Annotated in this window: 49 protein-coding genes and 2 pseudogenes; 33 read left to right on the top strand and 18 right to left on the bottom strand. The window is 68.3% G+C overall.

The genetic code is table 11. The features are described 5' to 3' along the window. Positions 1-172: 172 nt before the first annotated feature. Positions 173-670, bottom strand: coding sequence for an SDR family oxidoreductase (locus tag BJ999_RS25930; RefSeq protein WP_229810738.1), 498 nt, complete (start codon positions 668-670; stop codon positions 173-175). A gap of 627 nt (positions 671-1,297) precedes the next feature. On the opposite strand from BJ999_RS25930, the gene BJ999_RS25925 reads away from it, so the two are divergent. The 4 genes from BJ999_RS25925 (at position 1,298) to BJ999_RS25910 (ending at position 3,590) form a co-directional block, all read left to right on the top strand. After that, a complete protein-coding gene (locus tag BJ999_RS25925; protein WP_179835698.1) occupies positions 1,298-1,435 on the top strand; it encodes a hypothetical protein in 138 nt (45 codons plus the stop codon). A gap of 373 nt (positions 1,436-1,808) precedes the next feature. Further along, complete coding sequence (locus tag BJ999_RS25920) at positions 1,809-2,015, top strand: hypothetical protein (RefSeq protein ID WP_179835697.1); 207 nt, start codon at positions 1,809-1,811, stop codon at positions 2,013-2,015. A gap of 250 nt (positions 2,016-2,265) precedes the next feature. Continuing rightward, positions 2,266-2,589, top strand: coding sequence for a hypothetical protein (locus BJ999_RS25915; protein ID WP_179835696.1), 324 nt, complete (start codon positions 2,266-2,268; stop codon positions 2,587-2,589). 314 nt (positions 2,590-2,903) lie between these two features. Beyond that, positions 2,904-3,590, top strand: coding sequence for a hypothetical protein (locus tag BJ999_RS25910; protein WP_179835695.1), 687 nt, complete (start codon positions 2,904-2,906; stop codon positions 3,588-3,590). A gap of 130 nt (positions 3,591-3,720) precedes the next feature. Here BJ999_RS25910 and BJ999_RS25905 read toward each other — a convergent pair whose 3' ends face one another. Further along, a complete protein-coding gene (locus tag BJ999_RS25905; RefSeq protein ID WP_179835694.1) occupies positions 3,721-4,332 on the bottom strand; it encodes a TetR family transcriptional regulator in 612 nt (203 codons plus the stop codon). A gap of 92 nt (positions 4,333-4,424) precedes the next feature. Between BJ999_RS25905 and BJ999_RS25900 the strand changes: the two genes are divergently transcribed. Next, complete coding sequence (locus BJ999_RS25900) at positions 4,425-5,357, top strand: zinc-binding dehydrogenase (RefSeq protein WP_179835693.1); 933 nt, start codon at positions 4,425-4,427, stop codon at positions 5,355-5,357. Positions 5,358-5,591: 234 nt separating this feature from the next. Here the strand turns inward: BJ999_RS25900 and BJ999_RS44095 are convergent, their stop codons facing one another. The 7 genes from BJ999_RS44095 to BJ999_RS25870 all read right to left on the bottom strand — a co-directional run bounded on the left by BJ999_RS44095 (position 5,592) and on the right by BJ999_RS25870 (position 11,419). Further along, positions 5,592-5,744, bottom strand: a complete 153-nt coding sequence (locus tag BJ999_RS44095) for a helix-turn-helix domain-containing protein (protein ID WP_373292913.1) — start codon at positions 5,742-5,744, stop codon at positions 5,592-5,594. Beyond that, complete coding sequence (locus tag BJ999_RS25895) at positions 5,687-6,184, bottom strand: recombinase family protein (RefSeq protein WP_268247878.1); 498 nt, start codon at positions 6,182-6,184, stop codon at positions 5,687-5,689. The genes BJ999_RS44095 and BJ999_RS25895 overlap by 58 nt, the downstream gene beginning before the upstream one ends. A gap of 225 nt (positions 6,185-6,409) precedes the next feature. Beyond that, positions 6,410-7,081: a GntR family transcriptional regulator gene (locus BJ999_RS25890; protein ID WP_179835692.1), complete on the bottom strand. Its 672-nt coding sequence runs from the start codon at positions 7,079-7,081 to the stop codon at positions 6,410-6,412. Between the two features lie 238 nt (positions 7,082-7,319). Then, a complete protein-coding gene (locus BJ999_RS25885) occupies positions 7,320-8,303 on the bottom strand; it encodes an ABC transporter substrate-binding protein (protein ID WP_179835691.1) in 984 nt (327 codons plus the stop codon). A gap of 363 nt (positions 8,304-8,666) precedes the next feature. Then, entirely contained in the window at positions 8,667-9,677 is a 1,011-nt protein-coding gene (locus tag BJ999_RS25880; protein ID WP_179835690.1) for an ABC transporter substrate-binding protein, read from the bottom strand. Positions 9,678-9,746: 69 nt separating this feature from the next. Further along, positions 9,747-10,598 carry an ABC transporter permease gene (locus tag BJ999_RS25875; protein WP_179835689.1) on the bottom strand — a complete coding sequence of 284 codons (852 nt, stop codon included), beginning with the start codon at positions 10,596-10,598 and terminating at the stop codon, positions 9,747-9,749. Beyond that, on the bottom strand, positions 10,595-11,419 hold the full coding sequence (locus BJ999_RS25870) for an ABC transporter ATP-binding protein (RefSeq protein ID WP_218935231.1): 825 nt from the start codon (positions 11,417-11,419) through the stop codon (positions 10,595-10,597). Before BJ999_RS25870 ends, BJ999_RS25875 begins: the two co-directional genes overlap by 4 nt. A gap of 1,377 nt (positions 11,420-12,796) precedes the next feature. Here BJ999_RS25870 and BJ999_RS25865 point away from each other — a divergent pair. The 17 genes from BJ999_RS25865 to BJ999_RS25785 all read left to right on the top strand — a co-directional run bounded on the left by BJ999_RS25865 (position 12,797) and on the right by BJ999_RS25785 (position 30,822). Next, positions 12,797-13,591: an ABC transporter ATP-binding protein gene (locus BJ999_RS25865; protein WP_179835688.1), complete on the top strand. Its 795-nt coding sequence runs from the start codon at positions 12,797-12,799 to the stop codon at positions 13,589-13,591. A gap of 16 nt (positions 13,592-13,607) precedes the next feature. Beyond that, a complete protein-coding gene (locus tag BJ999_RS25860; RefSeq protein ID WP_179835687.1) occupies positions 13,608-14,183 on the top strand; it encodes an SRPBCC domain-containing protein in 576 nt (191 codons plus the stop codon). After that, positions 14,180-15,034, top strand: a complete 855-nt coding sequence (locus tag BJ999_RS25855) for an HpcH/HpaI aldolase family protein (protein ID WP_218935230.1) — start codon at positions 14,180-14,182, stop codon at positions 15,032-15,034. Before BJ999_RS25860 ends, BJ999_RS25855 begins: the two co-directional genes overlap by 4 nt. A gap of 10 nt (positions 15,035-15,044) precedes the next feature. Further along, positions 15,045-16,073: an amidohydrolase family protein gene (locus tag BJ999_RS25850; protein WP_179835685.1), complete on the top strand. Its 1,029-nt coding sequence runs from the start codon at positions 15,045-15,047 to the stop codon at positions 16,071-16,073. Continuing rightward, entirely contained in the window at positions 16,070-17,710 is a 1,641-nt protein-coding gene (locus tag BJ999_RS25845) for a thiamine pyrophosphate-binding protein (protein ID WP_179835684.1), read from the top strand. The genes BJ999_RS25850 and BJ999_RS25845 overlap by 4 nt, the downstream gene beginning before the upstream one ends. Continuing rightward, a complete protein-coding gene (locus tag BJ999_RS25840; protein WP_179835683.1) occupies positions 17,710-18,549 on the top strand; it encodes a substrate-binding domain-containing protein in 840 nt (279 codons plus the stop codon). The genes BJ999_RS25845 and BJ999_RS25840 overlap by 1 nt, the downstream gene beginning before the upstream one ends. Beyond that, entirely contained in the window at positions 18,537-19,673 is a 1,137-nt protein-coding gene (locus BJ999_RS25835; RefSeq protein WP_179835682.1) for a DUF3500 domain-containing protein, read from the top strand. Before BJ999_RS25840 ends, BJ999_RS25835 begins: the two co-directional genes overlap by 13 nt. 37 nt (positions 19,674-19,710) lie before the next feature. Continuing rightward, positions 19,711-20,550, top strand: a complete 840-nt coding sequence (locus BJ999_RS25830; RefSeq protein WP_218935229.1) for a hypothetical protein — start codon at positions 19,711-19,713, stop codon at positions 20,548-20,550. Positions 20,551-20,580: 30 nt separating this feature from the next. Then, on the top strand, positions 20,581-21,549 hold the full coding sequence (locus BJ999_RS25825) for a substrate-binding domain-containing protein (protein ID WP_179835680.1): 969 nt from the start codon (positions 20,581-20,583) through the stop codon (positions 21,547-21,549). Between the two features lie 17 nt (positions 21,550-21,566). Further along, on the top strand, positions 21,567-22,427 hold the full coding sequence (locus BJ999_RS25820; RefSeq protein WP_179835679.1) for an amidohydrolase family protein: 861 nt from the start codon (positions 21,567-21,569) through the stop codon (positions 22,425-22,427). Between the two features lie 151 nt (positions 22,428-22,578). Continuing rightward, entirely contained in the window at positions 22,579-23,283 is a 705-nt protein-coding gene (locus tag BJ999_RS25815) for a GntR family transcriptional regulator (protein ID WP_179835678.1), read from the top strand. Continuing rightward, positions 23,283-24,869, top strand: a complete 1,587-nt coding sequence (locus tag BJ999_RS25810) for a carboxylesterase/lipase family protein (protein WP_179835677.1) — start codon at positions 23,283-23,285, stop codon at positions 24,867-24,869. Before BJ999_RS25815 ends, BJ999_RS25810 begins: the two co-directional genes overlap by 1 nt. A gap of 116 nt (positions 24,870-24,985) precedes the next feature. After that, the gene (locus BJ999_RS25805; RefSeq protein ID WP_179835676.1) at positions 24,986-25,843 is read left to right on the top strand and encodes an ABC transporter permease; all 858 of its coding nucleotides are present in this window, start codon (positions 24,986-24,988) and stop codon (positions 25,841-25,843) included. A 95-nt stretch (positions 25,844-25,938) separates the two neighbouring features. Continuing rightward, a complete protein-coding gene (locus BJ999_RS25800) occupies positions 25,939-27,108 on the top strand; it encodes a lactonase family protein (RefSeq protein WP_218935228.1) in 1,170 nt (389 codons plus the stop codon). 369 nt (positions 27,109-27,477) lie between these two features. Beyond that, positions 27,478-28,557, top strand: a complete 1,080-nt coding sequence (locus BJ999_RS25795; protein ID WP_179835675.1) for an ABC transporter substrate-binding protein — start codon at positions 27,478-27,480, stop codon at positions 28,555-28,557. A gap of 169 nt (positions 28,558-28,726) precedes the next feature. Continuing rightward, on the top strand, positions 28,727-30,610 hold the full coding sequence (locus BJ999_RS25790; RefSeq protein ID WP_218935227.1) for a hypothetical protein: 1,884 nt from the start codon (positions 28,727-28,729) through the stop codon (positions 30,608-30,610). Continuing rightward, positions 30,607-30,822: a hypothetical protein gene (locus BJ999_RS25785; protein ID WP_179835673.1), complete on the top strand. Its 216-nt coding sequence runs from the start codon at positions 30,607-30,609 to the stop codon at positions 30,820-30,822. The genes BJ999_RS25790 and BJ999_RS25785 overlap by 4 nt, the downstream gene beginning before the upstream one ends. Before the next feature lie 332 nt (positions 30,823-31,154). On the opposite strand, the gene BJ999_RS25780 is transcribed toward BJ999_RS25785, so the two are convergent. After that, a complete protein-coding gene (locus BJ999_RS25780; RefSeq protein ID WP_218935226.1) occupies positions 31,155-31,832 on the bottom strand; it encodes an alpha/beta fold hydrolase in 678 nt (225 codons plus the stop codon). 330 nt (positions 31,833-32,162) lie between these two features. Between BJ999_RS25780 and BJ999_RS25775 the strand changes: the two genes are divergently transcribed. From BJ999_RS25775 to BJ999_RS25760, 4 genes are all read left to right on the top strand, one after another. Beyond that, positions 32,163-33,464, top strand: a complete 1,302-nt coding sequence (locus tag BJ999_RS25775) for a tetratricopeptide repeat protein (RefSeq protein WP_179835672.1) — start codon at positions 32,163-32,165, stop codon at positions 33,462-33,464. A 249-nt stretch (positions 33,465-33,713) separates the two neighbouring features. Continuing rightward, positions 33,714-33,836, top strand: coding sequence for a hypothetical protein (locus BJ999_RS43175; RefSeq protein WP_268247877.1), 123 nt, complete (start codon positions 33,714-33,716; stop codon positions 33,834-33,836). 711 nt (positions 33,837-34,547) lie between these two features. Continuing rightward, entirely contained in the window at positions 34,548-36,095 is a 1,548-nt protein-coding gene (locus BJ999_RS25770; RefSeq protein ID WP_229810741.1) for a M4 family metallopeptidase, read from the top strand. A 727-nt stretch (positions 36,096-36,822) separates the two neighbouring features. Beyond that, positions 36,823-38,463 carry a pyridoxal phosphate-dependent decarboxylase family protein gene (locus tag BJ999_RS25760; protein WP_229810742.1) on the top strand — a complete coding sequence of 547 codons (1,641 nt, stop codon included), beginning with the start codon at positions 36,823-36,825 and terminating at the stop codon, positions 38,461-38,463. 82 nt (positions 38,464-38,545) lie between these two features. Here BJ999_RS25760 and BJ999_RS25755 read toward each other — a convergent pair whose 3' ends face one another. The 5 genes from BJ999_RS25755 to BJ999_RS25735 all read right to left on the bottom strand — a co-directional run bounded on the left by BJ999_RS25755 (position 38,546) and on the right by BJ999_RS25735 (position 41,538). Next, complete coding sequence (locus tag BJ999_RS25755; RefSeq protein WP_179835671.1) at positions 38,546-38,878, bottom strand: hypothetical protein; 333 nt, start codon at positions 38,876-38,878, stop codon at positions 38,546-38,548. Next, positions 38,872-39,393 (bottom strand): hypothetical protein, encoded by a 522-nt coding sequence (locus tag BJ999_RS25750; RefSeq protein ID WP_179835670.1) that lies wholly within the window; start codon positions 39,391-39,393, stop codon positions 38,872-38,874. Before BJ999_RS25750 ends, BJ999_RS25755 begins: the two co-directional genes overlap by 7 nt. A gap of 303 nt (positions 39,394-39,696) precedes the next feature. After that, positions 39,697-40,155: a hypothetical protein gene (locus BJ999_RS25745; RefSeq protein ID WP_179835669.1), complete on the bottom strand. Its 459-nt coding sequence runs from the start codon at positions 40,153-40,155 to the stop codon at positions 39,697-39,699. 91 nt (positions 40,156-40,246) lie between these two features. After that, on the bottom strand, positions 40,247-40,780 hold the full coding sequence (locus BJ999_RS25740) for a hypothetical protein (protein ID WP_179835668.1): 534 nt from the start codon (positions 40,778-40,780) through the stop codon (positions 40,247-40,249). 8 nt (positions 40,781-40,788) lie between these two features. Further along, positions 40,789-41,538 carry a hypothetical protein gene (locus BJ999_RS25735; RefSeq protein WP_179835667.1) on the bottom strand — a complete coding sequence of 250 codons (750 nt, stop codon included), beginning with the start codon at positions 41,536-41,538 and terminating at the stop codon, positions 40,789-40,791. A gap of 911 nt (positions 41,539-42,449) precedes the next feature. Here BJ999_RS25735 and BJ999_RS25730 point away from each other — a divergent pair. The 3 genes from BJ999_RS25730 to BJ999_RS25720 all read left to right on the top strand — a co-directional run bounded on the left by BJ999_RS25730 (position 42,450) and on the right by BJ999_RS25720 (position 47,185). Continuing rightward, positions 42,450-43,724 carry a hypothetical protein gene (locus BJ999_RS25730; protein WP_179835666.1) on the top strand — a complete coding sequence of 425 codons (1,275 nt, stop codon included), beginning with the start codon at positions 42,450-42,452 and terminating at the stop codon, positions 43,722-43,724. A gap of 717 nt (positions 43,725-44,441) precedes the next feature. Beyond that, a complete protein-coding gene (locus BJ999_RS44090) occupies positions 44,442-45,995 on the top strand; it encodes an ice-binding family protein (protein ID WP_218935225.1) in 1,554 nt (517 codons plus the stop codon). 407 nt (positions 45,996-46,402) lie between these two features. Continuing rightward, positions 46,403-47,185 (top strand): L,D-transpeptidase, encoded by a 783-nt coding sequence (locus tag BJ999_RS25720; RefSeq protein ID WP_179835665.1) that lies wholly within the window; start codon positions 46,403-46,405, stop codon positions 47,183-47,185. Positions 47,186-47,984: 799 nt separating this feature from the next. Here the strand turns inward: BJ999_RS25720 and BJ999_RS25715 are convergent. The 3 genes and pseudogenes from BJ999_RS25715 to BJ999_RS25705 all read right to left on the bottom strand — a co-directional run bounded on the left by BJ999_RS25715 (position 47,985) and on the right by BJ999_RS25705 (position 54,002). Further along, a pseudogene (locus BJ999_RS25715) lies at positions 47,985-48,671 on the bottom strand (transposase family protein). 1,259 nt (positions 48,672-49,930) lie between these two features. Beyond that, on the bottom strand, positions 49,931-52,693 hold the full coding sequence (locus BJ999_RS25710) for a tetratricopeptide repeat protein (protein ID WP_189269941.1): 2,763 nt from the start codon (positions 52,691-52,693) through the stop codon (positions 49,931-49,933). Between the two features lie 910 nt (positions 52,694-53,603). Continuing rightward, a complete protein-coding gene (locus BJ999_RS25705) occupies positions 53,604-54,002 on the bottom strand; it encodes an alpha/beta fold hydrolase (RefSeq protein ID WP_179835663.1) in 399 nt (132 codons plus the stop codon). Here BJ999_RS25705 and BJ999_RS25700 point away from each other — a divergent pair. From BJ999_RS25700 to BJ999_RS25685, 4 genes and pseudogenes are all read left to right on the top strand, one after another. After that, positions 53,924-54,421 (top strand): TetR-like C-terminal domain-containing protein, encoded by a 498-nt coding sequence (locus tag BJ999_RS25700; protein WP_338070784.1) that lies wholly within the window; start codon positions 53,924-53,926, stop codon positions 54,419-54,421. The two genes, BJ999_RS25705 and BJ999_RS25700, sit on opposite strands and share 79 nt — an antisense overlap. A 361-nt stretch (positions 54,422-54,782) precedes the next feature. Beyond that, positions 54,783-54,989: pseudogene (locus BJ999_RS25695) on the top strand (TOBE domain-containing protein); the annotation flags it as partial. A gap of 144 nt (positions 54,990-55,133) precedes the next feature. Continuing rightward, positions 55,134-55,406: an extracellular solute-binding protein gene (locus BJ999_RS25690; RefSeq protein ID WP_179835661.1), complete on the top strand. Its 273-nt coding sequence runs from the start codon at positions 55,134-55,136 to the stop codon at positions 55,404-55,406. 230 nt (positions 55,407-55,636) lie between these two features. After that, on the top strand, positions 55,637-57,046 hold the full coding sequence (locus BJ999_RS25685) for an FAD/NAD(P)-binding protein (RefSeq protein WP_179835660.1): 1,410 nt from the start codon (positions 55,637-55,639) through the stop codon (positions 57,044-57,046). The last annotated feature ends 625 nt before the right edge of the window (positions 57,047-57,671 follow it).

Below are 57,671 nucleotides of genomic sequence, written 5' to 3'. Positions count from 1 at the left end.
GATCTCAAGTGCCCGCCGGCTGACGCCGCGGTCCGGGTCAGAAGCTCAAGCCACCCGGGACGACGGCGCACTCGAAACGTTGGCTCTGTTGCCACCGGCCGTGTTAGTCAGTCCTTAGCGCAGCTACCCGTCAGTAGAGTCCCGGAGCCCCGTACAGCAAGCGCACGGATCCTCACGCGGTCTTGACCGCACCGCCGTCGATGAGGTGGTCGGCTCCGGTGATGCTGCTCGCGAGCGGCGAGGCGAGGTAGGCGATGAGCGCCCCGACCTCCGCTGGTTCGACGAGCCTGCCCGTGGTCATGCCCATGGCCGCGGGCAGCCCGGCCACCAGCTGCTCCCTCTCCAGGCCCATCGACGCGGCGAGCTCGGCGCCGTAGCCGTTGGGGTCCTCCCACATGGCGGTGCGGACCGGGCCGGGTGACACCGTGTTGACCCGCACACCCCGCGGCCCGAACTCCTCGACCAGGGCCTTGCCGAACGCCGTCAGCGCCGCCTTCGCCGTCGTGTACGCAATGGGCCCGGCGTGCGGGATCCGGGCCCCGTTGGACGAGACGTTGACGATGGCGCCACGCCGCCGCAGCAGGCTGGGCAGCGCCGCGCGCAGACCTTCGGCCTCATCCGCGCCGACGTCGATGTCATATGGGTGCGGCGCTGCTACTACGCCCCTCATCCACGAGGTGACCCAGGACGGCCGCACCGCCGAGCCCGACATCGACGCCCTCACCACACGGCTCATCGACACCCTGCTCAACGGCGTCGGCTCCTGAACACGCCCCGCGGCGCAATCTCGCGACGATGTCACCGCGCAGCACGACGAGAGGAACGACGACGGCGGCACTCAGGCCAGGAGGAGGTAAAACCGAGATCACGCAGTCGGCAGATCGCCGACGAATTCGGCGTCACCCGCCCCACCATCTACCGCCACCGCAGCCAGCCCTGACCAAAAACCCCAGCTCAGGGGCATATCTGGTGGTTCCTCCTACAGGACTACCGGTACCCCGCCTTGCGGGGCCGGTGGGCTTTGATGCTGCGGACGGGCTGGGTGGTGGTCCGCCGGACGAGACGACGGTGACGCGGGCCCGTTCTCCGAAGCGCTGGTGTTGCCGATGCCGATGGACAGCGAGGCGAATCCGGCTTAAGCCTCTCCCCCCGCCCGCGCCGCCGTCCCTTTCGACCGCCGCGCTCTGCGCGAGACCATCGAGGCTGTCAGCGATGGTGCGGAGATCGGGCAAGCACGGACAGTCTTCTTCGACCTGTGGCACGAAAGCTCAGGTCTGGGCAAACAAGGAGGGCAATGATGTCCGCAAGTCAAGAGTCCGAGAAGCGAGAAGAGCTCCTCTCGGAGAGCGACCGGATCTACACGGCGGCCCTGGACGCCGGCAAGAGCCCCGAGGATGCCGCTGCCGAGGCTGAGGCTGTGCTTCCGGAGAAGTGACCGCGGCCCTCGCGGCCGTGCACTCAGGCGGCTCTCCTTTCGAGGAGGGCCGCTCTTTCGGTTCTCCTCATTGACCGCAGAAACGCAGTACTCGGCGAACGTCTTGGCCTGACCAGGCCCCCGAACTACGAAAGGGGGCGGGGCGAGAGAGTTGCAGGTCAGCGCTCTATGACGGCCCTGACGGGTTTGTCATGACGCCGCGTGACACGGGTGCGTGACACCCATGTGACAAGATCATCCGAGCGGGGGCTTTGATCACTTGGATCGTTTGGCCTTGTCGTCGGGGGGTGGTGATCCACAGCGGACCCTGTGATCGTTGGAGCCCTTTCGGTGCCCCCGACACGGATGAGGCTGGACGAGGGCGGCTCCAAGCATGCGGATCGACTCGGTGACCCGGGGGCGGCTCGGCCCGCGGGTGCTCGCCGATCTGGAGGCGAACCTGTGGCCGGTCGACTGCCAGATGTGTGGACGGTCGCTCGGGCGATGGGGGAGGCCCGCGCTGGAGGTCCGGGAAGAGGACGGGTTCGCTACGGCGTCACTGCACCACCAGCGGTGCCGCCCGCCCGCGTGGGCCGGGTGACACACGAGTGGGGAGTCATCATGGTCGCGGTCACCACGCTCATGGACGTCGGCAAGCCGTTCACGACCGGGCAGGTGATGGACCTGATGGCGGCGGGCGGGATGGCGCTCGCGCAGGCGCCGCTCGTTTGCGTCTCGTACGCGCCGCAGGCTCAGAGGCTCAAGCCGCGCGCCATCTCCGACCAGCAGGTCAGGGCGTTCAGCTTGGCCGCCGAGGCGATTCGGAGAACAAGCCGGACCGGGGGTGCGGTGTGCACCTCATCGCCCCCGACGCCGCGAGTACCGACCAACTCGCGGAGTTCTTCTCGGCAATCGGAGAGACGGGCGTCCTCGAATCGGTCGGCAGATTGGGCGCCTCACCTCTTTCCGACAAGGGCTCGACCGCATACCTGTCCGATGCCGTCATCGGGACGGCGGAGGAGTTCGCCGCCGCCTTCAGCGCTTACCGCGACGCGGGCCGTGACTGGTCTCTTCACGCGAGCCGCGGATACATCGCCATCGCGATCGACGCATCCGAGCCGGACATCACGCGGACAAACTTCATCCGGCACTACCCCAAGGTGGCTGCCTTCTGAGGAGTGGTCGCCCCGGCGGTACGCCCGGTTCGTGACGATCACGAACCGCAACCGTGACTGATCACAGAGCTACTTCGGCCCTGGGGTCACGTTCGGGAGAACACCGCCAAGGTGGAGCCTTGCCCGTTGAGCAGGGCGAACCCTTCAAGATCCATCGCCGTCCAGCGGCTGTCCGCAGGTTCCTCAACCCCGGGTTCAGCGGGCGGAGACCGGCCGGGGCGTCGAGAACGTGGTGACCGGCGTAGTCCCGTTGTCACCGTGGTTTCGCGGCGGTCCCCTGGGCGTCTCGGCGCAGGCGAGTCATTTCGATGGCCATGGCGGTGATCGTCGCCGAGTCCAAGACCGTCCATCTCCATCGCGGGCAGGCGGGCCTCTCGGCCGCATCGCCGTACCGTGCGATCACCGCCGCTGCGCCGCTCGACCCCAGCGGCGACGACCAGAGGGTCGGTTTGGTGCTCCTGCTAGGAGCCATGCCGATCGGGTTCGGTTGCGTGGCGCAGTCCGAAACCGATGGCGCCGGGTGTCTGAAGCGGGGCAAGTGGGTCGACGCTGTCGGGGCCGGGGCGGTGTGGCCGGGATGGGCGGTATCGGTCCAGACGCCCGGTGGGTGCGGCAGGATGCGGTGCCACGGCGATACGGGGGCGCGGGACGGGGTCCGGCGCCGCTGGGCGGCGGCCGTTTTAGTCGGCGCGGCGATCGTGGCGGGACTGGTGTGGGCGGTGACCGGTTCGCATCCGGAGACGGGGTGGTTGGGGGACAAGGCGCTGGAGCGGGCCGGCTGGGTCGGCGCGATCATCGCGACGCTGGCGTTCGCGGTGGCTACGGTGCGTTGGGCGTGGCTGTGGAACGCCGACCGGCCATCACGGGAACTGGCCGGCCCGGACGGGTTCCTAGGGGACGCGCCGAGGCCGGGGTTGAGGAATCCAGGAACAGCGGTTGGCGCTGAGAATGATCACGGCGCTGGTGGGTGCGGGCGAGTAGGCGTTGGCCGTGCGGTCTAGGCCCTTGAGCAGCAGCAACCGACCCGTCAACGGCGACAGGCGGGATCGCACCGGACAGAACACAAGCTCTGTGCTGTTTCTCGCCGAGCATCACTGCAGACCCCGGCGACGGCCATGTCGAGTCCGCCGGTCAAATCTCTGCGTTCAGGCCGTCGTTCATGGAGTCGAAGGCGCCGCGGACGCATCGGGGCAGCTGTGCCGGATCGCAGTCGGGAAGCCACTGGTCGTAGGCGCAGCGCCATGCGGCGACGCAGAACTCCAGCGCGAGCCGCCGTTGGAGGGTGTCCGGGGTGGCGAGCCGCTGCTTGATCTCGCTCTGGATCTCGTCGCAGTGCCGCAGCGAGTATCCGTTCAGCGACGGTGACTCCTCGATCAGTTTCAAGGTGGCCGCGAAGCGCGGGTGCCAGGTGCCTCCCATGCGGTCGAGGGCGATCAGCATCGTGTCGCGGAACACGTCGACCAGGCGCCCTGACTGCTCGCGCTCGCCCAGGGCCGCCAGGAACGTGCTCCACAGCTCCTTGACGGCGGTGAGTGCCACGTCCTCCTTCGAGCGGTAGTTGCGGAAGAAGGTCCGACGCGACACCTCCACCCGTTCCAGCAGTGCGTCCAGCGGCGTGCTGTCGAATCCCCGCTCCGCGAAGAGCGCCACAGCGGTTTCGGCCAGCGCCTGACGGGTGCGCAGCTTCTTGCGCTCCCGCAGGGAGGCGGGATGGTCAGAGGGTGGCTGGTGGGCGGTCGTCACCGGGCCAGCATAACCGGACCGCTCCAACAGGGCATGTGCTACGTTGACGCAAATGCCATACTGTGGCACTTTCTTGTGGAGGAGACAGACCTGTGCGTGCCCTTGTTGTCGACCACAGCGCCCCGGCGCACCTCACCCTGACCGACGTCCCCGACCCGATACCCGCGCCCGGCGAGGCGCTGGTGCGGGTCGAAGCGGTCTCGCTCAACTACGGAGAGGTGAGCGACGCCGCCGACCCCAAGGCGCCGGAGGGCACTGTGATCGGCTGGGACGCGGCCGGTACCGTGGTCCGGGCCGCGGCCGACGGAACGAGCCCCGCAGCCGGAACCCGTGTCGTCACCGTGGGGGTGACCGGCTGGGCGCAACTGCGCGCCGTGCCGGCCGCCCGTCTCGGCGTCGTTCCGGACGATGCGGATCTCGGCGCCGTCAGCACCGTCCCGGTCGCCGGGCTGACCGCGCTTCATGTCCTGCGCCGCATGGGCCAGCTGATGGGCCGCCGGGTCATGGTCACCGGTGCGTCCGGCGGGGTCGGCCGCTACGCGGTCCAGCTCGCCGCCCGCGCCGGGGCCGAGGTGGTGGCGATCAGCCGAAACCCGTCCCGGGCGGACGAACTGCGCACCCTGGGGGCGCACCAGGTCCACACCGATCCCGCCGCGGTCGAGCAACCGGTGTTCGGCGTGCTGGACAACGTCGGCGGCCGGCATCTGGTGGACGCCTTCAACGCCATGGAGGCCCACGGCACGCTGGTGAACGTGGGGCGGTCGTCGGGTGCCGACTCCGTCCTCCCTCCGGAGGCCCTGCTGGCCGCCGGTGGACGGCACGATCGCTCCATCCGAACCTTCCACCTGTACGGCGAGCCGGCCGCGGACTTCTCCGCGGACCTGAGATGGCTGGCCGCCGAGGTCGCCGCCGGCCGCCTTGACCCCGGGATCACCTGGCGCGGCCCGTGGACCCGTTACGCCGAGGCGGCACAAACCCTGCTCGACGGCCGCCTGCACGGCAAAGCGGTCCTCGACATCGCCTGAGGCGAAGGAGCCGCGGGACGCGGCGTCCGAATCCAAACCCTCGCACCCGGCGCGTGACCCTGGATCAAGCTCGCCGACAATCACGGAACCAGGGGACCTGAGGAGGCTTCATCTCCTTGCGGCGTGGAGGCGATCCGCACCGCGAGGGGATTGGCACCTCGCCGCCCCGGCTCCCGGCCATCTCCCACCTGCGTCCGAACGCTCCACGGCGGTAACCCCACTCGTCTCGGCTCGCTATCGCCGTTGGCCGATCCGTTGTTGCCGTCTACCTGGGGGTTGGGTCTGGTCGTGATCGGCCAGGGCGCGGTAGAGGGTGGAGCGTCCGATCTTCAGGTGCCGGGCGATCGAGGTGACCGATTCGCCGCGTGCGCGGCGGTCGCGAGCGATGGCGAGGGTGTCGTCGTCGACGGCGGGGGCCGTCCGCCGTAGCGCCCCTGGGCGTTGGCGGCGGCGAGGCCGTCCATGGTGCGTTCGTGGATGAGTTCGCGTTCCATCTCGGCGGCCATCGCGGCGACCATGAACAGCATCTTGTCGGCGATGGTCTGGCCGTTGGGTTTGTGGAGCCCGGCGCAGGTCCCGGTGAGGATCTCCAGGTTCACCTCGCTGGCGTGCAGTTCGTCCTCCAAGAGCACCAGGAGCTCCTTCATCGACCGGGCGATGCGGTCCGGCTTGTAGATCACCAGGGTGTCGCCTGGTTTGAGCGTGTCCAGGGTGGCGCGGAGTTTCGGCCGGGCGCCGCGGGTGCTGGCGGTTTCCACGATCACCTCGCGGCAATCGGCGGCCGCGAGGGCGTGCCGGACCGTGCGCTCACCGGCGCTGACGCCGATCGGCCTGATCGCTGACGTCCGGAGGGTTCGGCTGTGGTGCTCCTGGTGACAGGCCGTCGATCACCGAGCGTGCTTTGGCCAGCTCAAGCAGTTCGCCGACGACCACATGCTGCGAGGCGCCTACGGGCTCATGCGGACGTGCTCCAGCGCACCGCGGACCCGTGCGGGCCGGGGGCCCCACGGGCGGCCGGAAAGCGATGCCGGCTCCCTCGATGGAGGCCGCGGCTATCCCAGCAGCAGTTGCCGGCGCGCGGAACTCACGTGGTGGCGCATTGCCGCGATCGCCGCGTCCGGATTGCGCGTGAGAATCGCGAGGTAGACGGCCTGGTGCTCCTCCAACGAACCGCGCCGCGGATGGGGAGCGGAGATGTTGCGGTACTGGCGCATCACCAGCGGGTACAGCAAGCCGTCGTACACACGGGCCAGCGTCGTCTGGTGCGCCGCCCGCTTCACCTGCTCGTGGAATCTGCGGTTGCCCCGCGAGTAGGCAGTCTGGTCGCCGCGCGCCTGGGCCTCTTTCATCGCCTCCAGCGTCCCGTCCAGTTCGGCGATGTCCGCTTCGGTCGCGCGCTCCGCCGCCTTCCCCGCGAGGGCGGCCTCCAATGTCTCACGCGCTTCGAGAATGTCCGCCGCCTCCTCGACCGAGAAGCTCTTCGTCCGCACCCCGCGGTTGACTTCGCTGGAGACGTAGCCCTCCTGCGCCAGGCGGACCAGCGCCGACCGCATGGTGCTGCGCGAGACGTTGAACCTGCTGGTCAGGTCCGCCTCGGTCAGCCGTGTGTTCGGTTCGATGCTTCCCGACAGCAGCAGCGAGCGAAGCCCCTCATAGGCCTGCTCATAGCGGGTGACGACCGTTCCGGCCTCCGCCTTGGTGTCGGTGTTGCTGCCTTGTTCCACCTGATCGCCTAAGTGCCTCGGTAAAATGGATGAACACGCCGGGGCGGTTCAGTTGCGTGCTTTTTCCAGCCCAGGATAGAGCCGCCGCGCTGTTCCTGTGGAGATTCCCGCCAGCCCTTTCCGGCGACGTTCGCAGAACTTGCCGCGCGAGCTCGGCGAACTGCGCGAGGAACTGTGCGGCGGCCATGCCCAGGCCGTCGGTCTCGGTTCTCGGTGCGCGTCGTCCAGGCGGGCCGCGTCAGGCGCTCGGATAGTCGCCGGCGGCGAACAGGTCCGCCGGGTCCGCGGAGAAGCCCGCGTCGAGCAGTCCCTGCTCCTGCGCGAACCGCACGAGCGCCCGCACCGTCGGCTCGTTGGCCTCCACGCCGTACGGGACGGGGTCGCCGGTGATCTGTCGCTCCTGGCGGGCGAACCGCGGCAGCGCAGTCCAGCCGGGGTCCGCGGCGACCTGCAGTCGCTTGCTCTCGGCGAAGGCCGCGTACAGCGCGGTGGGCAGGCCGGGATCGCTCTCGACCAGATCGGAACGGAGCGCGATCAGCGAGTGGCACGGGTAGATCCCGGTCCGCAGATACCAGTCGACGGCCAGCACGTCGGCGTCGGGGAAGAGCGGGTACGGGCCGCCGCCGTCCCGCGGCGGGTCGGCGACCGCGGCCGCCCAGCCCTCCCGCGGCGCGCCGGCCCGGCCGGTGCCGGCGTTGCCGGTGAACGCGGCGTCGATCTCGCCGACCTTGAGCAGTTCGCCGAGGGAGCGCCCGTCGGTGACCCGTTCGACGTTCCGCGGCGCCCGCCCCTCGATGTGGTCGTCGTCGTCCACCACCCAGGTGATCTTCTCGTTGTTCACCCCGTACTCGCCCTGCAGGACGCCGCGCACCCATACCCCGGTGGTCACCGAGTAGGCGCGCACCCCGACGCGGCGTCCCTCCAGGTCGGAGGGGAGGCGGATGCCCGAGTCCGTGGCGCACTGCACGTCGCCGTGGTGGAAGCGGCGGTTGAGGAACACTGGCACCGCGGTGAGCGGGATCCCCTCCTGACGGGCCATCAGGTACGACACCGGCGCCAGCTCGCACACGTCGAACTCCAGGTCGCGGATCATGCGGCGGTAGGCGCCGATGATCGGCCGGACCTCCACCGGCTCGACCCGGTACCCCTCCACCGCAGCCTCGCCGGTGAGCAGCGCCCGCGCGTGGGGGTGCTCCCCGAGAGCAACCGAAAGCTTCTTCATATCCTGTCCCTCGATCGAAATCCTGAGCGCGTGACCGATCGGCACGCGCGCCGCAGCCGCCGAGCCGTGACGGCGGACATCCTCGCCGTCTCGCCACGCTCGGACGCCCTCGCCGCACCAGAGGCAACGGTCGGAGATCACCGGCCCTTCACGAGGGCCCGGGGCGTCGGCCCGTAGTTCCGGTTCGATGTAGTTCTCGCAGTCGAGGACCCTTCGATCCGCGTCTCGCCGGCCGCGATATGGACGGTGACGTATTTGCTCATCGACTTTGAGGCGGCGAGATATTGGGAACCGTTTCCCGTAAGAGCCGAAAGGGCGGGGGGCGGTCCAGTCAGAGGACGACCTTCTACTCGGCCGGGCCGGTCACTTGACCAGGGCTAGCACGTCCTTCCGCAGGCTCAGGTCGGTGCAGTCGGCGAACGGGACGACCTTCTTCTGGCTCCCGGCCTGGACGTTCAGCTTCTGGAGGTAGGTGACCTTCTCCTCCGGCAGGTCCAGCGTCGGGGAGTAGGACTTCGACTTGTTGATGAACTCCCACTGGACCTCTCCCTCCTCCTGGGTTCCGCCGGCGGCGATATAGGCGGCGACGTACTTGGTCTTCGACTCCGGAGTCGTGAGGTACTGGAAGAGCTTCACGTACGCGGCGAGGACCTTCACCAGCGCGTCCCGCTTGCTCTTGATCGCCTTGGTGGTGGCGACCGCGCCCTGGTTGATGTAGAGCGGGAGTTCGTCGTTGACGGTGGCGAGCATCCGCACGCCCTTGGGCTTGGCGAGCACCTGATCGGCGACCTGCCCGTAGCCGACGTCGATCTGCCTTGCCAGGACGGCCTTGAAGGTGTCCGCGCTGGTGCCCACGTTGCGGAACGTCACGTCCTTCGGCGAGATCCGGTACTTGTCGAGCACGGCGAGGAACCCGTCGTAGAGCTGGGCGCCGACCGCTCCCGTGCCGAGAGTCTTGCCGGCCAGGTCCCGCATCGATTTCACCTGCGGGTTCCCGGTGTAGAAGGCCTCGGTCGCGATCAGCTGCGTGCCGCCCACGGCCTTCAGCGGCAGGCCCTTCTCCATTGCGGGGAACATCCCGATGAAGCCGCTCAGCACGGTGATGTCCGCCGAGCCGGACGCGAGCGCCGCCACGACCTGGGTGCCCGAGCTGACGTTGGTCATCTTGACGTCCACGCCGGAGCTCTTGAGGTAGCCGAGCGCGTCCATCAAGTGGTTCAAGGTGATCGAGGCTGTGGCCGCCGTGTTGGCGATGCTGACCGAGTTGCCGCCACCGCCGCCGCCCGAGCAGCCGGCGGTCAGCAGGCCCGTCGCGCCGAGGCCGGCGCCGGCGGCCATGCCCAGGAAGGAACGCCGTGAGAATGTCTGGTCCATGACTGCCCTACTCCGCGAATCTAGGGTGGATCCGGGCGGCGGTCCGCCCGGAGATGTCGTCCGTGGCCATCAGCGCCTCCGGTCGCGCCAGGGGGCGACGACGTTCTCCAGCCAGCGGGCAAGGCCCGTCAGGAGCACGCCGAGCAGCATCAGGGTGAGGACCGGGACGAGCATGTAGTCGGTCTGGTAGCTGGCCCCGTACTTCTGGATCAGGCCGCCGAGCCCGGAGACCCCGGTGAAGAACTCCGCGGCGACGGTCCCGATGAGCGCCCGGCCGATGGAGATGCGCAGGCCGGTCATGATGAACGGCACGGCGCTGGGCAGGATGATCTTCCGGAACACCTGGCTCTCCGAGGCGACGAACGCCCGGCTGACGTCGAGCACGTTCGTGTCCACCTCGTGGACGCCCGCGGCCGTGTTGAGCAGCATCGAGAACACCGTCATCACGAACACCGTGACGACCTTCGACTGGAATCCGAGCCCGAACCAGACGATGAGCAGCGGGATGATGGCCAGCAGCGGCGTCGCGTTGAGCGCGCTGACGATCCACTCCACCGACGAGGCGACCAGAGAGTAGCGGCCGATGATCAGGCCCGCCACGATCCCGATGACGACGCCGGCCAGTAGGCCGAGCACGAGGATCTCGAAGCTCTTGGCCATGGCGCCGCCGAGGGTCCCGGAGGTCACCTCGTCCCAGGCGGCCTGCACCACAGCCGTCGGGTAGGAGGTGAACAGCGGGTCGCGTTTGCCGATGACCTGCCAGGCGACCAGGATCACGGCCGCGACCGCCAGGCGGAGCGCCCAGACCAGCGCCGTGCGCCGCCGCTCGGCCCGCCGCAGCGCCCGCACCCACGGCTCGTCCGCCGCCACCGCTCCGCCGGCGCCGGAGTCCGCTGGCTTCACCACATGGTCAGTCGTCATGACCGGTCGCCTCCCGCACGGATCTCACGTGCGACGATGTCGCGGGCCTTGATGAACGCCGGGTCGGACTTGATGTCCAGGAGGTCGGCGCGCGGACGCGGCAGGTCGACCTCGACCATCGCCTGGACCCGTCCCGGGCGCGGTAGAAGCACGAGTACCCGGTCACTGAGGTAGATGGCCTCGTCCAGGTCGTGCGTGACGAACATGATGGTCTTCCGGGTCTTGGCGTTCAGCTCGAGCAGCTCGGCCTGCAGCTCCTCGCGCGTCTGCGCGTCGAGCGCGGAGAACGGCTCGTCCATGAGCAGGATCTCCGGCTCGACCGCGAGGGCGCGGGCCAGGCCGACGCGCTGCTGCATGCCGCCCGACAGTTGCTTGGGGTAGTACTTCTCGTAGTCGCCCAGCCCGACCAGGCGCAGCGCCTCGCGTGCCTTCCGCGCGCGCACGCCCTTGGCGACCTTCTTCAACTCCAGGCCGAACTCGACGTTGCGCAAAGCGTTGTGCCAGGGCAGCAGGGACGGCTGCTGGAAGACGATGGCGCGGTCGAGCCCTGGGCCCTTCACCTCGCGGTCGTCCACCCGCAGTGTGCCGGAGTCCGGCGAGAGCAGGCCGCCGACGATGCGCAGCAGCGTGGTCTTCCCGCATCCGCTCAGCCCGACGACCGAGACGATCTCGCCCGCACGGATGGTGAACGAGATGTCGTTGAGGACTTGGGTGAACTGCGGGCGCCGGTTGTTCGCCAGAGAACGGAAGCTGCGCGATACCGACTCGACGACCAGCTTCGTCGGGTTTTCGGAGCTCTTCTGCTCGGTGACGGGCATCATGCGTCCAGGTGCTCGGGGATGTCGGCGGCCGTGCACGCCAGTTGGGTGGGATCGGTCCGCGGAAATTCCAGTCGGAAGTCCCCGGCGCCGAGGTCACCCACTTCGAGGGGTCCCGAATTCGTGTGGTCGCGCGATTCCACGGTGTACGTGTTCAAGGTTTATCAGACCTTCCAGTGACACTTTCTGTCCCTCGCCGGAGCCTCTTGAAAGCGCACGGAGCTACACTTTCGGCTTCGCCGAGGACTCGGGCTCACAGCCCCCGACGGTGTGGGTGAGCCTTTGGGCAGCCCTTTCAGCGACAATGCGCAACGAGCTCCGCGCGGCACGTGTCTTAACAAGGCACGCCGGATCGCCGGACCGGCATTCGCCGGTGCGTCGAGCGGACGACCTCACCCGCCGAAGTCACGGTGATCGATCAGTTTTTCCGTCTCCTCGGCCGGCCGATGGTTGAGACGATCCCGTGCTCGCACCCGCGGGGTGTCCGGGTGCGAGCGAAGGGACGGGGACCTTCGCGGGGATGGCCCGGCTGACGCGTGTGCGCGGCCACTCGCCAGATTGTCGAACAATCAGTGCGGGGAGCGTAACACCGCGGAATCATCCTCGCAAGAGAAGTCATAGTAGATGTTTTGTGCGATTGTGAAGTGTCCGACAATCAATACGGCGCTCAGGATGCCGCGGCGCCGAGGACGGGGCGGCAAGAGGCGGTCGCCGTCGGCGGGGTCCGGCGGCACCCGCCCGTGCCGTGCGACGAGACTCGGCCCAGGCCGGTCGTTTAGGGGAGCGCTAGCGGGGGCGCCTCGCGAACCGGAACGGTGGGGGTCGCGCTCCATAGGCGGTTCATCGGACGACAGGCGCCGCCGTCTCCCGGCGCCTGCGCCGCCCCGCGCCGCGCCGTTCCGATCGACACCGGTCAGCGCGGCCGCGCCGCATCGTCGACCGGGATGCCTGGTGGCCCGCGTCGGTGATGTTTGCTGCCGTTGTTCGGCACCGTCGGCATCAAAACCTTCATGGCCGCCTACGCCTTCAGGTGGGGCATCGGCAACTCTGGTCCGTTCTTCATGGCGATGGATCTGCCCCGGGTTGTCGGCGCCGCGGGACGGCCGGAACCGGTTCGGACTTCCTCGTCGCCGCCGCCTTGCTCGCGGTGCACCTCCGGTTCAGAGCCCGAGGCCGCCTGGGCGGAGCGCCGGAGAGGTGCGGGACGGCGTGGCGGCCTGGCGAAGTATCAGTGACATTGTCCAACAATCGTTGATGTGACCCGGGGGGTCTGGTGGGAGTGCAGAGCTTTTCTGCTGCAACCTTGCTACGACATATCCGGCGTGTTACGTTCCTCGGCATCACTTGTCGGACAATCCGGCCGAACCAGTGAGGGGAACGATGTCGAGCAAAGCATCCGCGGAGGCCCTCCGCTTCGAGAACGTCACGCTGCGGTTCCCCGGGGCGCGCCAGGCGGCGATCGAGGACGTCTCGCTCCGCGTGGAGCGCGGCAGGTTCGTCGCGGTGATCGGGCCGTCCGGCTGCGGGAAGAGCACGATCCTCAACCTGGCCGCCGGACTGCTGTCGCCGACCGAGGGCGAGGTCCACTTCGCCGGGGAGCGCGTCACCGGGGTGAACTCCGCGGCGTCGTACGTCACCCAGCAGGCGAACCTGCTGCCCTGGCTGAGCGTGGGGGCCAACATCGGGCTCGCGCTGAAGTTCCGCAAGGTGCCGAAAGCGGAGCGGAAGGACCGCATCGGCCACTGGGTGAAGCTGGTCGGGCTCACGGGGTTCGAGGACCACTATCCGCGCGAGCTGTCCGGCGGCATGCAGAAGCGCGTCTCCATCGCTCGGGCGCTCATCTACGACCCGTCCATCGTGCTGATGGACGAGCCGTTCGGTCCGCTGGACGCCATCACCCGGCTGAAGCTCCAGCAGGACCTGCTCAACCTCTGGGAGGAGCAGAACGGGACGCTCGTCTTCGTCACCCACGACCTCAACGAGGCGCTCTATCTCGCCGACCAGGTCGTCGTCATGTCCAGCGGCCCCGGCACGGTCCGGCAGGTCCTGGAGGTGCCGTTCGAGCGGCCCCGCAGCATCGGCTCCCTCGTGGAGTCGCCCGAGTTCGCGGAGCTTTACAACGAGCTGTGGAGCCTCGTCAAGTCCGAGCTGCAGATGTCTGACGCCACCGCGTAGAGACCGAGGTTCAACGTTGATATCGATCACTGAGACGATCGCCGTCCCCCGCCCGCGGGAACGGGTGTGGGAGGTCATCTCCAGTCCCGCGGACGTCGTGTCCTGCATCGCGGGCGCCGAGCTCGGCGAGGCGCACGAGGACGGTTCCTTCGACGGGACCCTCATGGTCAAGTTCGGGGCGGTCCGGGTCAGGTTCGGTGCCCGCGTGCACCTGGACCTTGACGAGGCCGAGTTCGAAGGACGGCTGACGGCCCGCGGCAAGGACGGCCAGGCGGCCACCCGCTTCACCGCCGACGCGAGTTTCCGCGTCATCGAGGACGGGAGCGCCTCGAAGGTCGTCATGGACGGCGAGATCCAGCTCACCGGAAAGCTCACCTCGCTGATCGAGGCGGGCGCGGGAGTCGTGGTCTCCCGCATGACCAGGGACTTCTCGGCGCGGCTGATCGAGCTGTGCGCCGCGCCCGCCGCGCCCGCCGCGCCGGTCGCGCCGGCGCCGACGAGGCCGACGACGCTGACCGCCCGGATCCGCGCCTTGTGGGCGGCGCTGTGGAGATGGCGTTCGGAACGATCCAGCCAAGGAGGTACGGCGTGACCAGGCTCAACGGGGTCATCCGGGCACTGGAGACGGGAGGGCACGCGTTCGCGTCCTTCGTACCGCCGGACCCGGCGGCCGCTGTGGAGTTCAGCGCCGCGAAGTACGACGGCCTGATCTTCGAGATGGAGCACAAGCCCTGGGACGTCGTCGGCCTCAAGCACGGCCTCCAGTACCTGCTCGACCGCAGGCAGATCGCGGCGGCCGGCGACCTGGCCCCGGCGGTCACCCCGCTGGTGCGAATCCCGACCAACGGTGCGGAGAAGGGCCAGTGGCACGCCAAGCAGGCCCTCGACCTGGGCGCCTACGGCATCGTCTGGCCGCACATCAGCACTGTGGACGAGGCCCGCAACGCGGTCGCCGCCTGCCGCTATCCGCAGCTGCCGGACGCGGAGCGCTACGATCCGGCGGGCGTGCGCGGCGACAGCCCGGCTGCGGCGGCCCGTTACTGGGGTCTGGCGAACGACGAGTACTACGCCAGGAGCGGGGTCTGGCCGCTGGACCCGGACGGCGAGATCCTCGTCGCGCTGATGATCGAGGACCAGCTCGGCATCCGGAACCTGCCCGACATCCTCGACCAGGTGCCCGGCATCGGACTGGTGATCGTCGGTGAGGGGGACATGAGCCAGGAGCTCGGCGTCCCCCGCCGCTACGAGCACCCGAAGGTCCTCGAATCCAAGCGCCGCATCCTCGACGCCTGCGGCGAGCGCGGCGTCGCCGTCGGGCACCCGCACGTGACCGCGGGAAACGTCGAGCAGGTCCTCAAGGACGGCTACCGCTTCCTGATGACCCTTCCCGTGCGCTCCTACCCGGGGCTCGAACGCGGCCGCGAGCTGACCGGTCGCTCCTGAGGAGAACATGATGATCATCGACTGTCACGGCCACTTCACCACCGCCCCGAAGGCCCTCGGTGAATGGCGGGAACGGCAGATCAGGGCGTTCGGCGAGGGCGTCAGGGTGAGGCCGGACGAACTGGAGATCACCGACGGCGAGATCCGCGAGGCCGTCGGCGACGGGCAGCTCCGGCTGCAGAACGAGCGCGGCACCGACCTCACGGTCTTCTCGCCGGGAGCCGGCAAGATGGCCCACCACCACGGCGACGAGCGCACCAGCCTCGACTGGTCCCGGGTCGCCAACGACCTGATCGGCCGGGTCTGCGGGCTCTTCCCCGACCGTTTCGCCGGCGTCTGCCAGCTCCCGCAGTCTCCCGGCGGCGCGCTCGAGACGTCGATCCGCAACTCGGTCGAAGAGCTGGAGCGCTGCGTCGAGGACCTCGGCTTCGTTGGCTGCCTGCTCAACCCGGATCCGTCGGACGGCTTCTACCAGGCGCCGCCGCTGACCGACAAGGTCTACTACCCGCTCTACGAGAAGATGGTCGAGCTCGACGTCCCCGCGATGATCCACGTGGCGATGTCGCGCAACGACGCCCTGCAGGGCACCTGCGCGCACTACCTCGCGGGCGACACCGCCGCCTTCATGCAGCTGTGCACGTCCAACCTGTTCGAGGACTTCCCCGAGTTGCGCCTGGTGATCCCGCACGGCGGCGGCGCGGTGCCCTATCACTGGGGGCGCTACCGGGGCTTCATGCAGGACAAGGGCCTGCCGCCGCTGGAGGAGGCGGTGCTCGGCAACGTCTTCTTCGACACCTGCGTCTACCACCGCCGTGGCCTGGAGCTGCTGCTCGACGTGGTCCCGGCGGAGAACGTGCTGTTCGCCTCGGAGATGATCGGCGCCGTCCGCGGCGTGGACCCCGAGACCGGCCGCAACTTCGACGACGTCAAGTTCCTGCTCGACGGCATCGACATGACAGATGTGGACCGCGAAGCGGTGTACGGCGGCAACGCGCAGCGGGTGTTCAGCCGGCTGAAGTCCAGGGGGGTTGCCAAGTGAAGGCTTACGAGGCGATGGCCGAGGCGTTCGTCAAGGAGGGAACGACCGACGTCTTCGGCATGATGGGCGACGCCAACATGCACTGGATGGACGCGCTCGCCCATCGCGGCGTCCGCCTCTACGAGGTGCGGCACGAGGGTTCCGGCCTCGGCATGGCCGACGGCTGGGCGCGGGCGGCGGGACGGCCCGGCGTCCTCACCACCACCAGCGGCCCCGGCGTCTCCCAGCTCGCGACCTCGATGCTGTGCGCGAGCCGTGCCGGCACGCCGCTGGTCGCGTTCTGCGGCGAGACCGCGTGGGGTGACGAGGGCGCCGTGCAGTACCTGGACCAGCGCCGGTTCGCCACGGCGATCGAGTGCGGCTTCGTCCACCTGTCGAAGGCCGACCAGGCCGAGGAGGCCGTGCAGCGCGCGTTCTACCTGGCCCGCACCGAGAACCGGCCGGTCATGCTGAGCGCCCCGATCGACGTGCAGACCCAGGAGTACGAGCCGGGCGACTACATCCCCTCGCACGAACTGGTCATCCGTTCCCGCACGCTGCCCGACCCGGCCCGCATCGAGGCCGCCCGTGAACTGATCGAGGGCGGCAAGCGCGTCGTCATCATCGCCGGCCGGGGCGCCCGCGGCGCTGGAGCCGGCGAGGAGATCCTCGAACTCCAGGCCAAGACCGGCGCGCTGCTGGCCACCACGCTCCAGGCCAAGAACTGGCTGTGCGACCGCACCGAGTTCCATGTCGGGCTGTCGGGGCTGTTCGGCAGCAAGCCCGCGCAGGAGCTGCTCCAGGAGGCCGACTGCGTGATAGCGGTCGGCGCGAGCCTGAACCACTACACCACCGAGCACGGCTACCTCTACCCCGAGGCCCGCTACGTGCAGATCGACACGGCGCCGAACGTCGTCATGGGCAATGGCCGGGTCGCCGACTGTTACATCCAGGCCGACGCGGTCACCGCGCTCACCGAGCTCAACCGGGTCCTCGGCACGACCCGGATGGAAGGCTTCCACACCGCCGAGACGCGCAGGCGGCTGACCGACTGGCTCGAAGCGCCGATCGACTATGTGAGCGAGCCCGGACGGATCGACCCCCGCCAGGCCGTCAAGGTCCTCGACGCGGCGATGCCCGGCGAGTTCGACCTGGTGCTCGGCAGCGGCCACCAGACCGACTTCGGCACGATGCTCTTCCAGCGCTCCCGCCAGGTGACGTCCAACTACGGCATGTTCGGCGCGATCGGCCAGGCCCCGCTGCTGACGATCGGCCAGATCGTGGCGACCGGGAGGCCCGCCTTCGTGGTCGAGGGCGACGCGAGCTTCCTGATGCACCTGTCCGAGTTCGAGACCGCCTGCCGCTACGGCCTGCCGCTGCTGGTCGTCGTCATGAACGACGAGGGCCTCGGCGCCGAGTACCACAAGCTGGGCGCCAAGGGCCTCACCCAGGAACTGGCGGTCATCCCGAACCCCGAACTCGGCCGGGTCGCTCAGGCGCTCGGCGGCGGCGGCGCCACCGTACGGAACGCGGCCGAACTGGAGGCCGCCGTCGCCGAGTACGTCGCGAACCCGCGGCCGTTCCTGATCGACGTCCGCATCACCCGCGACGTGCTGAGCGTCCCCTACCGGCGCCTCTGGTACGGCGAGGACGTGTGATGAGGATCGTTCTGGGCGACCATCCGCACACCCGCGTGCTGAAGAACCTCCCCGGCCATGAGTTCGTCGAGGTCAAGCCGCTGTACAGCGCGTTCGCCAGGATGGTGCGCGCCCTGGAGTTCGACGTCTGCGAGATGGCCCTCGCGACCTACCTCCAGGCCAGGGACAACGGCGTTCCGGTCACGCTGCTGCCGGTCGTCACCATCGGCGGCACCCACCACCGCTCCCTGACCCGCCTCCCGGACGCGCCGGCGATCACCCCGGGCGATCTGCGGGGCAGCCGCGTAGGCGTCCGCTCCTACAGCCAGACCACCGGCCTGTGGGTGCGCGGCCTCCTGCGCGAGGAGTACGGGGTGGACGCCGCAGACGTCACCTGGGTCACCACCGAGGAACCGCACGTCGCGCAGTACACCGAACCGCCCTACGTCGAGCGGTCGGCCGCGGAGACCGTCGCCGACCTGCTGAAGGCGGGCGATGTGGCGGCGGCCGTGCTCGGCCCGCGCGCCATCGGCGGACAGGGTAGGGGCCTGGTGCCGCTGATCGAGGACGCCGAGGCCGCCGGCCGCGCCTGGGCGGAACGCCACGGCACCGTTCCGGTCAACCACGTAGTCGTCGTGCGGAACACCGTGCTCGACGAGGCCCCGGAGGCGGTGGACGCGATCTACGCGGAGCTGAAGGCGGCGACCGCTGGCGCCGAGGCCCCCGTGGGCGCCGGCTGGAGCGAGCCGCTCGCGAAGGCCCTGGAGATCGGCGCCCGATACGCCGCAGAACAGGAACTGGTGCGCACGCGGGTCGACGTCGCCGAGATCGAGAGGAGAGCGGCCCGATGGTCGGAATGAGGCACCGCACCGGCGCCTACACGCGCGAGCCGGACGAGTGGACACCGGACCTGCTGGAGAAGGTGACGTGGCGACGCGAGGCCGCCGCCGAGCCGTTCCGCGGCGTGGCGACGTCCGCAGGGATCCAGCAGGGCCTGTTCCCGCTGCGCGCCACCGGCCTCGACGTGGAGCCCCAGCGCAGGGCCGCCGAGGACTACCTCGCCTTGCTCTCGCCAAAGGAGCTGGCCGAGGGCCGGTTCCCCATGGACGACGCGACGTGGCGGCACTGGGCCAACGGCGCCCGCTACTTCCTGCGCCACGGGAAGTGCATGGAGGACCTGGACGAGGCGAAGCGCCGCGCGATCCTGACGGTCCTGCGCCGCAGCCTCAGCCCGTACGGCTATCAGCAGGTCGTCGACCTCATGCACCTCAACCTGACGGTCGGCGAGCTGCGGGGAGAGGAGCACCTGCTCAACGAGTGGATGTACTGGTTCAGCGTCTACGGCGAGCCGGAGAACGGCGGTCCATGGGGCTGGCAGATGGACGGCCACCACGTGAACGTCAATTGCGTCTTCGTCGGCGACCAGATGGTGCTCACCCCGACCTTCCTCGGCGCCGAGCCGGTGATCGCCAAGGTGGGGAAGTACGCCGGCACCTCCGCGTTCCGCCGCGAGGAGGCCATCGGCCGGGCGCTGTTCACCGGCCTCACCGGCGCCCAGCAGAACCGCGCGGTCATCGCTGAGGAACTGCCGCGCGGCCTCAACGCCGGAGCCTTCCGCGACAACTGGGAGATGGACTACGCGGGACTGCCGCTCGGCGAGCTGACGATCGAGCAGCGGGAGACCGCCGTCGACCTGCTGGGCCTCTACATCGGCCGCGCGAGCGAGGGCCACGCGGAGCTGCGGATGGCCGAGGTCCTCGACCAGGAGACCTTCTTCGCGTGGGCCGGAGACCCCGCGGACGTCTTCTACTACCGCCTGCACAGCCCCGTGCTGCTCGTCGAGTTCGAGCACCAGTGGGGCGTGATGTTCGACAACGACGAGCCGATGCGGCACCACATCCACACCGTCGTGCGCACCCCCAACGGCAACGACTACGGCGTCGACCTGCTGCGGCAGCACCACGAGCGCTTCCACAGGCACTGAAAGGCATCAGATGAAACTCGTCATCGGTCGTGACGATTTGGCGCGAGCCGCAGTCGAGGCCACCGGAGCCGAACGGCTCGCCGTCAAACCGGTCCACAAGGCGTCCAAGGGCTTCGTGAACGACCAGGCGGTGCACCTTGCGGAGCTGGCGGTCGTGACGCTGCTCCAAGCGGTCGCGTACGGCAAGCCGGTGGTGCTCCTGCCCGTCACCGCGCTGGGCCGGTTCCAGCACCAGACGCTGGTGACGATGGACCGGCTGGCGGTCGGTGACATCGAGGGCCGCCGCGCCGGCGTCCGGTCGTGGAGCCAGACCACCGGCGTGTGGATGCGCGGCTTCCTGACCGAGCAGTACGGCGTGGACCTACGCAAGATCGCCTGGGTGACCTACGAGGGCGCCCACGTCGCGGAGGCGAGGGATCCGGACTTCGTGACGCGGGCCCCGCAGGGCGCCCGGCTCCAGGCCGACTTCCTCGAAGGACGCCTCGATTTCGGGATCATGGGGAACGAGCTCCCGGGCGACGACCGGATCCGCACCGCGATCGCCGACGCGCCCGACGTCGCCGCCGAGTGGTCGCGGGCCAACGGCTTCGCCCCGGTGAACCACGTGCTGGGCGTGACCGAGCAGGCGGCGCGGGAGCACTCCGCCGTCGTCTGCGCGGCGTACGACGCGATGCGCAAGGTCGTCGAGTCGCTTCCGCGCGGCCCTGAGCCGGTCGACCTGAACCCCGTCGGCTTCGCAGGGCTGCGCCGCCCGGTCTCCCGGGCGGCGGCGTACGCGCTGGAGCAGGGCGTGCTGCCGCGGCCGGTGGAGTTCGACGAGCTGGTCGAGGCGTCCTGCGCCGCCCTCGGCGTGCCCGCGGCCCGGCTCGGTGGCTGACCGTCCGGCCGACCTCCTAGGAGTACTGCGATGGACAAGTTGACGGTCGCCTTCGGCGACTACCCCCACGCGTCCGGTCTCGACGTGGCGGGCTACCGGGTCGAGACGGTCGAGGTCCGGCCCATCATCGGCGCCTACCGGCGGATGATCCGCGACCTGGAGTTCGACGTGTGCGAGCTGGCGCCCGTGTCGTACCTCATGGCGGTGCAGGCGGGTGTGCCGCTCACCGCCGTCCCGGTGTTCCTCAACCGGCGGTTCCACCACGGCGATGTGCGATGCGCCGTCGACAGCGGCATCAGGGTGCCGCGCGACCTGGAGGGCCGCCGCGTAGGAGTCCGGGCGTACACGGTGAGCACCGGTGTATGGGTGCGCGGCATCCTCGCCGAGGAGTACGGGGTGAACGTCGGCGCGGTCACCTGGGTGGTCGACGACGAGGACCACATCGAGGGCCGTGCCCCGGCCAACGTGGAGCGGGTCGCCGGCGGACGCCCGCTCGGCGAACTGCTGCGGGCCGGCGAGATCGACGCCGCGTTCTCCGGCAACGCCGGCACCGGCCGTGCGGGCGCTCCTCGCGCGGGCTGGGCCGCCGCCGAGTCCGGGAGCGGTCCAGCCGACGACGGCCCCTACCCGCTCTTCTCCGACGCCGAGGTCCTCGGCGTGGACCACTATGTTCGCACCGGCGTCTACCCCCTGCACTCGGTCGTGGCGCTGCGCACCGAACTCGTCGGACGGGACCCGGAGCTGCCCACCAAGCTCTACACGGCACTGGTCGGCGCCAAGCGGCGCCAGGTCGCCGCCGACCCCGGCTGGACGACGCAGAAGCGCTTCGCCGAGCAGGCGGCCCAGATCAACGGTGACCCGGTGCCCTACGGCATCGCCCGCAACGAGCCGACCCTCGCCGCGCTCGTCGCCTACTCCCGCGAGCAGGGCCTGCTCGACGCCGGCTTCCCCGCCGACCCGAAGGCGCTCTTCGCCGCCGGTGACTACCCCGACGCCTGACTCGAAAGGACAACGACGTGGACGTCGTCGACGCGCACTGCCACATCATCTCCGCCGACCTGGCCGCCTACCCCAGGTCGCCGCTCGGCGGCAAACAGTCCGACTGGGCCGCGGCCCGGCCGGTGACGGCAGAGGGCATGGTGGCTCGCATGGACGAGACCGGCATCGCCCAGTCCGTCCTCGTGCAGGCCACCACGGCCTACGGGTACGACAACTCCTATGTGGTGGCCAGCACGCGCAAGGAGCCGGGGCGGTTCGCCGCGGTCGGCACCTTCGATCCGCTGCGGCCCGACGCCACCGCGGCTCTCGCGGAGGCCGTCGGCGCGGGCGGGCTCTCCGGTGTGCGGCTGTTCACGACCGGCAGCACGATTCAGACTCAGGGGGAGTGGTTCGCGGCCCCCGAGTCGTACGCCTTCTGGAGGCAGGCGCAGGCGTTGGACGTGCCGGTCTGCCTGCAGATGCGGCTCGGTCCGGCGACCGCACAGGCGGAGGAGGTCCTCGACCGATTCCCCGGCGTGCGGGTGCTGCTCGACCACATCGGCTACCCCGACATCGCCGCATCACCCGGCAAGGCGGGGGAGGAGGTGGCGGCGCTGGCCCGGCACGAGCGCCTCTACCTGAAGCTGACGCACCGCAACCTTGAGCGACTGAGGGACGTGGGGGAGCGGGCGGCCGAGTTCCTCGAACCGGTGGTCGGCGCCTTCGGCGCGGGCCGGATCGCGTGGGGCTCGAACTGCCCGGCGGCCGAGCAGTCATTGCCGGAGCTGCGGGCGCTCGCCGAGGACGTCCTCGCGCCCCTGCCCGAGGACGATCGCGCCGAGATCTTCGCCGGCACGGCGCGCCGCCTGTACCCGGGGCTCGGGGAGGGCGGTCAATGATCCGGCCGAAGCCCGCCGGGGGATGCGCGGGAGGGGCCTCCCTCGAACGGCACTGATCTGGGGCGAAAGCCGACCGCAGTGTGGGAGCGTCCCCACTCAGGCGGCAGCGGCCCGGCGGTGGCCGGCATGCGGAGACGAACGGGTGAACATGATGGATTCCAGCGAATACGACGACGTGGCAGAGCCGGGCCGCAACTCGCAGACCCGGCAGCACCAGGCGTACGAGGGCCTGCGCTCGCTGCTGCTGTCAGGCAGCATCGAGCCGGGCACGCGGCTGACCGAGGCCGACCTGACCAGGATGTTCAATGTCTCGCGCAGCACGATGCGGGCGGTACTGGTCAAGCTGGCGCAGGAGGGCTTCGTCACCAGCGAGGTCAACCGCGGCGTGCGCACACGCAGGTTCTCCGTAGAGGAGGCCCTCGACATCCTGGAGGCGCGCGAGACGCTGGAGTCCGCGCTCGCCGGCAAGGCGGCCGAACGGGCCACCGAGGAGGAGATCGACGCGCTGCGTCGCATCCTCGACGAGATGGCGGACTGCAAGGCCCGCGGCGACCAGACGGCGTACTCGCAGTGCAACCGTCGGTTCCACCAGCAGGTGAAGGAGGCCGCCCACCAGCGGACGCTGGCCAAGGCGTACGACACCCTGCTCTACCCACTGGTGATGCGGCAGTACCGCAACCTCTCCGCGCGGCACCCGCGCGGGGGGTCGCTGGAGGAGCACCAGGCCATCCTCATGGCGATCGTCACCCGCAATCCGGAGGCTGCCATCGCCGCGATGCGCCACCACGTGGCCTCGGCCCGCCGCGCCCTGCTGCTCCAGGCCGGCGAATCGACCGACGATCAAGGATCGACGTGATGAGGGATCCGGCCGCAACGGACTCGGGGCTGGTGGAGGGGATCAAGAGTCGGGATCGGTCGGTGACCGTCTTCCGCGGCATCCCTTACGCCACATCCCCGGTCGGGGACCTGCGCTGGCGGCCGCCGCGGCCGGCCGAGCCGTGGGAGGGCGTCCGCAGGGCGCACGCCTTCGGCCCGGTCTGCCCGCAGCCGCCGAGCGGCGAACTGGTCGGCCTCGACCTGCCGATGAGCGAGGACTGCCTGACCCTCAACGTGTGGACCGGCGCCGCGTCCCCCGAGGAGGAGCGGCCGGTGCTCGTGTGGATCCATGGCGGCGGATTCCGGCTCGGCACCGGCGCCGACCCCCGGTACGACGGCGTGAACCTGGCGCGCAAGGGCCTGGTCATCGTCACCTTCAACTACCGGCTCGGCGCGTTCGGCTTCCTCGCCTCCCCCGAGCTGAGCGCGGAGTCCGGGCACGGGGCCTCCGGTAACTACGGGCTGCTCGACGGCATCGCCGTCCTCAGGTGGGTCCAGCGCAACATCGCGGCGTTCGGCGGCGACCCGGGACGGGTGACGATCGCCGGGCAGTCGGCCGGCGCCGGCGCGGTCAACTTCCTGGCGATGTCGCCGCTGGCCCGGGGCCTGTTCCACCGCGCGATCGCGCAGAGCCACGCCCGCTACTCCCGCGACCCCGAGCTGCGCTACCTCTCGACGTCCTACCGGCTGCTGCACGACGCCGAGCAGGCGGGCGCCGCCTGGGCGAAGGAGCGCGGCACCAGGACGCTCGCCAAGCTGCGCGGGCTGCCGTGGCAGAAGCTGATGGGCGGCGGGGCCGTGGACACGGCCGTACCCACCGGCGGTTCCGGTAAGCCGCCGCTGTTCCGCCCTGTGGTGGACGGCTGGGTGCTCCCCGCCGGCTATGACGACACCTACGCCAAGGGGCTGCAGAACGACGTCCACTATCTGGCCGGCAACAACCTCGACGAGGGCGGCGCCGTCCCCGACGAGCTGTTCGCGGCGTACCGCTCGGAGGGCAAGAGAAGTCGGCGCCCGGGGATGCCGCCGGTGCATGTGACCCTGGATGCCTTCGTCGCGGCGGCGCACGAGAAGCTGGGCCCGCTCGCGGGGGAGTTCCTCGCGCTCTACCCCGCCGCGACCGACCAGGAGGCCGCGCGTTCCGGCAGCGAGGCGATCCGCGACAACGCCCGCATCTCCACCTACCTGTGGGCGGCGGACTGGTCCCGGCACACGACCCGGCCCATCCACACCTACTACTGGACGCACCGGTCCACCGCGCAGGGCCGCAACTTCCGGCGCGCCTCCCACGGCTCCGAGATCGACTTCGTCTTCGGCAACCTCGCCCGCGATGACGCCGAGTGGACCGCCGAGGACCGTGCGATCGCGGAGACCATGTCCACCTACTGGGCCAACTTCGTCGCCTCGGGCGACCCGAACGGCCCAGGACTCCCGCAATGGCCGGCCTACGCGCCGGACTCGGAGGCGGTGATGGAGGTCGGTGGCGCGTTCGGGCCGATCCCGGTCGCCGAACTGTCCCGATTCGCATTCTGGAAGCGCTTCTTCCAGACCCAGCAAGCCTGGTGACAGGAGATCACCGCCATACGGGTCCCGCGGCAGCCGCTGCCAGACCCGCCCGCGGACGACTGGACCAACGAGTACCTGCAGTAACGCTGCCGGACACGGAAAAGGAGGAGCGGACCATGGTGACTGCGACCAGAAGTGCGGAACGCACGGCCGAGGCGGCGACGAAGCCCCGGCGGCGGCAGAGCGAACGGTGGCGGGGCAGGGCCGCGGTGGTGCTGCTGCGGGTCGCGGTGATCGTCGTCGCCGGCGTCCTCTGGCAGTTGCTGAGCGGGCCGGTCCTGCCGGAATACGCGGTCAGCAAGCCGACGGACGTCGTGGACGCGCTGTGGAAGTTCCTCCAGTCCCCGCAGGGCTGGACCGACATCAAGACGACGTCGATCGAGATCCTGGCCGGCTTCGGCATCGGGGTGGTGCTGGGAACGGTGGCGGGCCTGGTGCTCGGCTCCTTCCGCCTTCTCGGACAGGTCCTGGAACCGCTGATCGCCGCGATCAACGGCATTCCCAAGATCGCTCTGGCGCCCCTCTTCCTGCTGTTCTTCGGCATCGGCATCTGGTCCAAGATCGCCATTGCGGTCACCGGAGTCTCGTTCGTGGTGTTCTACAACATCTATCTCGGGCTGCGGTTGCGGCAGCGCGAGCTCGTCGAGATCGTCCAGGTGATGGGCGGACGCAGGCACCACGTGCTCGGCTACGTCACGATTCCCACGCTGGCGGCGCCGTTCTTCGCCGCGCTGAAGACCAGCGGACCGCTCGCGATTCTGGGCGTCATCGGCGCCGAGTTCATCGCCTCCGCGGAAGGTGTCGGCCACGAGCTGTTCGTCGCCGCCAGCAACCTGGACGCGCCGAACGAGTTCGCAGGCCTCATCGTCCTGGTGGTCATGACGCTCATCCTCAACGGGATCCTGAGCTCGTTGGACGCCTACGCCCTGAAGAAGCTCGGCCTCGCAGGCCGCCGTCGCGGGCGCAAGAGCTGAGGCCGTAGCCCGGAGCAGGCCGTCACGATCGGCCTGCTCGTCGACACCTCCACTGTTCGCCTCTCGCGGCCGCAGGCCGAGCTGGGAGTCCCGTCATGTCCGATTCGTATCCGTCCCGGCGGAGCATCCTGGGGGCGGTGGCAGCGGCCGCCGCAACCCCCCTGCTGGCCGGCGTCCCGGCGGCCGAAGCCGCCGGCCCGTCCGGTAGAGCCGCCCGCCGGGACGACCTCGTGTTCGTCAGCCCGTGGAAAGGCACCCAGATCTACGGCGCCCGCTTCGACGCGCGCAGCGGCACCCTGACCTCGCTCGGCCCAGTCGGCGACGCTTCGTCAAACTGGACCACAGCGCATCCGGCGAGGCCCCTGCTGTACGTCGGCAGTAGCGAGGACGGCGGTATCGTCCACACCTATGCGATCGACCGGGCGAGCGGCAGGCTGACCCGGACTGGTACATCCATCCACACCGACGATGGCGGCACGGCCGGTGGAGGGATCTCCTACCTGGCCGTTGACGAGCCGTCGCACACGCTGCTGGTCGCCAACTTCGAGGTGGGCCTCGCGGCGTCCTTGCCGCTGTCGAAGGGCATGCCGGGGCGGCCGGTGTCGGTGGCCCAGGACAGCGGCAGCGGTCCGAACCCCCGCCAGAACGGTCCCCACGTCCATCATGTGACGATCGATTGGAGCGGACGCCACGCCCTGGTGGCCGACTTCGGCGCCGACCGCGTCTTCAACCACGGCTTCGACCGCTCGACAGGCGTCATCACGCCGGGCGCGGGTGCCTACGCGACCGCCCCAGGGTCCGGCCCGCGCCGCGTCCTGTTCCACCCCCGCCGTCGGACGGCGTACGTCCTGAACGAGCTGTCCGGCGACCTGGAGACACTCGACTGGGACCGCGGCACCCTTCATCCCCGCCAGCGTCTGATGCTCGACACCGATGGCTACACCGGCACCAAGAGTGGCGCCGAACTGGCTCTGAGCCGCGACGCCCGCTTCGTGTACGCCTCCAGCCGGGGAGAGCACACCCTGGTGGTGTTCGCCGTCGACGAGAGGTCAGGCCTGCTGAGGCTCGTCCAGCGCGTCCCCAGCGGGGGCATGAAACCCTGGAGCTTCTCTCTCCATCGCAGCGGCGACTGGCTCCTCGCCGCCAACCAGGCGAGCAACACCGTCACGGTCTTCGCCGTCGACCGCAGGTCGGGCACCCTCACCGCCGTCGGCGCCCCGGTCGCCTTCCCCGCGCCCGCATGCCTCACCTTCTTTGACCGATGAACCGAGCAGGGGGCGCCGCGGTGCGGCGGCGGTGCGGGGACCACCTGCTCCGACACCGGACGATGCACCGCGCGTTTGTCCAACAATCTGTCGAGTCCGACTTGGCAGGCTGGACTCCCAATGGGATACCACTTGTGATTGCTGGCGGTCACTGTTATGTTCGCCACACAATTTGTCGGACAATCCGCCTCCAGGTTGGGTGAGAGCGACCCGCCCACGAACGCCTCGGCGTCCGACTGGGCAAGCCGTTCGAATCCACCAGGGGCCGGGCGCGGACCCGCCGTCGCGAGCGCCGCCCAGGGCTCCCCTGACCCACCCAAGATCCGAAACGTCACTTCCCACCCCCGACTCTGGTGACAGGAGACCCTCATGACACATCGCAACACAGTTCCCGGCCGCGGCCCCATCGCCCCCGTCACCCGTCGCCGCGCGCGGATCATCGCGTCGGCGGCCGCTCTGGTGCTCGGCTCGGCCCTGCTGACCGCGTGCGGAGGCTCCGCAGACTCTGGCGGGGACGGCACGGTCACGGTCGGCAGCAACGGCAACATCTTCGACATGCCCCTGAAGCTGGCGGATTCCGCCGGCTACTTCCGCAAGCAGGGGCTGAAGGTCAAGTTCGTCACGACGACCGCGTCCACTGGAACCTCGGCGCTCCAGTCGGGCTCCGTCCAGTTCCTCAACAACAGCCCGACAGGCTTCACCTCCGCCCTCGCCAAGAAGGTCCCGGAGGTCGCGATAGCCGTGTCCGGCCTCGGGAATCCGCTCGGGCTCGTCGTCGGCAAGAAGTTCGCCACCGCGCACAAACTGACCGCCCAGACCCCCGCGGCGCAGGTCGCCCAGGCCCTGGCCGGCTCCAAAGGCGGTGTCAGCTCCGCCAACACCAAGGCCGAAGCCGGCCTGTTCCTCAAGGCGAACGGCGTCGACCCCGGCAAGGTGACATGGGTGACGCTGCCGAGCGCATCCGCGGACAAGGCCGCGCTCAACAGCGACCAGATCGACTGGTTCATCACCTCCGAGCCGATCCCGCTCCAAGTCCAGAACGAGGGCGAGGGCCTCGTGCTGGTGGATCCGCAGAAGGCCCCCATGTGGGCTGCCGCGCAGGCCGGATACGGAGAGGTCGTCGTAGCGACCAAGTCCTACCTGTCGGGGCACGCCGACACCGCCAAGAAGTTCGTCGCGGCCGTCCAGGAGGCGAACGCCTACCTGGCCGCCCACCAGGCCGACGCCACCGTGATGAGCGTGGCGAGGAAGGCGCAGCCCGGCGTCCCGGACCCGGTGCTGCAGAGCAGCATCGCGCTGGTCGAGTGGCCGAAGAGCGGAGCGATGGACGAGGCCGGATGGAACAAGACCCTCGCCTTCGTCAATTCGCTGGGGGCGCTGCCCGGCGGCACGAAGGTGACCACGGACGACTGGACCAACAAGTACCTGCCGGCCGGCGCCCAGTCGTGACACGGCGACCGCCTCCGGCCGCAATAGTCACCGCATCACCGCCCGCTGACGTTTCGATTCTGCTTGACGGTCGCATCGGGTGCGGCGAATGTCCCGGCGCGGCTGCGCGTACTTCGACCGGAAAGCTCGGGGGCCAAGCGAAAGGAATGGCAGAGCGATGGAGACCAGCATGAGACGCAGGACGTTTCTGACGGCCGGTGCGGCCGCGGTCGGCGCCACCCTGCTGCCCCAGCCCTTCTCCGTGGCGGCCGCCGCGGCCGGCAAGAAGGGCGTGATGCTGATGAACCGGATCGGACCGTCATCGTCAGATCTCTACATCTCCAACATCGACGGTACGAACGAGCGCAAACTGCTGGTGACCGCTGGATACGACTACCACGCCAGCGTCTCCGCCGACGGCCGATCGATCGTCTTCACCTCCGAACGGACGGGCGACGGCAATTCCTGCCTCTACCGTGCGCGTGTCGACGGGACGAACGTCCAGCGCCTGGTGGGGGGCTCGGCCATGGACGACTCCGGGGTCCTGTCACCGGACGGAACCCAGTTGGCGTTCGTCTCCACCCGCGGTGACCACAAGGCGCACATCTGGGTGCTGAACCTGCGCACCAATGCGCTGCGTTGTCTGACCAACGGTTCGGCGGTCGCCGGCGACCCGAGCCTTCCCGACGGTCACTTCCGGCCCGCCTGGTCGCCCGACGGCCGGTGGATCGCCTTCTCCAGCGATCGCAACACACCCTGGCGGGGGCATGACGACGGTCGCGGCTGGGAGCACACCCAGGAACTGGCCATCTACGTCATCCGGCCGGACGGCACCGGCTTCCGCCAGGTCGCGTCCCGGACGGGCTACTGCCTCGGCTCCCCGAAGTGGTCGCCGGACGGCCGCCGGATCGTCTTCTACGAGATCACGACCGAAGGGACCTGGCTCGCCCACCGCCCGGAGGGCATCGGGAAGGTCGAATCCCAGATCGTCTCGGTCGACGTCGCGACCGGTGCGCGCCTCGAACACACCTCAGGCCCCAACCTGAAGGTCTCCCCCCAGTACGTGAACGCCACCGAAATCGGCTACCTCGTCAAGGGCGGAGCAGAAGAGGGCTTGGCCTACGCCTCGGGCGGCCTGCCCTCGGTCAAGCGGCCGATGCGCTCCCCTGTCTGGACGCCGGACGGGAAATCGGTGATCTACCAGAAGGTCGGCTTCACGGCGCGCCCGGTCGACACGCCGCTCTACAGCTGGGACTCCAGCTGGGAGTACCGCCACTGCGACGTCTTCCCTGCCCTGTCGAGGCAGGGCCGTCTCGCGATCACCGAGAAGCAACTCGGTAACTCCTCGATCGTCACCCTGCGCCCGGACGGCTCCGACCGGCAGGTCGTCTTCGACAACGCCACGAGCGGCCTCGACCCGGTGCTGATAGCCAAGGGTCTGGCCGGCGCGTTCCGGCCCGCCTGGTCGCCGGACGGTGAATGGATCGCCTTCGGCCTGGGCGGCTGGTTCCAGGAACGCCGGGAGATGACGGCCGCGGTCGCGAGGGTGCGCAGCGACGGCTCGACATGGGAGAAGCTCACTGACGGCACGACCAACGCCGGCTTCCCGAGCTACTCGGCCGACGGCAACGAGATCGTCTACCGCGTCTGGGGCGAGGACACCAAGGGCCTGCGCATCCTCAACCTGGGCACCGGGGCGACGCGCGTCCTCACCGACGAGTACGACAACCTGCCCGACTGGTCCCCGGACGGCAAGCTCATCCTCTTCACCCGCAAAACGAGCGACACCGACTTCGACGTGTGCACCATCCGTCCCGACGGCACCGGCCTGCGCGTCCTGACCAGCAGCGGCTCCAACGACGGCCACGCCGTCTGGAACTATGACGGACGCATTCTGTACAACAGCGGGATGTACGGCTTCCGCCAAGAGGCCGCGCTGTACGACAACACCTTCCAGCCTTACGGGCAGATCTTCAGCATGAAGTCGGACGGCTCCGACAAGAGCATGCTGACGGACAGCCAATGGGAGGACTCGATGCCGCTCTATCTCACGCAGGACGTCCTTTCCCAGTGACGCGAGAATCGCTCTGTGCTCCTGCGGGCCATCCAAGGCGAAGGAGGCCAGGGGGCTTCCTGCTGACCACGTCGCTCGGCGCCATCGCCAGGACGGTCGGCTACAAGCACGGCGAGACACTGCACCGGCTCTTCGCCCGCCACCTGGCCACCACCCCCGAGCGCTACCGGCAGCACTTCGCGACGACCGCCCGCACGCCCCCAACGGCCTAGAACAACGATCCGTACAACGCGTGGTTATACGAGCGAGTCCGGCGTCCTCGCCGACCCGGGCTCGCCGACCCGGACGGCCCGGCGCAGGCGTTGCGGGACGGGCTGGATTGGAGGCCGGCGTCGCCGACGCGGCTCGTTGACGCCGGTCCCGGCCCCATAGGTGTTGGGAGGCTCGAACGCCTGCCCCCACGCCATGAGCCGTTCGCAGAGTTCTCAGCGATCCCGCCCACGACGCGGCGTCGCCACCGGGTGCGTAGAAGCCGTAGAAGGTGTCGAGGACGGTCGCGCCCGTCCCGCCGAGACGGCGACACAGAGGAGTGAGTGGCTGTGCGTCAGGCGGAGTCGGGCGGCAGTGCGCCGAGAACGGCCGCGAGGCTGTGCGGGTCGCGGCGGGCGATGTTGTGACCAACAGGAATTTCGTGAACCCGCCAGCCGGAGTCGTTGCGCAACCGTTCGGTCAGGTGCACGAACGGGCTGCCTTCCCACGCGCCACCGCTGATGAACGTTCGGCCGAGCGTGCGGCTGGAGTTGCCTTCCAGCCTGATCGACTGGATGAAGCTCGCCATTGGGTGCGGTCGTGCGCGAGGGTCGAGCCCATCAGGCACTGCGACCCAGCGACCGTCGGCGCGGGCGCCGGCTATGAACAACTCCCGGAAGCTGTCGCTGGTCAACGCCCAACACGAATCCCCGTCGTCCGGGACGTAGGCGTCGATGAAAACGAGCTGATCGAGGCGGTCGCTGAGCCGATCCGCGACACCAGCGATCACCATCCCGCCGTAGCTGTGCCCGCACAGTGCCAGGGGCGTCTCGTCGCTACGGTCAATGACCTCGGCTACCTGGTCGATATGGGTGTCGAGGTTCGGGGGACGGTCCACATCGACCGGGCTGTCCAACTCCAACCCTGACAGGGTCACCGCCTCAACATGGTGACCGTCTCGGTGCAGCTCAGCGGCCACCGAGTCGAACACCCATCCGCCCTGCCAGCCACCCGGCACCATCACGAACTTCACCGCGTCATCGTAGGTCAAGCAGAACCCGACGAGTACAGCTGGTGATCGCCCGCCTCGGCAACGCTCGGACTGGTTGCCCGTGCCAGCACCCGCCCACCGTGGACCCGCACTCCAGCCAGGTGCTGCGCGATCTGCCCATATTCGGCGTTATCAACGGCCTGTCCCACCGACCACCGTGTCCGCCGCCCCCGTGCAGATGCAGCCCTGGAGCCAGGCTTGCGAAGGCAGATGGAAACGGTCTGGAAACACGTCTGGCTGTTAGGTGTTGCCTGCCCGGGGTTCACCCATCCAACGGCGTGAGGTCCCAAACGCGACATCGGGAGGCAAGACATGCCCACTGAAACGGGACTTCGCTCCCTCGACCGGCGCGCCTTCCTTCGCGCCGCAACTCTGACCGTGGCCGCCAGCATGGCCGCCCCCTTCTGGAAGTCCACGCCGACAGCGGCGGCCACCGCAAACGACCCCGATCTGTTGTTCAAGGGCGGCAGCCTCGCTGCGGCCGAACGCGGCTACCGGCGGGCCCTTCGCAGCAATACCGGTGATTCACACGCCCTGGCCCAGATCGGTTACATCGCCCTGCTGTCCAACCGTTTCACCGATGCTGAGAGATACCTGTCGAAGGCCCTTGCTGCGCAACCTGATGACGTCGCTTCGGCTCAGCGGCTGGCCGAGTGCTTCGTCCGGCAGGACCGGATCTCTCGCGCGACGCCCCTGTTGAAAGGCACCGGCCGCCCGCGCGACACTGCGTTCGCCGAGTTGTACTCCAACATCACGGGCGCGCCCTGGCGCATCCGGGGCGCGCGGAGCACACGCATCCCCTTCATCACGCTGGACCCCGTGCCAGCAGTCGAGGCGAGCGTGAACGGCGGACGGGTCCAGCCGTTCTGGCTCGACACCTACGCCACTTTCGACCTGTCGCGGGAGGCGGCGGAGGAGGCCGGGCTGCGTGCGGTGACCACGATGTCGGGAGGAGTGGCCAACAACCAGCCGATCACCATCTGGCTGGGCGTCATGGACTCCTTCCGCATCGGCGACATAGAGATCCGCAATGTCCCGGTGCAGTGGAGCGATGCGAAACGGCCGTCACTGCCCGACGGCACCCCGGCGGCGGGCGCGTTCGGGACGACGCTGTTCTACCACTTCCTGACCACGATGGATTACGCCGGACGAGCCCTGATCTTGCGCCGCGAAACCGCCGAGTCGCGTCGGACGCGTGCAACGAGCCGGCTGCCGCTGTGGCTGGCCGGGGACCACTACCCCTGCACCTTGGGCAGCTTGGGCGGCTACGGGCCGCGCATGGTCACCGTCGATACCGGAGGTATCGGCAGCGGCGTCGACACCACGGTGGAGATCGCTGAACGGGCGGGCATCGCCGTGGACTACGACCACCCGCTTCCCCAGCCCGGCGGAACGCTCTATCCCATCACCGCCGACCGGATCAGCCTCGGTGAGGCGATCGGCCACAGCATTCGCGGCCGCGCAGCCGACAAGGTCTTCCCCGGCTTCCCAGGGCCCGGCCAATCCGCTCAGTTCGGTTTTGACCTGATCGCCAACTTCACCCACGAGTTCTTCAAACCCTTCGCCGTCACCTTTGACTACACCACCATGCACCTGTCCATAACCACCAAATGAAACGCCCTCAAAATTGTCCGCAGCCGTCCCCCTGCCGCTCGGCTGCGACGCCGTCGACGGGCACTGATCACTGCGCTGATGGGGGTCAGACGAAGCATCTTCTCAAGAGCGGCCTGCATGTCGACGAACGCTCTGATCGGCTCGCCGCCATCGGCGGAGCGAAGGACCAGGTCCTCCACCTCGGCGCGCAACTCCCCGGCCTGGCCGGAAGCGTCGGCCACGACCTGGCGCAGGTTCGCTTTGTCCAGGATGTCCGCCCACGATCTGCGCAATGCTGGTGATCTGAGCGCCTTCCGCTTTGAAGACCGCACCGCCCGCGGGCAGCGGAATCCGCTGGAGGCGCCCATCGCGGTGAACGTGACCGGCGACTGAGATCAGGCGATCCCTGATCACCTCACGGAACTCCAGGCGCGGGTGCCCCAGGCGGCCGAGGGGCCCGTCGATGGGGATCGGTCGCTCGGGGGTCACCAGTTCGATGCCGTAGTACCGGGCCTTGGCCACCGCGCCCCCGGTGAAGCCGCTGGAGGGGACCAGCACCATCTGGTCCAGTTCCAGCTCCGCCAGCTTGGTGCGTACCTGCTCTACCCAAGCGATGTCGTTCGCCCTGCGATGGTCGCGGCATTCGACACCGATCCGAAACTCCCTGCCCTGGCACGGCTGGTGATCAGCACATCGACCTCGCGTGGACCTGCGCCCGTGCGGTCGGGTGGCAACACCGACTCAGTCCCCGTGGCGTGCGCATCCACATGCGACCTGACGAAGTAGACGACCGCCTAGAAGTCGTTTGACGGGCCCAACCTTCGCTCACCGGGAGCCGTGCCGCCCGTAACTCCTGTAGGTCGAGCCGAATGCTGCTCACCAGGGAAGTTACCTCGCCTACAGTCTTTCAATTGATGGTTTGTGAAAATTCATGCTGCTTTGAATGCATTGACACCTTCCGGTCCAACAGGGTGCACTTCGGGACAGCTCATCCCGAATGAGTGACTCGTCCCCAATCCGGCCTGGCGACAAGGGCGTCGCGGAGCGCTCCCACCTGAGGCTTCGGACGCCCTGTGCCGCTGGGCCCGTGGAAGGAGCACCCCTGTGAGACACCAGACCGCGATCGGGGCGGCGGCGCTGGCGGCCGGCCTCGCCGTGGCGATGTCCGTCCCCGCCACAGGAGCGACCGCCCGCACCACCCCGGCCAAGCCGAACCCCCGCACGCTCGCGGCGGTCTCGGCCGACACCTTCGTGGCCGCCAAGCAGGCGGAGCTCATGAAGGCCCCGAAAGACAAGATCTTCCGCACGAACGTCACCTCGGGCCTGCGCGGCCTGCAGTACGTGGAGTACCAGCGCACCTACGACGGCCTGCCGGTCTTGGGCGGCGACATCGTCGTCACCACGAACGCCGACGGCGGTGTGCTGAGCACCTCGGTCAACCAGACCGCGACGCTCAACGTCGGCACCAAAGCGACGATCAAGGCGGCGCAGGCCGCCACGGTGTCGCGTGCCAAGGTCGCGAAGGTCGACACGGTCTCCACCCCCCGCCTCACCGTGCTGGCGGAGGGCAAAGGACGCCTGGTCTACGAAACGGTCGTCTCCGGTCACCAGAAGAAGGGCGAGACGAAGCTGCACGTGTTCGTCGACGCCAAGACCGGCAAGGTCGTCCGAACGTTCGATGACGTCCGCGACGCCGCCGATGACAGAAGCTTCTACCACGGCACGGTGGACCTGAGCACCGCGGCGACGTCCATGACCGACCCCTCGCGTCCCGGCCACCAGTGCGGCGGCCAGGGCGGCTCGGCCTACACCGGCACCGACAGCGCCTGGGGCAACGGCAGCGGGACGAACCTGGAGACCGGCTGCGTGGACGTGCTGTACGCGGTCCAGAAGGAATGGGACATGCTCAAGGCATGGCTCGGCCGCAACGGGACGAACGGCAACGGCCGCGGCTTCCCCTCGCGCGTGGGTCTGAACGACGTCAACGCCTACTGGAACGGCAGCTACACCAACTTCGGCCACAACCAGTCGAACACCAAGCTGGCCACGTCCGTCGACGTCGTCGGCCACGAGAACGGGCACGCAATCTTCCAGACCACGCCCGGCGGCGCCAGCGGCGGCAGCGGCAACGAGAAGGGCGGGATGAACGAGTCGGCCGGCGACATCTTCGGCGCGCTGACCGAGCACTACATGAATGAGCCCTCCACCTACGACCCGCCGGACTACCTGGTGGGCGAGGAGGTCGACCTGGTCGGCCAGGGCCCGATCCGCAACATGTACAACCCCTCGGCGCTGGGCGACCCGAACTGCTACTCGTCCTCGATCCCGAGCACCGAGGTGCACGCGGCGGCCGGCCCGCAGAACCACTGGTTCTATCTGCTGGCCGAGGGCTCGAACCCGACCAACGGCAACCCGACCAGCCCGACCTGCAACAACTCCAAGGTCACGGGCATCGGCATCCAGAAGGCCGGCCAGGTCTTCATGGGCGGCCTGAACCGCAAGGTGACGAGCTGGAGCCACGCCCGCGCCCGCGTCGCGACCCTCCAGGCGGCCAAGCAGCTGTTCCCCGGCTCGGCCACCGAATGCAACGCGGTGAAGGCCGCGTGGAGCGCCATCAACGTCCCCGCGCAGAGCGGCGAGCCGACCTGCTGAACCGTCCGACGGAGCACGTGGGACGTCACTAACGACCTCCCGGCACGCCCGGCGCGGGGCCGACCCGCACCGGGCATGCCCGGCTCTGCTGGGCGCCTTATCGCTGCTGAAGGCAGCTTGCGTTGCCGGCAGCGCCTCCAACATGGCCCGGCAGGGAATGGGCGCTTCGTCAACTGCCGCGCGTTCGAGCCCCCAACCACGCAGGGCTCAGTTCGGAACGCCTCGGCAGGTGGCGAGCATGATCTGCAGCGCGGTTCTCTCGGCGGGGTCGACGCTGAGCTAGTAGCGGCACTTCACGTCGGTCCAGGAGCGGGCGTAGGTGCAGTGGAAGGAGGCCAGCGGCGGTTTCCATAGGCCGGGTCCTTGTCGCCCTTGGCCTGGTTGAGGTCGTCGGTGACCGTCCACAACTGGGAGGAGGTCAGGTCGTTGGCGAAGGCGCGGCGCCGGGCGGTGGTCCAGGTTTTGCGCCTGAGCGCCAGGCCTGGGCGAGGGAGACCATGTGGTCGATGTCCAGGTCGTCGCACTGGGTCCAGGTCGCCCCGTCATAAAGGCTGGACCAGGTCCGCGACACGTCCTGGCATTCGGCGTTGGTGCGCACGTTATCGCCGTCTCACTTGAGGACGGGTTCGCGGGGGTTGCACGTCCCGGAGATGGTGATCCAGTGCGGGAACTTCGCGCGGTTGTAACCGTCCATGGATCCCTCGGGAGCCACGGTCGGCTCGGCCAGGTGGGCGCGGGCGGATCGCCCTCCGCCGGCGAGGTCCTGCTGTCCGAGAGGCCCACCACCTGGCGGCCCAGCCAGACGACGTCCTTGAGACTAGGAGGCCTCTCCAGCCACATCGTCACCGGCACAACCTTCATCCAGACCGACATCGGCGCTGAGCCACCGATCGAGGGAGTGCTGTTCACCGCGCTCAGCGGCGGCCGGGAGCCGTTCCACGGCGTGCGCCGCCCAGCCCTTGAACCCGCACTAGGCGAACAGCCCAGATCAAGGAAGCGTGGCCCGATGGATCTGAACAAGTGGCTGGCCGCGGCGGTCGCGTCGAACGCCGAGTGGAGTAAGACCTTCGGCCCCTTTGACCCGCACCCGGCGTTGGCCGTCGACGACAGCCGGTTCGCCGCCGCGTTCGAGACTTTCACCGAGCGGCTGAAGAACAACTATCCCTTCTTCCATCCCCGCTACGCGGGCCAGATGCGCAAGCCGCCCCACCCGGCAGCCGTGGTCGGCTACCTGACCGCGATGCTGATCAACCCCAACAATCATGCCTTGGACGGCGGGCCAGCCACCGCCACGATGGAGCGCGAGGTGGTCCAGCAACTGGCCACGATGTTCGGGTACGGCACCTACCTGGGGCACCTGACCACCAGCGGCACGATCGCCAACCTCGAAGCCCTCTTCGTGGCCCGCGAACTGCACCCCGAAAAGAGCATCGCCTACAGCACCGAGGCCCACTACACACACGGCCGAATGTGCAACGTCCTAGGGGTGGAGGGCTTTCCCGTACCCACCGACGCCCTTGGCCGCATGGACCTCGACGCGCTGGAGGAAGGACTTCGCGGCGGACAGGTCGGCACCGTCGTCCTCACCGCCGGGACGACAGGGCTCGGCGCCGTCGAACCGGTCCACGAAGCGCTGGCGCTGCGTGAGCAGTACGGCGTGCGGATTCACGTCGACGCCGCCTACGGCGGATTCTTCACCCTGCTGGCCGGTGCAGACGGCCCGGAGGAGCTGCCGGTTGAGCCCTGGCAGGCGGTCGCGAAGGCCGACTCTGTCGTGGTGGACCCGCACAAGCACGGTCTCCAACCGTACGGCTGCGGCGCCGTCCTCTTCCGTGACCCCTCCGTTGGCCGGTTCTACCTGCACGACTCGCCGTACACCTATTTCACCTCCGACGAACTGCACCTGGGCGAGATCAGCCTGGAGTCCTCCCGGGCGGGCGCCACAGCTGCCGCCTTGTGGCTCACTTTCCAGCTGCTGCCGCCTACCCGTGAAGGGCTGGGCCAAGTGCTGGCGGCCGGCCGTCGGGCGGCGCTGCAGTGGGCGGATCTGATTGAAAACTCCGAATACCTCGAGCTCTACCAGGCCCCGCAGCTCGACATCGTCAGCTACTTCCCAGTCACCGCTGGCCACGCCCTCTCGGCGATCGACGCGGCCAGCAACCGGATTCTGCACGAGGGGATGACCGACAGTCAGGACCCGATCTTCCTCAGCACAATCCGTCTGGACGCCGTTCGCTTCGCCGGCCACCCGGAGGTTGCCGCCGACGCCGCCGGCGCGCGTATCTTGCGCAGCGTGCTGATGAAACCCGAATTCGAGACCCACGTCGAGCACCTGCACCAGCGGCTGGAGGAACTCGCCCGCTCATGACCTGACGGCACTTGATGCTCTTCTCGACATCCAGCGGCGCACCGGGAAAGGGCCAGTAAGAGTACGTCTGACATGATGATTGCTACCTATGCCGCATTCGCCACCAGGCGACCCATAGGGCCAGCCGGACCGCCGCCGCCCTGCGGCCAGGCGCGACCAGCCGCGCACCTCGCCACAGCATGGCCGGCCCACCCGACACCTCCGTTCGGCCGTCGGAGAACACGGTGATCAGCAGCGGGCCTCCGCAGGGACGTCCGCCGAGAGGCCCGCCCAGTACAGGGAACTCGGTGGCTAGGTAGGGGTCACGACAGGAGCGGGCCAGCACGGGTGGTGCCAGGACGCTGGACAGCCGCGCAGCGATGGACGAGCAGCCGCCGCAGGCCCCGTCATAGATCACCGCGACCTCGGTCACCATGGGGTCAGCACGATTCCGGTGCCAAGCGCCGTCAGCATGGCAAGCGCGGTTCCTGCGGCGAGCAGCCCGCGGTGGGCGATCCAGCGATCTTCCCATCCTCCGTCGGCGCCGTGGCCGATGCTCGCGGCGGGCATGATCCAGCGGGCCAGGGCGAAGCCGGCTCCAGCTGCGAGGGCACCCGGGAACGGCAAGACCAGCAGGACGGCCAGCAGCACCAGATGGGGCAGAGCAGACGGCGAGTACGTGCGCATACCCGTCCCCATCTCGAAACCGAACTGAATCGGGCCCACAAGACGCCCGCGATGCTGCACCTCCTCCGGGACGAGGCGTTTGTTCTCGGGCACCGGCAGCTTCACCAGCCCCGTCTCACGCAGCAGGACGGCGAGGGCTGCCAGGCCGAACAGTCCCGCCCGCACAGAGAAGGGCAGCAGCGCCTGGACCAGGCCACCGAACACGGCAGTGATCAGGGCGACCAGCAACGCGCCGACCTGCAGGCCGAGGCCGAAGGCCAGCAAGGGACCGGAACCGCGCCAGACCGGCGCGCTCAGCAGGAATGCCGAGTTGCGGCTTCAAGTGGAGCCCGAGTTGGCGTAGCCGGCGTTGAGCCCCGCCCAGCAGAACGCCAGGAGCGCCGCGATACCCGCCGCCACTGGCCCTTGCCGATCTGGTCCGGCCGTGGCCAGCGCCGCCGGTACGGCGGCACCGGCCACGATCGGCACGGCGAGGCTGAGCGGGTCCAACAGGATGCGGCGGCACCACGGATGCTTGCCGACCGTGGATGCAGATGGCTCTGGACGAGTGGTCATTGGTGTTACCGCCTATCCCATCACGCCTACGAAGCAGACGGCGATGGTGAGGCCCGCGTATTCGTTGTCGGCCCAGGAGATGTGGGTCCAGGCGTCCGAGCACCGGAAAGTGTTGCCGTCAGGGGCCGACCATCGCCAGGAGTTCCTGCCGGCGCAGAAGCTCGGGGTGCGCTGAGCCCAGACAATCTCCCGGATCCCGTCGTGGGTGTATTCCCAGAACCCGTCGAAGTGGCGGCTGTCGTGATTGCAGGGTTTGCTGCCCACTCGCCAGCCTCCGACGCACATGTCCGGGTCCCCGGTCCACCAGTTCGATTTGGCAGGGGTGTAGGCGCCGATGCCGCCCCCTCCGCAGTGCGGGTCGAGCCACTCCGATGTCGGGGCCGGCTCGGCGCGGGCTGCGCGCCGGGAGGACACCCAGTCATAGGGAACCAACGTGGCCGCCAGCGCCGCGGCTCCCAGGCCCCTGATCATGGTTCGCCGTGACGCTGGAGGGTTGGGTATGAGGGCCCGGATCCTGCTCGGGACGGCGCCCTCCGGAGCGGTCTCCGCCATGGGGATCGAGTCAAAGCGCATGGTGACTCCCGGTGGGATCGGTTACCCGGGCAAGATCGGCGAGGAGGGCGGGGACGTCGGTGTCGGTGTAGACGAACCGGCGATCGGTCACGCGACCCGAAGTTCCGATCAGATAAAGGCAGGGGGTGTACCCCTCGGACAAGGCGGACCACATTCCGGGGTCCACGACGCACTCCAGCCCCGGAGCGTCGCCGAAGGTTCCGGCGGCGCCCTGCGAGGCGAAGAGCGCGACAAGCCGCGATCCGGCGAGATCGTGCGTGACGACGTATTCGGTGGCGGCCCGCCACACGACACCGCAGACGGAGCAGCCGTTGCTGAGCAGCATCACCAGCGTGGTCGTGGCGTTGCCGGTGGGCTGCAGAGCCTTGGGGGCGATCGGATGTTCGTCGATGAGCAGCGTGCTCCCGGGGTCGAGTGCCGTCCGCTCCAGCATGCGGAGCCTGGAGTAGACGGCGCCGACGGCCAGTATGGCGAAGGCGGAGACGAAGAGTGAGCAGAGGCTGAGGGTGGTCGGCAGGCTCATCATGTCCCTCACGCCGCCCAGATGACCTTCAGACCGGACAGCACGGTGTTGACGTGGTTCTTGTCCACGATGCTCTTGGGCGTGAGGCCGGGAGGTGGCTCGGGCCGGAAACTGACGTCGAACACCGCGGTCGAGTTGGCGAACATGTAGGACCACTCGAAGGGCGTCCCGGCCAGCTTGGCCGCCTGCTCCTCGCGGAGGTTCTGCCGGGTGCGCCAGACTTCGGCGTCCCCATGCTGCTGACCCCGCCAAACGGGGAGGTCGTCCCGTGCGCTCCTAGCGTCCCTGGCGATGACGGTCATGCGCGCGTCGGAGCCGACCAGCATTGTCCCGTGCTGCTGGATGTTCGTGGCGGGCCTCGCGGTCACCCGCGCACCGGTCGGCGAGTCGATGAACGTCAGCATCGAGACGATGCGGTTCAGCACCGCGGCCCTCGGCGGGGGACCTCCAAACCACGTGGTCGCCTCGTTGTAGGGACCTGCGAAGACGAGACAGCCATTCGAATGGTCCACTGCCTCGTAGACCACGATGTCGAAGCCGTTGCGGCGGTAAACCCGCTTGCTCGCCCCCGGCAGGATGTTGCTCGGGACGACTTCGTGCTGGCCTGCCTCCGCGAGGTGAAAACTTCGCAGGTAGTTGGGACCGCTGAACTTGGTCGCGCCGTACCAGCGCAGCGGTCCTGCCTCTGGTGGCAGCATCACCGACACGCGTGCGCCGTCTGCCGCCGCGCGGGCGACTTCAAAGAGAGGCGCCGTCATCGGCCTTCACTCCTTCCAGAATATTCCACGCATAACGTTCGATGTTGGACATATATGCCGCTTCAATCTCTACCGGTTTCTCGCCGGTGCGCCAGATGTCCGCTTCTCTTCCGGTTTATGGCCTATGACCCACGGTGCCGGAGTGGAATATCGATTGAGTACCCCGGAGCGTGACCTGTACACGCAGCAGGATGCACCGAGCGCCCCGTTCTGACTCCGCGACGGCTCTTAGTGTCCTGAGTCGTTAATTCACTCGCGAGAACGTGGCGCACATGAAGTCGGATGGCGGCGAATCAGCCGGATCTCCGATGGCATTAGGTCGTCAGGCGCCCGTCATCAGGACGGGGTTCAATGCCTCGCCGGCGTCATGGGTCTGGCCGATTTGGAGGCGCTTGAAGAGTTGGCCGAGCATGTGGTCGAACAGATGACGGAGGGTGGACGGTCGATCGCCTTGGCAACGGTCTCGCCCGAGCGGTCAGCGTTGGCGCCCTCGATATCCGGGACGGCCAGGAGCGCGTGGGCCTGCTCCCGGCCACCGACTACACCGCCCTGCAGGCGTGTCGAATTGTCCGGGTATTCACGCTTAAAGAATAATTTGTGCTATGAAAATTATCCCTGTCCGGCTCCGTTGGCGTTGAGATCACCTCAGGAAGCAGGCTTTGACGCGAACGAGGATGGGCCTTAGTCAAGCACTGACGCTCTCTATTCTCCCCCTGGGAATCCTAACGGAAGCCACGGCGGGAGGGTTGGGGGTTCCATAAATGGGGCACAGTAGGACAATAGCGGAGAAGGCTCGAACTCCGGCATACGCCTTTCCGGAGCCGGCTGTTGAGACCGCGCCTTGGGATCCGGACGACAGTCCGGCGCGCGCCAGGGTGGAAACGGCGCTGATCATCGCTGGGCTCGGTGCCATGCTGCTCATCCTGCCCCGATATGCCTGGGGTGACGGATCGTATCGTTATGTCCAGCTTGCCGCGATGCTCACACAGGGCACCATGCCGGACGCCAAGTACTCCATGCTCGGCCCGGTCCTCTCGGCTCCCCTCTGGTTGGCGGGAAAGGCGTTCGGAGCGGAAGAATGGTGGTGCCTGCGTTACAACGCCTTTCTTCTGATTGGCGGGGTGACCTTCTGCTACCTCGCGCTGCGCGGTAAGATCCCCCGACGCCTGCTTCGGACCTTCATCTTGTTGCTGGTGTTCGGCTCGATGTTTCCGTTCCACCAACTGTGGTATTACGGGGAGGTTTTCACGGCGATCCTCGTGATGACGGGCACCGTCGCCATATTGATCAACAAGGTGAGGCCTGGCTGGTTCGCGATTGTCATCGCTGTGGCGAACACTCCTGCGACGCTCCCCGCGCTGACGTTGTTGACCGTGCACCGGATCTGGGACAGCCGGCGGCTTCGCTGGGCCCTCGCGGTGCCCGCCGCGGTCACATTGGTATTGCTGGAATCATGGGTTCGGCGGGGTAGTCCCTTCGCTACAGGATACGAAACCAATCATGGCAACCCAACTATCATGCCATATTCGGGTCTTCCTGGTTTCAGTTATCCGATATTCTTCGGGCTGCTGTCGCTGACCCTGTCCTTCGGTAAGGGACTACTGTTCTTCGCGCCGGGGTTGTTTCTACCGGCACGCGGCCGACTGAGAGGTCTGGCTGGCAGGTGCAAGGGAATCGACCCGACCTGTCCCTACGATCTGTGGATGGCCTTCGTGATAGGCCTGATCCTTACGTACGCCACCTACTGGTCATGGAGTGGAGCGACGTTTTGGGGTCCGCGGTATCTGCTGTTCGCCTCGATCCCGGCATCCTTCGCGCTGGCCGTCCGCCTCTTCCAGCCGGGCCCGTCGATCGCAGCGGACGTCATCACCGTGGTGGCATTGGGGATGTCGCTGTGGGCAGGGCTCAACGGCGCCGTCTTCGGGGACGTGGACACCTCAAAGGTGTGCTGGCCGGACGGAAACGGACTCTATGAGGCTCCGCTCTGCTATTACACGCCGGAATTCAGCGCCCTCTGGTACCCATTTGTGGAGAACAAGACCCTCACCACCGGCCAGCAGATCTATCTCCTGTACGGCTTGGCCGTGGCTGCTTACATCATGTGGCGGCCGGTGATCCGCCTCGCCCGAGAAGCCGGTGGGCTTCTGGCCCCCGCCGTCGTTCGGGCAAGAAGCATGCGTTGGTGAGGCTGCCGCCTCGGCGAGAGGGCGGCTGCGAGGATACTGATCGAGAGTCAGTGCCGGGTTAGGCGCTGCCCGGGGTGATCAACTGGCCGGCGCGAGTGCGGTCCGCGGCGCGCGGGTACGGCGGCGGTGCCCTAACTCCAGGGCAATGACCGCGTCCTGGCGTTGTTGGCGGCAAGCAGGTCAAACTGATGCCACCGGCATCGGTGAGGCGCAACTGCGTGGCTGGCACAAGGTGTTCCTTGCGCACGCTCGGCCACACTCCTTCGGCTGGCCGGTGAGCACCTGTCCGGTCGGCCACCTAGGCGCCCCCCTGAAGTGCCGGCTTGCGGGGGAATCGGACCCTGGCGCTTCCCAGTTCCAGCTGCCCCGCCACCGGGTTCCCTCGATCCTCCCGGGCGGAGCTCGACGCCGACCATTGACTGGGCAGGGTTGGCAACTGGAGCTCTCGCCGAAGTGTTGCTCTACTCGAGTGGTCATATATCTGGATGAGGCACAGGCCGGTTGCGCCCTATTTGCACCTAAATCTCTATATATCGGCGGTTCAAGCAACTTTGGAATATTCGCGCAAGAGTTGATCAGGATTTGGGTGGCGTTTTAGATAGCTTGATCCACTGTCGGGGATGTCTCTGCCGGACTTGAGGCACATCCCTCACTGGTTCTGTGCGTCCGTGACGATGGGCGTATCTGGTCTCGCAATACGGGAGGAAAATCCGCCAAATGAAATCTACCTTTTTTGTCGGTGCGTCGTCTCGCAGGACCTTCGTGCTTTCCTGCTTGGCGGCTGGCGTCGCGTGCATTGTCGGCGTGGCCATATTCGTCGCTCTGCAATCCAGAGCCAGAGCCGCGCAAGCGCCTGTGGACCTTGGCACTGCCAGCAGCTTCGCGGTTCTGGCCGGCACGACGGTCACCAATACGGGCCCTAGCGTCATCAATGGAGACTTGGGGGTGAGCCCGGGGACTGCAATCACCGGATTCCCGCCGGGCACAGTGAACGGGGTACAACACAGCGCCGATGCGGTCGCGCTCCAGGCGCAAACCGACTTGACTGCTGCGTACAACGACGCCGCCGGGCGGACTCCGCCCATCAGCGTCTCGGGAGACCTCGGCGGTCAGACACTCGTGCCAGGTGTCTACCAGTCCACGTCCTCGCTCGGGCTGACCGGCACGGTCACCCTCGACGGGCAGAACGACCCGAACGCCGTCTTCATCTTCCAGATCTCATCCACGCTCATTACCGCATCGGGCAGCGTTGTCGCCCTCGTCAATGGCGCCCAGCCATGCAACGTCTTTTGGCAAGTGGGCAGCTCCGCAACACTGGGTACCAACTCCACCTTCGTGGGCAACATCCTTGCCCTGCAGTCGATCTCGGTGAACACCGGAACGATCATCGACGGCAGGGCACTGGCTCGGAACGGAGCGGTCACCCTCGATAGCAACACCATCACGAGGTCCACCTGCACGACACCGACGCCGACGCCGACGGTGACGGCTCCGACGCCGACGCCGACGGTGACGGCTCCGACGCCGACGCCTACGGTGACGGCTCCGACGCCGACGCCTACGGTGACGGCTCCGACGCCGACGCCGACGGTGACGGCTCCGACGCCGACGCCTACGGTGACGGCTCCGACGCCGACGCCGACGGTGACGGCTCCGACGCCGACGCCTACGGTGACGGCTCCGACGCCGACGCCGACGGTGACGGCTCCGACGCCGACGCCTACGGTGACGGCTCCGACGCCGACGCCTACGGTGACGGCTCCGACGCCGACGCCTACGGTGACGGCTCCGACGCCGACGCCTACGGTGACGGCTCCGACGCCGACGCCTACGGTGACGGCTCCGACGCCGACGCCTACGGTGACGGCTCCGACGCCGACGCCTACGGTGACGGCTCCGACGCCGACGCCTACGGTGACGGCACCGACGCCGACGCCTACGGTGACGGCTCCCACGCCGACGCCTACGGTGACGGCTCCCACGCCGACGCCTACGGTGACGGCACCGACGCCGACGCCTACGGTGACGGCACCGACAACGAAGCCCACGCCGAAGCCGACGGGGACGGCGCCCAAGCCGAAGCCGACCTGCCAGCACCATGGCAAGGGCGAGCATGGCCAGAAGGACTGCACCTGCGATAAGCAGTGCCAGGAGCAGTGCCAGTCTCAGGGCAAGCCCAAAACGTGCCACAACGGGCTTCCTCAGGCACCCGCTCCTAAGCCGGTCACCGGGGACTACTCCGTGACCGACTGGATGGCCCCGCCGAGCTGAACCATCGTGTTCCTTCGTCGTGGAGGAATTGAGTCTCGACGAAGGTTCGTGATGGGGTCTTAGCGGGTCGCGAAGGGCCCGGCCTACAGAAACATGGGCCGGGCCCTTCGTCCTGCGAGGGTTCCGATAACGCACTTGCGCATCGAGGAAATGAGACCCGGCTTATGTGGAGCGTTCGCAGTCGAACGGCACAAACCGGCCACTGTGAGGAACTCGTCCCACTCGCCTGCTCCCTCGAGTCGCTGAACTAGACGTTCTTCAAAAAGGGAACAAGCATCCGTTTTTGGGACCTCCCGCTACGATTCTTCGGGACGGTCAACAGTCATAAACGCCTATGGTGAGCCCCTCACAGTGCGATCACTGTGTGTGATACAACTGCTGCTAACAGTGAATCGCAGGAGGGGGTGATGAGCGTGGGACTTAAGTTCTGGGCTGGTGTCGTGCCGGGCGCCGCGGCGATTGCCGCCATGGTTACGGTGGCCGGCTGCAGCGGTTCGCACGGGGGGCGGGCTCAAGGGGCCGGCGTCGACAATTCGAAGCTCGTGGAGGCGACCACCGATTCGACGGTTCTCAAGGCGCCGCTGGATGGTAACTCGTCCAAACCCGGCGACGGGACGGTGCTGCATCCCAATACGCCGCAGACGGTGTACGAACGGCCAGGCGGCGCTCCGATCGCACGGCTACCAGTGACACAGCTGAACAGCCCTACTTGGACGCCGGTGATCGCCAGCCAAACTGGCTGGCATCAGGTGCTGCTGCCATCCCGTCCTAATGGCGCTACCGGATGGATTGCTGCAAACGACAGTCTGCAAGGGGCGTTCACCCCCTACGTCGTCAAGGTTGACCTATCGGACCGGCGGCTCATCCTGCTGAAGTCGAACAAGCCAACGGGGAGTTGGAAGGTTGCGGTGGGTGGCGCCGCTACCCCTACCCCGGTCGGCCGCACGTTCCTGCTCGCCTCACTAAAGCCGTCCAGGCCGGGACCTAGCCCGCTGATCCTTCCCGTCGGCGCGCATTCGCAAGCCCGCGACACTATCGGAGGTGGCCCGGGCACGGTCGCCCTGCATGGCTGGCCTGACCGGTCGGTCTTCGGGCGGGCGACCACACAGGGCAGCGTAGCCGTCCCCGAGGATGCGTTGAAGGCGTTGTCGCTCGTGCCGTTGGGCAGCCTGGTCCTCATCAGCAACTGATCCCGGGACTCGACCTCGCCGTCTGTGAGGATCGCCCGTCTGGCCCCAGACCGCCCAGACGTTGAACGTCACATTGGTCTTAGGGACGCAATCCAGTAGATCTGCGGTGGATCGCCCAAGAATGTCGAAGATTTGCGCTTGCCGGAGCGGCGAATCTGCCTGGTCGTAGGCTTGCTGGGCCAGTTCGATCGCGGTGGGGCACCTGTTGTCCTAGTAGGCGCTCATGACGCTGGCGGCGGTGATCCAGCCCCTGCAGCAAGAGGTCCACGATGCCATGGCGGGGCCGGGTGGCGGTTGCCGGGGGGACATCGGCGGCGTTCTGGTCGCAGAGGTGGTACGCGCATGTTCTGTCCGCAGCGGACAGTCGGCCGACCCCTGCCGGTGGAGGTGCGCCCCTCGGTCAGACGACGCTTGGCCGAGGAACAGGTGGCGGGAGTCCTCCCTGCCGCCGCACACCAGATCTAGTCCCAAATGCCGGCTGGTTAGCATCATCATCATCATCATCGGGTTGCGGAAGGACACGGGTTGCTCTCCCGCAGTCAGGGAGCCACGGGAGCCGGTTTGGGAGCCACCGCAGTCAGGCTCCAACGACTCAACGCGACTCAGTCAGGCGTTCGTGCAGGTGAGAGGCTTCCCGTTCGACTCAGATCGACTCTCCTGAATTGCTTCACACCGAAGAGGCCACTGGTTCGAACCCAGTATCGCCCATGTTTCCCCAGCTCAAAGACTTGCTCAGATGAAGAGCAGGCCTCTTTGGCATTGTCGCAGCACCGAAAAGGTCACGGAGGTCTTTCCGACTTCAGTTGGCGGGATGGTGCAGGGTGAGGATCGCTTGGACGATGGTGGTCAGGCGGCTGGGGGAGCAGCGGGCCTTCCGTAGGATGCGCCGGCTTTTGAGGGTGGCGGCGTCCTGCTCGCCGGGGGCGCGGACCTGGGCGTGATGCCGGTTGAACAGCTTGTTGCGTTTGCCCGAGTCAGCTGCGCTTTCGGCGCTTGTAGGGCGTCCCGATCGCGCCGCCCGCGCCGACGTATCCCTTGTCGCCGTAGCAGGCGATCACCCGGCTGGTGAGCGCGTCGATGATGCCGTGTGTGCGGGCGGCGGTGAGATCGTGCGTCGAGCCCGGCAGCACCGGCGACGCCCAGATCAGCCGGCCGTGCGGGTCGGTCAGGAACTGGATGTTCACCCCGTGCCGGTGGTGCTTGCTGCGATTCGCATTTCCTCCCGCAGGTCCGGTGCCAGGTCGGCCAGCAGCGCGATGACCTCGGTGACGTGGCGGTGCGCGGTCGCCAGACCGACACTGAACGCGGCGGCCAGACGAGCGAAGGTCTCGTTGCAGCGCAGGTGCACCAGCACCAGCAGCGCCTGGCGGCCGGGGTTCAATGCACGCCAGCGCGAGCCGATCCGGTCGCGGTGGCCGGCGATCAATTCGGCCACGAAGGCACGGGTAACGGGCGACAGATCCAGTGCAGCACGGTAGAACAACACCAGAGGCTCCTGGCAGGGCGGTTGTTTTGGTCGACTTCGCTCCTACCAGGCGCCTCGCCGCGTCACCCGCCACCCCAGCCCACCGCAACCACTTTGTGACCAGCACGATCAAGCTGGAAAAGGCTCACTGTGCAACGCGGCGGCTGCGCGTGCAGTACATAGGGACCGAGTGCGCGAGTACGAGCGCGAACGGGACTGTCATTGTGCCCCGTGGGGATTGCGGCATCCAATCACTGGTTCTTGTTGATGTCCCCGTTAGTCTCAATTTTCGGCGGAATTGATCAGTTTTTGTCTCTCTGTGGGAAAAATGGACGCGAGGAGATTCGGAACGTTTGTCGGCATCTTGCACCTAGTGAAATCATCGAATGCTTTTCACTTCTGTGATGACGGCCGCAGGATGGTGCGCCAGGATCCTCGTGCGCTCGAGCGATGGAAGCATAGGCTCGTTGGATCCGGGATCCGGGATCCCGTCGACGTGCTTGTCGCAGGCTCTGATCTGGTTGGTTGAGCGCCCGTACCGGCGCTGACCGCCAGCAGGTTCGGGTGCAGCGGCCACCAGTGTTTTCGCGGGCGGCGACCTAGCCGGAGGCGGGACTCGACAGATCGTCACGCAGCGGCCCCGCGCCCAGCCGGGCCTCGAAGGGATCTCTCGGCCAGCAGGTCGAGGTGATCACCTCGGAGGTCACTCCGGACGCGGCCAGACGTCCAGTGTCCAGGCCCTAGAGGCGGTTTTGCGACATCAGGTGGAGGTGTTGCAGCGGCAGATGAAGCGGTCGTGTCCTCCGTAGGCGGATCGAGCGGTGACCATGACGCTGTTCTGGCCGGTGCCCGCCGTTGATTGTCGGCGCTGCGGTCGCTTGTGTCGCCGCGCACTGTGCTGCCGTGGCGTCCACGTCGTGCAATGTTGCTGGATCGTTCTGAGAAGGATTCGCGCCTTCCGGGGCCTGGCCGCAGGCGCCCCGCCCCACTGGCGATCTTTCTCGCAATCGAGCGTTTCTAAGGGAGGACACCTACCTTGATCCAGCGCCCGATCTCGCCAATGCGCCAGATTGTGTGGGGTGGTCAGTGGGCGGGATGGTCGAGGTGGCTGGGGCCCAGCACCTGCCGGAGCCCCCGGCCAGTAACTCCTCGAAGGCGGTGGGCGCGCCCGCCGCATCCTCCAACCTCACACCTCTCGGTGATGGACCGGCCGGGCCTGAGGCGCGTGCGCCCACCGCCTGGTGGGTGGTGGGCGCACGGTGTGGCCGGGGTGGTGGGGATCAGGTGTGCTTGCGGCCCTTGTGGGGGCGGTTCTGGTCGCCGGGAATGATCTGCCGCCGGGTGGTGTCGGCCTGGTCCTGGATGGTGGTCAGGATGTGCGTGGGGAGGTGCTGGGCGCGGAAGTGGTCGACCATGCGGTCGAGGGTGGCGCTGGCGGCGGTGTGGTCGCCGGCCTTGGCGTGGACGGTGGCCAGGCGGCGCATGGCGGCGTTGAGGGTGATGTCGTTGAGGCCGCCCGGGCCGGTGGAGGCGTCGACGGCGGCGGTCAGCTGGGTGACGGCGTCTTTGGTGTCGGGTTGCCGGATGTGAAGCCGGCCGTCGCGGATGTGCTGGTAGTGGCGGCCGGCGTTGGCGCCCTGGGCGAGGTGGGAGTAGACGGCCAGGGGGTGGTCGGGGAAGCGGTCCGACAGTTCTGCCAGGGCGTCGTTGCCCGCTTGCAGGGCGGGTGAGTCCGAGCCCAGCAGGGCCATCAGGGTGCCGGCCTGGTCGCCCATGAGCAGTTCCCCGGCGTCCTGGTCCTCGCCGGTGCGCGGCAGCCGGATCCGGATGGTCAGGTCGGGTGAGACCACGCGGGAGCCGTCGGGTGCGGTGTAGAGGGCGCGGACGGTGTAGAGCCCGGGATCGGTGAAGTACTGGCCGTCGGCGCCCGCGCCCAGGTAGGCCGACTCGTACAGGGCGGGCGCCTCGGCGGTCAACGTGGTCAGGGTGTCGTCGCTGTGCCCGTTGCACTGGCGGGCCAGCGGCCGGAACGGCCGGGTGATGCCGGAGGGGGCGGTGATGGCGATGGTGAGGTATTCGCTCTTCGGCGACAGGTCGCGGTGCACGGTGACATCACGGCCGTCGCGGGCGAGTTTGATCTCGACGGTGACGGGCTCGCCATAGGCGAACGGCCGGGCCGACAGGTTGAGGGCCAGGCCGGAATCGTCGGTGATCGGGTCGTCCATGGCGGCCAACGCCGGGTCTTGGGTGTTGTAGGCGGCGCTGCCCTGCGCTGCCCAGTTGGCCCCGCCGGGGATGATGTCGTAGCGGAAGGCGTGCCGCAGGTGGGCGAGCTCGTTGTCGGTGAAGGTGAACGGGAACCGGCTCCAGAAGACGTCCCAGCCGCTACTGCCGTCCTCGGCGGTGTACAGGTTCCAGTACTGCATCCATGACAGGTCGCCACGTCCATCTCTGGGGCCGAGCGGGGCCCCGGAGTCGTTCTTCTGCCACGAGTGCTGCAGGTTGAGGCAGTGGCCGAGCTCATGGACGTACAGGCCGAGGATGAAGTAGCCGGGCTGACCGTTGATCTGGTCGTAGAAGACGGCCATGCCCTGCCGCTGCTTGCCCTCGTTGACATCGAACATGACACCCGTGCTGTCGTTGACGTGCCGACTGGCTACGAACGCCCACAGCTTCCACTGCTCGGTCTCGGCGTGGCCGGAGAAGTTGTGGAGCATCGCGGTGTGCAGTTCGGAGTCCGACCATTTCAGGTCGGTGCCGGAGTCGGCGGTGCCGACCTCGTTGACCGTGCCCGCGGAGCGCAACTCGATGCCCGCCTCAGCGAAGGCGGACGCGATGGTCAGCTGCCGGTCGACGTAGTCGGGCGGGCCCGCCACCGCATCGGTGGCGGTGTTGTAGGAGGCCAGCGCGGCCCGGTTGGCCATCGCGTCGATCTCCAGGTCGATGGTGCGCAGGTGCGCCGACTCGTAGGGCAGAACGTAGGGGACGACGTTGCCGTCGTTGAAGCGCAGTTCCAGCCGCAGGTTGGGTGTGGGGGAGCCCGCGGCCACCCGCGGAATGGTGATCTTGGCGGTGCAGCCGACGTACGGTGGTTTCCACTGCACGCTGCCGACGGCGGTCACCTCGGTGGCCGAGGCGGCGATGGCCGGTGCGCTGACGCGGAAGGAGTACAGGAAGGACCGCGTCGCGCCGTTGACCTGGTCGATGTCGCCGCTGAACTGCCGCGTCGCGCCGAGGCCGTCCAGATCGACACGCACGGTGACCGGGTTGGGTGCGGCCGAGGTGGACCAGCGGCCCACGATCGGCTTGTACTGCGTGGTGTAGGGCGCGGGCAGCGCGGCGAGCTCGGGCATCAGCGTGGTGAGCGCGCCGGTCTTCTCCGGGCCGGTGTTCCAGTTGAACACGCACCCGTTGCCTCCCTTGATCAGCAGGCTGCGCTTGGCGCTCGACACGTCCGGCAGCGGCAGGACGTGGTCGTAGTCCCGCAGCCACTCGGCCGGCAGCTTCGCCCAGCCCGCGGTGGGCTGCGCGCCCTCGTAGATCCGGCACTCCCGGGTGCAGCCGTTTCGCCAGTCGATGGTGGCTACCCGGTCGTTCTTGAACACATAGGTCGTCCAATAGGGCGACTCGGCCGTGGAGTCCATCAGCAGCGCGTCCACGCCCTCGCGGTAGCCGACGGGCAGCATCGTTCCCCAGGCCGGTAGTCCGTCGGCGTGCCTCAGCTCCGTGACCGGCCCCTCGCTGCGGACCTTGGTGTCCCAGTGGTACCAGCACACCCGGTCGCCTTTGAACAGCAGCATCTGCCAGGACCCGCCGGTCATCGGCAGCATCAGCGCGCCCTCACAGGCACTCTTGTACGGTTCAGGAATACCGTTCAGCTTCCCGCTGTGAATGCTCGTGGCGCCGATCGGCCCGTTGTGGTCCAGGCCCGCCGCGCTGGTCTGCGCCATCTGATCGCCACGCACGAACATCGCTTTCCATGCCCCGGTCGGCAGCACCAGCGCCGAGTTGTACCCGGTGTTCTTGATCCGCATGAAACCCACGTAGAGCAGCCCCTTTGCTATGTACCCGGTTTCCGGCGAACCGGGTCCCACGGCACTGTCCCCCCGCCTTCCCGGGAGGGCAACCCGCACCCAAGGGCGCCACAACAACGGACCGAAAACACAAGCCCCAAAACCACGCGCATTTCCGGGCAGGAGCGGTCAGCTCGCCACCGTCGAAGCGATCCAGCTACCACGACAGCACTTCCCGCCCGAAGCGATGCAGGCAAGCCGGCACAACGCGACACCGGGCTGCTTCCGCCCGTCCCAGTCCACTTATCCGAATTGGCCGCCCAGTCACCCAGCGTGCTCACCTTGGTGTTTCACCCCGGACTCGGGCGAGGCTGCGCGGGCGCCTGTTGACTGGAGTGGCCCGTGGGATCGGCCGCCAAGCCACACCCACCACGGGCCAACACCGGTCATGACGCAATCGGGCCACTGACCGGGCAGCGCGCGCCCGGCACCGCCCTGGGAGCAGGTGATCGCACCGCTCTCACCAGAGCCACCGCTGGACCCCGTGTGCACGGGCCTACGGACATCCGTGCTACGGACTTCGGAAATCGACACCCGAACCGGGCCGGACGCTGTCCAGGAGTGTCGAGAAAACGTGTTGGAACTTCCGACTATTCATCTGGCCTTGCCCCACCCTTTTCCGTGCAGGCGTACGTATCGAGAGAGCCCTATTGCGAACACTTTCGACCGGCGCCCTGATCGGATGCACGCGGGTGTCGGCGGGGGCGCGGTGTTCGGACCCGGCAGGTACACGCGCTGGGAATAAGGGGGCGGTGTGCCCGGCGGGGCAGGTCACGGCGCCTGTGGTGGTGTCGATGACGAAGTCGTCCAGGGTGAAGCAGCCGGGGACGGCGGGCCGCAGCGGGGCGGGCTTGATGAACAGCGCCCAATCGGTGTGGAATCAGGACGTGGTCGTTCGAGGGGCGAGGTGGTCGCGCAGGAAGGGGGTGACGAGGGCGGCGACTGTCGTCGGGTCGTCCAGGTGCGGGTAGTGGCCGCTGCCGGGCAGGAGTTCGACCCGTGCGTGCGGGAAGGCCGTTCGCTGGTCGGCCAGGGCCGGGGGGACGAAACGGTCTCGCGCTCCCCAGATGACCAGGGCGGGGCGGTCGAGTGCGGCCAGCCGGGGCGCCAGGTCGTGGCCGACGTTCACCGGCACCGTGCGGTACATGCGGCGCAGTGCTCCGCGCTGGCCGCGATCGAATCCGGCCGCCAGTTCCCGGCGTGAGTGCCGGGGGAGCGTGTCGAAGTACCAGAGGGTCGGCCCCAGGAGAGGCCGTGCGATCCGCTCACCGGCCGTCACCGGCGGAGATCCTCCTCGAAGCCCTCAATGGCGGAGCCTCGCAGATCGCCCCGCTCGAGGACACCGGACACCTCGAGCCCGACCTGAGAAGCTTCGTGCTGAGCAGCGTCCTGGGCGCCCGCGGAACCGTCGCATCCCTGCTCACCACCCTGATGGCCGAAGCCCAGCGCGACCCTGCCTTCGCCGCCTCCTTCCGCACCGGCTTCCTGGCCCGCCGCCGCTCGCTCATGCGCACGCTCCTGGACCGCGCCGCCGCCCGCGGCGACCTGGCCCCCAACGTCGACCTCGACTTCATCGTCGAACTCTTCTACGGAGCCCTCTGGTACCGGCTCCTCGCCGACAGCGGCCCCATCGACCAGCACTTCGCCGACCAACTCACCGCCACCCTCCTCGTCCATCTCCGCCCGGCCCCCGCGTGACGGCCGGACCGCGGGCCTCGGTCGATGACATCGGGAACCGCAGTAGTCGGCGACCCCCCACCGTCACGGCCACCCGCCCGCACACCGGCGCCACCGAAGCCGAGGCCGGCTGGGGCACCTGGGCCACCACTTCACACCACCCGTGAGGCATGTGGCGGCACTTCCCGGGGGCAGGCGTTGGCCTGGTGGCCGTGGGAGAGGACGAGTTGGTGGGCGAGTTCGATCACCGCGGCCAGGACGCGCTTACCGGTTTTCTTGTCTTTGCGGTTTGAAAGGTTTTGAGGTGGGGCTCGGGCTGCCGATGACGACGCGGACCGAGCGGACCGGCGAGCTCCTGCGGAGCGGACGCTTTCCACTGCCGGCGGCCCGCAACCGGCTGCGCGGAATCGTGACGGACGTCGTCCGGGACGGGGTGATGGCCCAGATGGAGAGCACCACTGGCCCCTACCGGGTGGTGTCCCTGATGAGCCGGGAGGCCACCGACCAGCTCGAACTGCAGGTCGGCGTGCTCGCCGAAGCAATGATCAAGTCCACCGACGTCGTCGTCGAACGCCACGCTGCCGGCTGACCGCTGCCGGTTCACTCCCGAGGAGTTGCTTGGTCATGCTCGCAACGGCCGCGGCCGGTTGCGGCGACGCCGACAAGGCGAGTGGCTCTGGTGAGAGTGACAAGACGGTGACGCTGTTCGCCGCCGCCGGCCCCGCCACGACGAATGTCCCTGGAAGAGAACGTCAAGGGCGCCCTCAACAAGGTCGCTCTCGGCGAGGCCGACGCCGCGCTGGTCTACCGCGCCGACGTCCAGTCCGCCGGCACCAAGGTGCACGGTATCGCCTTCCCCGAGTCTGCCAAGGCCATCAACGACTACCCCATGGCCACTCGGACCAAGGCGCCCCAGCCCGCCCTGGCCAAGGAGTTCGTCCAGCTCGTGGTGTCGCTGCAGGGCAAAGGGGGCGCCCTGGCCGCAGCGGGTTTCGAGGCCCCTTGACCTCTCCCCACGTGTCGCCACCGCCCTCGGTGAGACCCGCAGGCGGGCCTCACCCGCCATCGACGGCCACGAGCACATCGGAGGCCATGATCCGCGATTTCGGCGGCGCAGGACGCGCGCAGGTCCGGACGGGGACGCCAAGGCCAGAACACTGTGAATGCCCGAAGTTGGCGACCGTTTCGGCCAGTTGACGATAATTCTTGTAGGGAACAGGGACTATCCTCGAATGTATGTCTGACCGTGCCGCTCGCAGCCAGAACTCGCCACTGGTCGCCGTGGTCGGTGGCGGTGCGAGTGCGACGCTCGTCGCCGCGCACCTGTTGCGGCGCGCCGGTCCGGTACCCCGGCTGCTCCTCATCGACAGGTGCGGCCTGCACGGTCGAGGGCAGGCGTACTCCACCGAGGACCCGAACCATCTGCTGAACGTCCGTGCGATGAACATGAGCGGCGTCCAGGATGATCCCCGCCATCTGGTGCACTGGGCACGATCGCAGGGGCTCGAAGTCTCCGGAGACGATTTCCTGCCGCGGACGCTGTACGGCCGTTACCTGCGAGATCTGCTCGACACCACGGCTGGGCGGCCTGGGCAGGTGACCGAGCTGACCGGCACCGTGGTGTCGCTCGTGGCGGAGCCCTCGGCGGCGGGCTGGCGGCTCGGCCTGGCCGATGGCACCTCCTACCGTGCCGATGCGGTCGTGCTGGCCGTCGGCAACCAGGCGCCGCGTCGCCTGCCATGGGAGCCGCCACGGCCTCGGTACATCGCGGATCCCTGGCGGCGTGGAGCGTTGGACGGCATCGACGACGGCGAGCCCGTCCTCATCGTCGGTACCGGGCTGACCATGGTCGACCTGGCCATCAGCCTGACCGGACGGCATCCGGACCGTGTCGTCTACGCCCTCTCCCGCCACGGGCTGCTGCCCCGGCCCCACCATCCGCCGCCCCGCCCGCCTGAGGCCCGGATCGTCCTCCCTGCCGAACCGCTGACCCTGCGTGAGCTGCTGCGCTGGGCAAGGCTCACCGTCGCCGCGAACGGCGGGGAGTGGCACGGCTTCGTCGACGCCGTCCGACCGCATGTCCCGGCCCTGTGGCAGAGGCTGTCCGAGGCCGACCGGCGACGCTTTCTGACTCTGGTCGCCCGGCACTGGGAGGTCCACCGCCACCGGATCCCACCCGCATCCGCCTCCCGGATCGACGCCCTGCGCGCCGCTGGACGCCTGCACATACTCCGCGGCGGCATCGACGACATCCGCGCTGTGGCAGAACGCCGGCTCTCGGTGCGGGTCAGGAGCGGCGGGAAGATCTCGAATCTGGAGGTCGGCTGGCTGATCAACGGCACCGGACCCGCCGCCACTCCCGGGACCGACATGCTGCTGTCCAGCCTCGTCACCGCCGGAATCGCTCGCCCCGGACCTCTCGGTCTCGGCCTGGACGCCGACCCCGACGGCGCCGTACGCGACGCCGCAGGCCGTCCCCACGAGAACCTGTTCACACTCGGACCGCCCCTGCGCGGTGTCCGCTATGAGACCACCGCCATCCCCGAGATCCGCGCCCAGGCCGCCGCCCTCGCCGACCGCCTGATCCTCTTCAGCCGCCCCGACCATCGAGAGCGCAGTAGGCAGAGCCAGCCCACGCCGTTCTAGGCCGAACAGCCGTTCACCTCCCAGCGTCGGCATCTGCCTACGCCCAACGGACAGACCGATGCCGTCGCCGGGCGCTCTGGAGACTCGCGTCACCCGGTGGGTCGCGTGAGACGCGAACCCGCAACCTACGGATTTGAAGAATTGACGTTCTGGCCCAAGTTCCCGCAGGTTAGAGCGTTCTCCTCGGCGCTCTCGTGTCTCCCGATGACCGCTTCGCAGGCTCGGGAGCCAGCAGGGAAGCCTCCTCCCTCAGATTCGAACGCTTCGCATATTCCCGAAGCGCTCACGCGGGTGGCCGATCATCTTGAGTGCGTCGTCCGGCGGCCGTACCGCTGTCACGCTGGCCGCTTGCCATCCTGACCTGGTCGAACGCCTTATCCTGGAGAGCGCGGTCGGGCTACCTCACTGGCCCGATCGACGCACCCGGGTAGGCGCAAGCATCATCTTCCACCCTCGGACCGAACCGGTTACTTGGGCACTGCTCCACACCTTGATGCGCCACGCTCCCGGCCTGGCCCTGAGAATGCTGCTGGCCGACCTGACGCGCCGCCCGATCACTGAACTGCTCAACGCTCTCACTACCGCGCAGCGTGGCGCGTTGCTGGATTGTTCGGTCAGATGCGCT

It is taken from the genome of Actinomadura citrea (assembly GCF_013409045.1).
In the GTDB taxonomy this organism is placed as follows: domain Bacteria; phylum Actinomycetota; class Actinomycetes; order Streptosporangiales; family Streptosporangiaceae; genus Spirillospora; species Spirillospora citrea.
Note: the sequence above shows the minus strand (reverse complement) of the source record. Positions and strands in the feature narration are given on the sequence as shown.

Excerpts from the sequence above, each read along its gene's own strand:
- BJ999_RS25735 (WP_179835667.1), bottom strand. The coding sequence starts at position 41,538 with ATGACGGCGCCTCTCTTTGAAGTCGCCCGCGCGGCGGCAGACGGCGCA.
- BJ999_RS25745 (WP_179835669.1), bottom strand. The coding sequence starts at position 40,155 with ATGATCAGGGGCCTGGGAGCCGCGGCGCTGGCGGCCACGTTGGTTCCC.
- BJ999_RS25810 (WP_179835677.1), top strand. The coding sequence starts at position 23,283 with ATGAGGGATCCGGCCGCAACGGACTCGGGGCTGGTGGAGGGGATCAAG.
- BJ999_RS25685 (WP_179835660.1), top strand. The coding sequence starts at position 55,637 with ATGTCTGACCGTGCCGCTCGCAGCCAGAACTCGCCACTGGTCGCCGTG.
- BJ999_RS25720 (WP_179835665.1), top strand. The coding sequence starts at position 46,403 with ATGAGCGTGGGACTTAAGTTCTGGGCTGGTGTCGTGCCGGGCGCCGCG.
- BJ999_RS25920 (WP_179835697.1), top strand. The coding sequence starts at position 1,809 with ATGCGGATCGACTCGGTGACCCGGGGGCGGCTCGGCCCGCGGGTGCTC.
- BJ999_RS25815 (WP_179835678.1), top strand. The coding sequence starts at position 22,579 with ATGGATTCCAGCGAATACGACGACGTGGCAGAGCCGGGCCGCAACTCG.
- BJ999_RS25755 (WP_179835671.1), bottom strand. The coding sequence starts at position 38,878 with ATGGTGACCGAGGTCGCGGTGATCTATGACGGGGCCTGCGGCGGCTGC.
- BJ999_RS25880 (WP_179835690.1), bottom strand. The coding sequence starts at position 9,677 with ATGGACCAGACATTCTCACGGCGTTCCTTCCTGGGCATGGCCGCCGGC.
- BJ999_RS25790 (WP_218935227.1), top strand. The coding sequence starts at position 28,727 with ATGAGACGCAGGACGTTTCTGACGGCCGGTGCGGCCGCGGTCGGCGCC.
- BJ999_RS25865 (WP_179835688.1), top strand. The coding sequence starts at position 12,797 with ATGTCGAGCAAAGCATCCGCGGAGGCCCTCCGCTTCGAGAACGTCACG.
- BJ999_RS25795 (WP_179835675.1), top strand. The coding sequence starts at position 27,478 with ATGACACATCGCAACACAGTTCCCGGCCGCGGCCCCATCGCCCCCGTC.
- BJ999_RS25840 (WP_179835683.1), top strand. The coding sequence starts at position 17,710 with ATGAGGATCGTTCTGGGCGACCATCCGCACACCCGCGTGCTGAAGAAC.
- BJ999_RS25740 (WP_179835668.1), bottom strand. The coding sequence starts at position 40,780 with ATGAGCCTGCCGACCACCCTCAGCCTCTGCTCACTCTTCGTCTCCGCC.
- BJ999_RS25800 (WP_218935228.1), top strand. The coding sequence starts at position 25,939 with ATGTCCGATTCGTATCCGTCCCGGCGGAGCATCCTGGGGGCGGTGGCA.
- BJ999_RS25875 (WP_179835689.1), bottom strand. The coding sequence starts at position 10,598 with ATGACGACTGACCATGTGGTGAAGCCAGCGGACTCCGGCGCCGGCGGA.
- BJ999_RS25870 (WP_218935231.1), bottom strand. The coding sequence starts at position 11,419 with ATGATGCCCGTCACCGAGCAGAAGAGCTCCGAAAACCCGACGAAGCTG.
- BJ999_RS25690 (WP_179835661.1), top strand. The coding sequence starts at position 55,134 with ATGTCCCTGGAAGAGAACGTCAAGGGCGCCCTCAACAAGGTCGCTCTC.
- BJ999_RS25925 (WP_179835698.1), top strand. The coding sequence starts at position 1,298 with ATGTCCGCAAGTCAAGAGTCCGAGAAGCGAGAAGAGCTCCTCTCGGAG.
- BJ999_RS25835 (WP_179835682.1), top strand. The coding sequence starts at position 18,537 with ATGGTCGGAATGAGGCACCGCACCGGCGCCTACACGCGCGAGCCGGAC.
- BJ999_RS25775 (WP_179835672.1), top strand. The coding sequence starts at position 32,163 with ATGCCCACTGAAACGGGACTTCGCTCCCTCGACCGGCGCGCCTTCCTT.
- BJ999_RS25805 (WP_179835676.1), top strand. The coding sequence starts at position 24,986 with ATGGTGACTGCGACCAGAAGTGCGGAACGCACGGCCGAGGCGGCGACG.
- BJ999_RS25730 (WP_179835666.1), top strand. The coding sequence starts at position 42,450 with ATGCTGCTCATCCTGCCCCGATATGCCTGGGGTGACGGATCGTATCGT.
- BJ999_RS25930 (WP_229810738.1), bottom strand. The coding sequence starts at position 670 with ATGAGGGGCGTAGTAGCAGCGCCGCACCCATATGACATCGACGTCGGC.
- BJ999_RS43175 (WP_268247877.1), top strand. The coding sequence starts at position 33,714 with ATGTCCGCCCACGATCTGCGCAATGCTGGTGATCTGAGCGCCTTCCGC.
- BJ999_RS25910 (WP_179835695.1), top strand. The coding sequence starts at position 2,904 with ATGGCGGTGATCGTCGCCGAGTCCAAGACCGTCCATCTCCATCGCGGG.
- BJ999_RS25825 (WP_179835680.1), top strand. The coding sequence starts at position 20,581 with ATGGACAAGTTGACGGTCGCCTTCGGCGACTACCCCCACGCGTCCGGT.
- BJ999_RS25885 (WP_179835691.1), bottom strand. The coding sequence starts at position 8,303 with ATGAAGAAGCTTTCGGTTGCTCTCGGGGAGCACCCCCACGCGCGGGCG.
- BJ999_RS25850 (WP_179835685.1), top strand. The coding sequence starts at position 15,045 with ATGATCATCGACTGTCACGGCCACTTCACCACCGCCCCGAAGGCCCTC.
- BJ999_RS44090 (WP_218935225.1), top strand. The coding sequence starts at position 44,442 with ATGAAATCTACCTTTTTTGTCGGTGCGTCGTCTCGCAGGACCTTCGTG.